This is a genomic window from Hymenobacter sp. DG01, assembly GCF_006352025.1.
Taxonomy (GTDB): Bacteria; Bacteroidota; Bacteroidia; order Cytophagales; family Hymenobacteraceae; genus Hymenobacter.
Window position 1 is genome coordinate 4009438 of record NZ_CP040936.1, and the last position, 56426, is coordinate 4065863.

Below are 56426 nucleotides of genomic sequence, written 5' to 3' on the forward strand. Positions count from 1 at the left end.
CAACTCCCTTAGGCGGAAGTTGCTGTCGAAGCTGAGGAACTCGCGCATCATGGCGGCGTGGCCGGAGCCCACCAGCACGACCACTTTATCATCGGTGGGGGCTACGGTTTTCTGGATGATAGAGTACATATAGAGGTTGCGGCGGTACCACTCCGAAACCAGGAAGGGGCCGCTGAAATTGGTAGTGGTGCCTGCCCGGTTGACTTTATCAAGGTAGAAGCCCTTATTGAAGTCGAGGTTGGTCTTGGTGTTCTCGTCGAGCAGAAGCTGGGTGAGGGAGTTGGAGGCCAGCTTCTTGTTCATGTTTTCCTCGTAGGATTTCACGTAGGCCAGTACTCCTTGCAGCAGATCCTCCTGGTGGGCGCTTTTCATGGCCTGCATCACGCTGTCGTAGGGGAACTGGGTTTTCCGGTAATCCATGGCGTACACTTTGGTGAGCTTAGCCTTCTTGGCTGCCCGAAACGCCAGCTGCACGATTTCATTGCGGGTGTAGAAGCCGTAGGCCCGCTGAGAGAACCTGGTTTGCACGTACCCGGCGTAGTCGGGGCCCAGGTAGGCCGCGTAGAGGTCGTCGAGGCTCTTTTGGTCACTGGCTTCCCATTCTACAAAAACTTTATCCGGCTGGAAGGCAGCTATGCGGGAAGCCATGGTTTCCAGCTCGGCCTGCACTTTGGGGGCCTGCACATCCAGGGTATTGATCTTGGCTACATCGAAGCCGGGGTTGTCGAAGTGGAAGGTGCCAATCAGCAGCAAGTCGGCGGGCCTGGTCTGGGCCCGGCCCGTGGCGGTCAGCAGCACCGCCAGCAAGAAAAGAGTAGTAAAGCGCATACACCGAGTCAGAATACCTGCGGCTAAAGCTACACGACAGTATCCGAACTCTTTAGCTCGCAAAAGCCGACGTGATGAGTGCCTCAGTCAGAAGCTAAGAACATAGCCAGCCCAGCCCTTGCCCGAGCACGCTGGTATTCGCGGCCTCTTGTGCCTGCGGCGGTAGGGCCTGCAGGGCCGCGTGCCCGGCTTTTTGTAACTAGCTACCCCTCCATACCTCTATACTTCGCCTGATCCTGTGCTACACGCTACCAGCCGCCGCGCCGCCTATATCGGGCTCCTGCTGCTCCTGCCCGCTACCCTCCGCGCCCAAGCCCCGCTAACCCCGGCTCAGTACCAGCAGGATTTCGCGTATTTCTGGACAACCATCAGCGAGAACTACTGCTACTTTGATAAGAAGCAGACCGATTGGGCCACCGTACGCACCCTTTACGCAGCCCAGCTGCCGGGTATCACTACCAAGGCCGCCTTTACCCGCCTGCTGGAGAATGCCCTGCACGAGCTCTACGATAACCACGCTTCCCTCTCCACCAACCTCCCCGATTCGCGCCGGCTGCTTCCTTCCGGCTCCGATGTGTGGGCGCAGTTCCGCCAGGGCAAGCCGGTGGTGGTGGCCGTGCGGGCTGGTTTCGGGGCTGAGCGCGCAGGGATGCGGCCGGGAATGGAAATTGTAGCCGTAAATGATGTGCCGCTGGCCCAGGCCCTACCCCCGCTATTGCCCCGAACCCTGAGGGCCCCCGACGAGGCCGCCCGGGAGGTAGCCCTCAACCTAGCCCTGGCCGGCACCCACAACAACCCGCGCAAACTAACGGTGCGCAGCCAGGGCCGCACGCTAACCTTCTACCCCGATAAGCCAACGGCGCAGCTCGAGAACATCGGCTACCCGCGCCTGCTGGAAAGCCGGCAGCTGGGCACCATCGGCTATATCCGGGTTAACAACAGCCTGGGCAATAACAACCTGATAGCAGCCTTCGACAGCACCCTCGATGCCTTGTCGGCTACCTCCGGCCTGATTCTGGATTTGCGCGAAACGCCCAACGGTGGCAACACCACGGTGGGGCGTGCTATCCTGAGCCGGTTCATTACCCGGGAGCAACCCTACCAACGCCACGAGCTAACGGCCGAAGAGCAGCGCTACGGTATTAAGCGCAGCTGGGTGGAGCTGGTGTCGCCGCGCCCGCGGCCCTATACCCGGCCGCTGGTGGTGCTGGTGGGCCGCTGGACCAGCAGCATGGGCGAGGGCATTACCATTGGGTTTGACGCCATGCAGCGGGCCACCATCCTGGGCACCGAAATGGCCCGCCTCAACGGTGGTATTGCTTCTTATAGACTGCCAAACTCAGGTATTGGGTTTGCTATTCCCTTCGAGCGCATCTATCATATAAACGGCACGCCCCGCGAGAATTTCGTGCCGGCTCAGCACATTTCCCAGTCAGAGGAAAGCAGAGATGTTGCCTTGGAAAAAGCGCTGGAGCTGTTGTCCAGAGACTAGATAAGCTGTGCCCTGGCGCTTGCAGCAGCGCAAAGTATAACCAGCTGAAGCTCTTATCTACAGAAGCTTCAGCTGGTTATACGGGTAGTAAGGGGGTAGGCTACGAAGTAAGCTGTGGCCTGCTCTTACGGATGGGTGGGCTTATTGCTTGTAGAGGAAGGGCACCGGAATGGTGCGGGCCACGCGCACGGGTTTGCCGCCCTCCTTGCCCGGCGTCCACCAGGGCATAATCCGGACGAGGCGCAGGGCTTCCTCATCGAGGCCGCCGCCGCAACCCTTAATCACGCGGGCATCCGTAATGCGGCCCTGCTCATCTACCACGAAGCTGACGTACACCGTACCCGATATACGCCGGGCCAGGGCCTCTTTCGGAAACACCGCGTTCTGCTTAATGAAGGCGCTGTAGGCCGCGTCGCCGCCGGGAAAGGAGGGCAACTCCTCAGAGTGGTTCAGCACTTCCGGCTGGCCGGAGGAGGTAGCGGTAGAGAGGGAGCTGGTGACGGGGTACATCTTCACTACCAGCGGCTCGCCGGCCACCACCTCCAGGTTTTGGTCGCGGTAGCCGTGGTAGCGGAAAAGCAGCACAGATTTATCGGTGGTGAGCTGCAGCAGAAACTCGCCGGAGGAGTTGGTGCTGGTGGCCAGGGAAGAGCCCTGCACGCCTACTACCACGCCGGGCAGGGGCTGGCCGGCATCGTTGGTTACGCGGCCCGTCACCAGCGTAGCCACCGGGCGGGCCACAGGAGCGTTTACCGGGGCAGGCAAGCTACCGCCGGAAGGCAGGGCAGGGATAAGGGCAGTAGATAAGGCAAGTAAAAGTTGAAGCATAAACGCGGGAATTGGTAGAAAAGCAGCAGCAAACGGGGCCTCGCCGGTTTCTGGGCGGAGCCGGCAGGCGGGGGCTCGGGCCTACCTGGGGAGTAAGCCAGCCCTGCCTTGCCTGAATGAGCGGGAGTGAAAACTCGCCAGGCCGCCCGCCCGCTGTGAAAGCGAGGCACCGACGGGCCAAACAGGTACCACCGCTGCCGGCTGAGGCAGCTGACTTCTGGGGAAAGTGCAGGCCGCGCCAACCGAAAAGTATGCGGGTGTATAGAAGCAAATAAAAGAATTTTTCCCGGAAGCCAGAAGATTATTTCGCCTCTTAACTGGCTAGATGAATGGCTGATAAGAACTATTGCTGTTCAGGTTGCATATCTAGGTTTCGGCGCGTGGCCTCGGAGCCTGCTCGCGGGTAGTAAGGCCAAAAAAGTCACAAATGACCAGCAAGTGCCCACAATCTGTTTTTAGACTCTGGCTTCAGGTGTTTCGCCCCAGTCAGCCTGAAGCGCTAGAGGAATGGTGGCTGGCTGAGGTGGCAGTGCGCAGGGTTTACGGAGCTGGAGGGGGGTAGGGAAGCGGACCGGAAATGCCCGGCGCAGCTTGGATGCGGCCGCCGGGCGGTTTTATCTTTCGCTAATGAAGAAGCTGATGCGCGGTACGCTGCTCGGGGGCGGACTTTTCCTGCCGCTGCTGGTCCATGCCGGCGAGCAGGAAGAGAAGTACGTGTTCTTGCTGGTGGGCGGCCTGGGCGGCGTGCTGGTGGGAGCCGGGCTCTACGGCATCCTGATGGTGCTGGCCGCCATGTTCGTGCGGCAGCGGGGGGTAGTGCGGGCGGCTTTCGGGTTGTGCGTGGCCTTTTTGGCTTATATGCAGTTCACCTCCTTCCGCATTCTGCGCGTGGCCGTGGGGCTGGGGCAGCAGCTGGGGCTGGCTCCGGCGGCCATCCCCCTGAACGGGGTACTGGGGGCGGGGCTGTTGCTGATGGCCGTGTTCGGGCTGGTGGTGCTGCGGCTAGCCCTGCGGCTGTGGCGGGGGCGGCACGCCCGGCGCCAGAACCAGACCGGGAGGTAGGCTGTGGGCACAAAAAAGGGCAGCCAAGCCCGGCTGCCCTTCTTCTGCAAGAAAACTCGACGATTAGTAAGCCAGCACCGGCTCCGCCTTGGGGTCGGGGCCGTAGTGGTTGTCGCCGCGGGTGCCTTCGGTGCACAGCAGCACCAGCAGCCAGATGCCGCCTACCACCGGCACGAAGCTAATCAGAGCCCACCACCCGGTTTTGTTCTGGTCGTGAAGGCGCCTTACCAATACCGACAGGCTGGGTACGATAATAGCCAGGGTGTAGAGGATGTAGAAGGGGCTAACGGTCAGGAGTCCGGTAGCCATTATCGCACCATCCACCATCAGAATGACGGTGGCGCAGATAATGTTAAACAAAACAAACATCCAGTACTCCTTGCGCCGGGCACGGCCCTGAAATAAGGCGTAGTTTCGTAGTACGTGTAAAAAGTAATTCATGTACTGATAAAGTAAAAAGGTCCCTACTCGTAAGGCTTTTCGGTAACGCCCCGTTTTTAAGGTGGTTTCTGGACTCCACCGGGACCTGAGGCAATGCGGCCTTTGGCACGCCCGGGTACCGGCGCACGCATTATCCCGGAGGCAATATATAGATGGAAACAGGTGTAAGCGCCATTATAGGCTGTTTATTATAATGTTACCCGTTCTGCCACCTGAGCCAAAAGCCGCAAACCTCCTGGCCGGAACGCTGCCGTAGAGCTTCAGCCAAGGGGTTGCCGTATGCGGGAGGGGTAGGCCAGGCTACGGCTGCGGGAGCGTCATTTTCAGGATCTGGTAAGGCTCGGTGCGCTCCTTGCGCGGAATGTGGAGCTGGGAAGTGGTAACGTAGAGTGAGTTATCGGGGCCCACCGAAAAGCTGTCGGGCCATTTCAGCTGGGCCGCCTGGGCTACCAACTGCAGCTCGCCGGAGGGGGTAACGCGCGTGACGGCGTTGTTCTGAATATCGGTCAGGTAGAGGTTGCCGGCCGGGTCGAAGATCATGCCGTCGGGCGGGTTGGTATTGCCTACCAGCTCAATGCGCTGGGGCAGCTGCGTGGGTGGCAGGTTTTCGTCGCGGAGGTACTGGGTGGCAATGCGATAGAGCGGCCGGGCAGTCAGGGCGTGGTAGTAGAGGTAGGCGCGGTCAGGCGAGAGAGCCAGGCCATCAGAATCAAGGGAGGGCAGCTCGCCGCTGGCGTTGCGCCATACCCGGCCCTCCACCGTCAGCACCAGGTTTTCCGATTTGGTGGAGGGGTTATTTTCCAGGAGGCGGCGGGTTTTTTTGGTAGCCAGGTTCACCACAATCAGCGCCCCGGAGCCCGAGTCGGTGAGGTAGGCGACGTTATTCTGGGTATCCACGCGCACATCGTTGAGGTAGCTGGTAGGGTAGGCAATGCTTTCATCGAAATCGAATCGCTGCACCAGCTGGCGGGTGGTAGGGTCGAACTTGAGCAGCTTGGCCCCGCCGGGAACTACCCCGCGCATTTTGGGCGAGGCCGCATCCAGCACCCACAGGAAGTTGTTGGCATCCACGTACACGCTCTGCACGCACACAAAGCGGTTTTGGGGCGGCAGGCTCCGGTCCCAGGTGTTCCACTCGGCGTCGGGGAAGGGTGTGGCTTGGGTACCGCTCACCTCTGCCACCGAGTAAGGAATGGTATCGGTTTCCATGCGCGGAAAGTTGGCAAACACCCGCCCCTGCTGGGTAACCGCTACCCCGGTCCACTGCACCGTAGAGGTGGCCACCGGAGTCAGGGCAAGGTTAAGGTTAGTTAGGGTAGGACCCAGGGCTTGGTCATCGTCGTCGTTGCTGCAGCCGCCCAGCAGCAGCAGGCTAGCAAGAGCTGCGGTAAGTAGTTGTTTCATAGCGGGGGGTAGAGTAAGATGCAGAGCAATAGCCGCCCGAAGCGGCTGCCCTATTCCTACGCGCCGCGTGGGGGCGGGGCCATCCGGAGTTCAGCCTTTGCGGCGGAATTCCGCGTTTATACGGAACCCCGCTGGTAGCAAATACGGAGCTTGCCCCGCCGCTTTGCCGGGCGCGCGGCAAACCGGCGGGGCGCCCGGCCTGTTGTGCTGCCCGGGGGCAGCTACGGCGGCAACCCCATCCTCTTACAGCCTCGCACGCTTTCCTTATGCTTTCCGAACCCACCTACCTGGCAGCCCGCATGGTAGCCCCCATGATTGAAACCCACTTTGCTCGCCACCACGCCATGGCTATGGAGCAGGCCCTGCCGGAGCTGGCCGCGCCCCCGCCCGTGCAATGGGTGGAAGCCATGATTGATGCCGCGTTCTGGGCCAGTCTGCGCCGTGAGGAAGGCCACCCGCCCCGGATTTCGCTGACCCTGCTGCGCCCCGAGCAGGCCGGGCAGCCCGTGGTGTTCGGGAAGCGCCGCCTGACGCCCTACAACCTGCTGAAGCTGGCTCCGGCCGTGGAGCAGCCCAGCATTCATCTGGGCGTGTGGTACGACGATGAGGGCCTGTACGTGTGGGGCACGGCCAGCGAAATTCCGCCCTTGTGCTTTGTGCTGGAGGTAGTGGAGCCGGGCTTGCTGGTGGTGAAGCACCGCCGCGCCGACGGCTTCGGGAAGTTTGTGAACGTAGCCATTCTGCGCGGCGACCAGCTGCAACTGGTAGATGCCGAAAACGCGGCCGTGGACGACTGCCCGGCCCTGCAGCTGTTTCTGCCGGGCCAGGGGCTGCCCACCGGCACCGGCGAAACCGACAACGTGCTGGTAGAGCTGGCGGCGGCCATGCGCGCCCACGGCCGTGGTGGCCTGGTGCTGGTGGTGCCGCCCGGCTCTACGGCCTGGCAGGAGTCTATTGTGCAGCCCATGACCTATCCCGTACACCCGGCCTACACCGGTATTGCCCAGGTGCAGCAAGAGCTGTCCAAGCGCAAGTGGCTGGAAGAAATACAGCGGAGCATTGCCATTGTGGGCGGTTTTACGGCCGTTGATGGGGCCACCGTCATTACCCGCGACTACCACCTGCTGGCCTTCGGGGCCAAAGTGGCCCGGGCGGAGTCCAGCGTCCCCGTTGATAAGATGGTGCTCACGGAGCCGGTTATCGACAGTGTGGCCCGCTACCTGCACCCCGCCCAGAACGGCGGCACCCGGCACCTGGCCGCGGCCCAGTTCGTGCACGACCAGCACGACGCCCTGGCCCTGGTGGCCTCGCAGGATGGCTTCTTTACTCTCTTCGCCTGGTCGGAAACGCTGCAGATGGTGCACGCCCACCGCATTGATGTGCTGCTGCTGTAACCCGGCCGACACCCCGCCCATAGCAACGCCCAGCGTCAGCAGCTCCGGGAAAGAGCTGCCGCCGCTGGGCGTTCTACCTCTGCCCGTCGGGCAGGTGCGAAAAAAGTACCTATAGGAGCATAGGAAAGGCAGTTACGCGGCCAGGCGCACGCGCACGGCGTTCAGGCCCTTCTGACCCATTTCCGTCTCAAAGGTCACCTTATCGTTTTCCTTGATCTGGTTGATCAGGCCGTTGGCATGCACGAAGATGCTTTCCCCCGATTTCTGATCCTTAATGAAGCCGTAGCCCTTGGAGTCGTTGAAAAAGGATACCGTACCCTGTCGGATCAGGTCGGCGGGGTCCTCTTCTTCCTGCTTGCGGGCGCCCAGGGTAATGTCTTCTACTTTAATTTCTTTCCGCTTCCGGGTGGGATCGGGCGGGGTAGAGGTGATGTTGCCATCCTCATCTACATAGGCCAGCATCTCATCGAGGTTGCCGCCGTTTTTGGCATTGGCCTGGCGCTCTTCTTTGCGCTCAGCTTTGTCCATGCGCTTTTTCAGGCGCTTCTTTTCATTTTCTTTCTTTCCAAAAGTGGCTTGTGATCTGCCCATGGCCTGTCGTCGTTAGGATGAAATATTCTGGTGAGCGGGGATGCTTTTTCAGGAGAGATACGCACCAGCGAAGCCGCTGGTGACGCAGTAGGGTAGCATATAATAACTAGCGGCGCGGATAATAAATTTCATGTCGCCGCAAAATATATAGGCAGTCTGGAATATAGTTGGTTTATAGATCTTGCTAATAATAATAAAAGTCTATAAATCAATTTGTTGACCGGATTCCGGCAATGAGCCTGCGGCGTTGGCGGCCCCAGGCCCGGCCCAGGTTAGCCGGGAGCCGAGCCGGTGGGCACTACCAGCTCTGATACCTCCCGCGCCTCGCCGGGCTGCAGGTCGCCCAGCGTAATTCCGCCAATCCGAACGCGCACCAGGCGCAGAGTAGGAAAACCAGCCGCCGCCGTCATTTTACGCACCTGCCGGAATTTCCCCTCCGTTACCGTGATGGAGACCCAGCTGGTGGGCCCGTGGCGGTCGGAGCGGATGCGGCGGCCGCGTGGGGGTAGGGCGGGCGTTTCGGGCAGGCGGCGCACCTGGCAGGGCAGGGTGTGGTAGCGCACGTCGCGCAGGCCAATCTCTACGCCGGCCTGCAGTTGAGCCACGGCTTCGTCGGTAATCAGGCCATCTACCTGGGCGTAGTACTCCTTCTCGATGTCCTTGCCGCGCACCTGGGCGCTGGTCTGCCCGTCGGTGGTGAGCAGAAGCAGCCCTTCGCTGTGCTCATCGAGGCGGCCAATGGCCATGGTGCCAGCCGGAAAATCGTACAGCTCGCCCAGAAATCGTTTCTTCCGCTGCTCCCGCTCAAACTCGCTGGTAAACTGGCTAAGGTAGCCGTAGGGTTTGTAAAGCAGGAAGTGGCGTTGGGGCATGTAGGCGGGGTAGGGGCGGCGAAGGGGGTGCAAAGCTAGGCACTAACGCCAAGCTTCCGTTACGGGCGCCCGAAATGGAGCGGGCCCGTCACGTTCTTTTGAAGAGGGCAACAGCCCAAAAGTGGGCTGCTGACGTGGCTAGGTGGTTTTATACAGGTACCAGCCCTTGCCCAGCGGCTTCACCATAATAATGCGCTCGGGGCTCATGCGGGGTACCTGGGCCGCATTGGGTTGATAAAGCAGGCCCACCGTGTTATCCGTAACGCCCCCGATAATGAACTCCAGGCCGGCCACCGAGCCCAGGGTGCGCTGGGTAACCCGACTGATGTAGAGCGGCCGCAGCAGGGCCAGCAGCTCCGCGTCGGCGTTGGCGGCCTGCTCGCCGGAAAGCGTAGAGTCGAGGGGGGAAGCGAAAAACCGGCGGTTCTGGATAAGGCGCGCGGCCTGCTCAAACTCGGGTTGATGGCGGCGGAAGTGTTCGATGATGTCGGCATCGGGGCCAATCCAGAGGCGGATGTTTCCCAGCATGAAGGCGTGGGGGGCATCGGGGTGCTTCTGGTTGTACTGGGTTACTTCGCCGGGGGGCATGTCGGCCAGAATCTTCAGCATGGGCGGGCCCAGCTGGGTCATGGCCAGGCTGCGCACGGCGGCCAGCGTCCAGGGGGTAGCGGCAGCGGAGTCGCGGCGGAAGTGCAGGTAAATGTCGCTGCGGCTCACAGAGTCGCGCAGCTCCACGCTTACCACGGCCGTAGCGGCGCCCTGTTGCAGCAGCTCACAGCGGCGCTGTACGGCGGCCGGAATCTGCTGGCCCAGGCTTTGGCGGCGGGCCTGGCCGGCGGCTTCGCCGCTGAGGTAGTGCCGCATATCGGGCCAGCCGGATCGGGCCAGGAACTGCTCGGCAATCTGCAGGGGCTGCAGGGGCGTGGCCGCGCGCACCAGCAGGGGCAGGCAGCAGGCCAGCAGCACAAGAATATACTTCATCAACGGAGCTCAGCTGCCCGCAACTCCCACCCGGGCACGGCCTCTGAACCTCTAAGGTACGCAGAAAAGCTGTGGAAATGAGCCTTCTAAGGCTCCCCGAATGACAGCCGGGGCTACTCTGGTAGCCGCCGCACCAGCAGCACCACTACCCCACCCAGCAACGCCATCAGCCCAAACGACCACCGCAGGCTGGCCGCCTCGGCAATAAAGCCCACCACCGGCGGCACCAGCAGAAACCCGAAGTAGCCCACCGTGGAAACGGCTGCAATGGCTGAGCCCGAACTGAGTGCTGCCGTGCGCCCGGCCATACCAAACACCATCGGGATAACGCACGACACGCCCAGCCCCACGAGCACGAACCCCAGTCCCGCCAGCAATGGCACCGGAAACAGAGCGGCCAGCAGCAGGCCCGCCAGCAGCAGCACCCCGCTGTAGTGCAGAATGGGCTTCACGCCGAAGCGGTTGGCCAGCGGGTCGCCGCTGAAGCGCCCGACCGTCATGGCAACCATGTACACCGTGAAGCCCAGGGCGGCGGTTTCCTTGGGCACCAATACGGCTTTTTGAAAGTAGATAGCGCTCCAATCGTACATGGTGCCCTCGCAGGCCATGGAGGCAAAAGCAATCAGGCCGAACTTCAGCAGGGCCTTATCGGGCCAGCTAAAACCGCTGCGTTTGGCTTCGGGCGCGGGCGGCAGCACCAGGCTGTGGCGGTAGTTGTAGAGCGCCACCCCAGTAAGCACCACCGCTACTGCCGCGAAGTGGGTGGAGGTAGGCACGCGCTGCCTAATCAGCAAAGTACCCACGGCCGCTGCCGCGAAGCCGGCCACGCTCCACACCCCGTGAAAGCTGGCAATGATAGACTGCTGGTAGCGGGCCTGCACCCCCACCGATTGGGCATTCATGGAGATGTTGAGCAGGTTGCGCGAGGAGCCGAAGCAGAACAGTAGCCCCACCAGCTGCCAGGTGTGCTCCACCAGTCCCAGCAGCGCCAGCGCCAGGTTATAAAGGATGGCACCCACCAGCATCACCTGTCGGCTGCTGAAGCGCTGCAATAGCCAGCCGGTTACGGGCAAGGTGAGCATAAGGCCAGCTGGCAGAGCAAATAGCACCCCGCCCAGCTCGGCCTCGCTTAGGTGTAGCTGCTGCTGAATGGTGGGAATGCGCGAAGCCCAGGTGGAAAACCCAAACCCCGAGACAAAGAAAAACAGCGCAATGGCCCACCGCGCCTGCCGGGGCGTAACCTCTTCCTCTACTACTTGTGTCATGTACTGCTGCTACCCCCTAGTTCGGGCCAAAGCTACAACCGGCCCTGAACCTTCAGGCACCAAAACGGCCGCAACTCCGGGGAGCTACGGCCGCCTGGTGGGGTAGGGTTATGTTGAGCTGACGAGGGTAGGGACTGAGCTACAGCATAATTCACCGGCCGCCCGGCGGCGGAAACAGGTATGTTCGCTCTCTTGTAATTTGACTACTTCTTGAAGAAGGCCAGCAGGTCGGCTTTGTAGGAGTTGCCGATGGGAATAAGGGTAGCGTCGAGGAGCTGCACCGTGTCGGGCTGGAGGAGTTTGATGTGGGCGGCGGCCACGATGAAGGAGCGGTGCACGCGCAGGTAGCTGGGGCCTAGTATTTCCACCATTTCCTTCATGGTTTGGTGGAGCAGGTAGGTTTTGGTGGCCGTCATCAGCTTCACGTAGTCCTTGCAGCCTTCCACGTAGATAATGTCGCGGTGCGGTACTTTCAGCAGACCCTGGCGCTCCTTCACCAGCAAGTACTTTTCGGCAGTTTCCTCGGCGGGCGGGGCGGGCTGCAGGGCCGGCAGGCGGCTGATGGCCTTCATGAACCGCTCGTAGGAAAACGGCTTGAGCAGGTAGTCGAGCACGTCCAACTCGTAGCCTTCGTAGGCGTATTCGCGGTAGGCGGTGGTGAGGACGGTTTTGGGCGGCTGGCGCAGATTGCGCAGAAAGTCGAGGCCCGTCATCAGGGGCATTTCGATATCCAGAAACAGCAAGTCCACGGGCTGCTGGGCCAGGTGCTCGTAGGCTTCCATGGCGTTGCGGCACTTGCCGGTGAGCGTGAGGCCGGGCGTCTGGCCGATAAACTGTGTGAGTACCTGGTGGGCCAGCGGCTCATCGTCCACAATCAGGCACCGGACCGGAGCAGGGGTAGTCGTCATCAGCGAAAGAAATAAGGGTAGGAAGATAGGTAGCGGGAAGTATTACAGGGTAAGCGTGAGCTCGGCGCGGTAGCGGCCGTTGTGTTCCGTGAGGTGTAGCTCGTGGGCGCCGGGGTAATAGAGCTGCAGGCGCTGGCGGATGTTGACCAGGCCGATGCCGCCGCTGCGTTTGGTAGCCGGGGCGGGCGCTTCGGGCAGCAGGTCGTTTTCAATGACGAAGTGCAGGCGACCCGGCGAGGTAGTGAGCGTAGCCTGCACGCTGGCCTTGTCCGAGAAGTGGTGGCGACCGTGCTTGAAGCTGTTTTCTACCAGGGGCAGCAGCAGCAGCGGGGGCACCTGCACCCCGGCCGTTGGGCCCTGGGTGCTGAGCTGAATCTGGGCGCCGGGGTATTTGCGCTGTTCCATCTCGAAGTAGATTTCCAGGAACGCTACCTCCTCAGGCAGACCAATGTATTCCTTGCCGCTGTCGTAGAGCACATAGCGCATCAGCTCCGAGAGCAGCAGGATAAAGCGTGGCGTTTCCGGCGAGCCCGCCAGGCTCAGGCCGTAAATGCTGTTGAGCGTGTTGAACAGAAAGTGGGGCTGCAACTGGCTTTTGAGCTGCTCCAGCTGCAGGGCCAAATGGTCCTTCTCCAGGTGGCGCCGCCGGTACTCATTCTCAAAGGCATAGCGCACAAACGCCACGCAGCTAAAAGCCAGCAAATCGGTGAACAGCAGACTGATGTAAGTGTTGCGCAGAGCCAGCACCTGGGCGGCCGCCTCCGCAAAACCCTGCTGGTAAAACTCGCGCAGCAACGGCGGGTGGGCTACCCCCTGAAACAGCCAGTGCGCGGCGGCCACGTTTACCTTGATGCCCCACCACAAGTACAGCACCGATGCCACCCCTAGCAGCGCATAGCGCCGGCGGCGCAGCAGCGTCGGCACCAGCCAGCGGTAGTACGGAATGATGTAGAGGGTAGCCGCCAGGGCAAACAGAACAAGCTGGGGGTAGGGAAAGTTGGCCCCGCCAGCGGGGCGCACGGCCACGCTTTCCATGTACACGGCATACTTGTACATGCCCACGTACAGGCCCCAGACCAGGATTTCGAAGATGAGGGGGAAGTGGCTGGGCCGGTCGGGGGCGTTGTGTTGCATGGGGGCAAGTTGGCAGATTTCCCGGCGGACTGGTGCTTTGGCCAGCGGCTATTTCGACTAAGCAGGGTGTTTTTTCGACCAAAAAACGGGGCCTCCAGTTTGGTCGGATGCCGGGCCGGGTTGGTCTAATAAAGCTTCATTCCGGCTTCTGAGGGCTATTCCTTTGTGTCGTTGCCAGTCGCTGAACGGCTGGCTTTCCTCTGACACTTCCTACCCCTCTTTCCCATGAAAACCTTCTTCCGCTCCCTGCTCGCCTCGGCCCTGTTTACTACTGCTACCCTCACGGCTCAGGCCCAGCCCAGCAGCCCCGCTGCCACCCCCACCGACACAGCCCGCATTACCCTCGATCCTCGCCTGATCAACCCTGTGAGCATGCAGAGCTTTGAGGCCTTCCGAACCGCCGTGCAGCCCCTGGTAAAGCAAATGGCCGGCAAGAAGGTGGTGGCTATGGGCGAAAGCACCCACGGCACGGCCGAGTTCTATAAGCTACGGTTCTGGCTGACCCGCATCCTGATGGAGGAGTACGGCTTCGACCGCCTGGGGCTGGAAAACACCTACGGCGACACCTACCTGCTCAACCAGGCCCTGCAGCAGCGCACCACTACCGACCTCAAGCCCCTAATGCAGAAGCACCTGATTAGTATGTGGCAAAACCAGGAAATGGCCGAGCTGCTCACCTGGATGCAGGCCCGCAACCGCGCCCAGCGCCGCCAGGTGGAGCTAACCGGCATCGACATCATGTTCGCCACCGCCGATGCTCAGCTGCTGCAGCAGGGCCTAGCCAAAGCCAAGAACCCAGAGGTGCAGGCCGCCGTGGCCCAGCTACTGAAAAGCGCTGCCTACAACGATAACTACTACTATAAAATGAGCGACAAGACGTTCAAGCGCAACCGCGCCGAGTGGCTTAGCACGGGCTACGCGGGCTACCTGGCCGCCGAAAAGCTGGTGCAGCTCCTGCCTACCACTAAGCTGCCCCGCAAGCAACGGGAAGTGCTGGCCGGCGCCGCCAAAAACGCTCACCTGGGCTTCGATGTCTTCTACCAGTACGAGAAATTCAAGCGCAACTCCTCCCGCGACAGCGCCTTTGCTGAAATGACCAAGTTTATTGCCAGCGGCAACCACAAGGTCATCATCTGGGCCCACGATGCCCACGTGGGCCGCACGGTAGCCGCAACCGATGACCGCAGCAACGGCGGCGGCACCGGCGACTACATTGAGCGCATGTTCCCAGGTCAGTATTTCGTGCTGGCTACGGCCACCGGCGCGGGCACTTTCGCCGCTACCAAGGATGTGTTCATTTCTCCGGCCAGCATCATGGCGTCCTACCCCCTCTCGGCGCCTAAAGCCGGTTCCTGGGAAGCGGCCATGAGCCAGGTGAGCAGCCCGCTCTACTTCTTTGATACTCACCAATTGGGAGCCCAGGACCTGAAGCGCCCGCACCGCTTAGTGGGCCAAACCCTGGGCGGCGAGGACTACTACGCCGACACCCAGCTCGGGGCCACCTACGATGCCATGCTCTTCGTGCGCCAGGGTACGGCCGCTACTCCGCTGCGCTAAGCTAACCTCTTATATAGGTGAGGTATTGAAACGCTTTATCTTTTGTGCATTATAAAAACGGCGGCAGCTCCCAGGAGCTGCCGCCGTTTGCCTTAATCCGGTTATATACTATTACTTCTTCACCCGGGGCTTGCCCTTATAATGGATGTCGCTGGAGCCGCTGGTGCGCGACAACAATTCCTCGCTCACGGCCACGTAGGCATCGGAGGCGCCGCTGGCTTCTACGGTGGCGGTGCGGCTTTGCAGGTTGTAGGCTTGGTAGTCGCTGCTGCCGCTGAGGTGCACCTGCTGGCGCTCTACGCGGCCGGTCAGGCGCAGGTCGGAGGCCCCGGAAGCGTGGGCGGTCAGGGCTTTGGCGTTCAGGGCCATCGTCACGTCGGAAGCGCCACTGGCCCGAATGGTGAAGTTGTCAGCCGTGAAGGGCGTGTCGCTTTTCACATCCGAAGCCCCGCTTACCTCCAGGCCCGTGAGGGTAGGGCAGGTGATGTACACGTTCACTTTCTCAGTGCCCCAGGACAGCATGGAGCCTTTCTCGCGGTAGATGGTCAGGGTATTGCCCTGCACTTCTGTCTTGATGCGCTCCAGTACACTGGCCGGGGCATCTACCTTCACCTCGGTGGTGGGGCCCTGCTTGAGAAACAGATTGATGGCGCCGCTGGCTTTAATGGCCTGAAACGAGCTGACCGTGCGGGTTTGCTGAGCGGCAGCAGTCAGGGCCGAGACGCCCAGGAGGGCAGCTGTAGCCAGGGTGCGGAAGAAGGTAGCGGTTTTCATGGCCGGTAAGGAAAAGGTGAGTGAAAAGGAGAATCAGTGGGGTAGATGAAGACCCGGCCGGAACCGTTGCCTGGGCTTCTGTTTTTTGCTCACTATCAGAAATATATTGGCCTGCTACCCCCGCCGGGCCTGCTAACCCACCCGGAGGAAGCTGGCAACATCGGGCCGCCGGCCTGCGTAAGCGCCACCATACCCGGGTACCGCCGGGGTATTTCTCTGACTGAACTCGCTCCCCCACCATGAATAAGTCCTTGCTCTTGCTTTCAGTGGCCTCCGCCCTGGCTGTAGCCGCCTGCAATCAGAATAAGAAAGCTGCCAACGAAGCCGCCACTACCCCCTCGGCCGATACGGCCGTGGTAGTGAACGACGCCACCACCATGGCCGCCACCTCCACTGATACCGACACGGCCGCCTACCGCACCGAGGCCGACCGCCTTGCCGACCGTATTGCCCAGGACCTGCGCCTGACGGATACCGTGGTAGTAACCCGCGTAGAAAAAACCTACTACACCCGTGGCCGCCGCCTCAACGAGGTGAACACTCGCTACACCACCGATACCACCGGCCGCTACGCCGCCCTGCGCCAGGTAAACGACGACACCGACCGGGAAGTCCGGACCTACATTACCGATCCGGCCCAGTACCGCACCTATCAGGAAAACCGTAACAGCTACTACGCCGGCACGCCTTACAGCAATGCTACGGTTACCACCACTACCACAGAAACCACGCCCGCCCGGCGGCGCGGCCCTGCAGTGGTGAAATACGACAAGAAAGCTAACGGCGAAACGAAAATCGTGTACTCCAATGGCAAAACCGTGAAGGTGGACAAGGACGGCGACACGAAAGTGGAATACCCCAACGGCACCAAAGTAAAGCGCGACGCCGACGACGGCAACGTAAAGGTGAAGCGCTAAGCGCCTACCCCTTGCAAACGCCAAAAGCCCGCTCCCAGGCATGGAAGCGGGCTTTTTCGTGCCGAAAGTTCTATGCTTTACTTCTTGATGCCGTACTGGCGCAGCTCCTCATCCAGGCGGCGGTTCCAGCGCTCCTGGGCCAGAGGGCTGCCGTGGGTTTCGGCGTCGTACTGCTCCTGCAGGCGGTTCATCTCCGTAAAGGATTTCAGGTACTGCAGCTGCAGAATGCTGTTGTAGTCTTCCACCGTGAGGCTGTCGGGGGTGGCTTTGCGGCGAAACCGCTCGGCTACCAGCCGCACGATATCAAAGTGGCGCTGCTCGTGGTTGAGGTGCTCGGCCGTTTGCTGGCCCGGCCCCACCCACGACGAGCTGCGCACCACAAATACCTTCAGAATCAGCTCCAGCTCTACTACCCCGTTCACCACCCGCGGCCGGCCTTGGTAAGCAAAGCCCGGAAACACCGAGGCCGCATAACGCCCCTGCGAGCGAGGCTGCCCCGTAAAATCTGACCACACCAGGGGGCGGGCAGGGTCGTAAAATACGGTATCGGCCTCCGTTTGGGCCATATGGAAGCGGGCGGTGGGGTGTACGGCCGTGGCCAGGCGCACATCGTGGGTGGCGGCGCGGGTAAGCCAGGTATTGAAGTAGCTGAGGCCGCCCAGCAGGGTTTGGCGTAAGGTAGGCTCCACCACCGTCCGGTCGGGGAGGGGGCGCAGGTAGCGGGCCCCGCCGCGGTACTCCGTCAGGGTAATGGTGCGGCCCTCAGCATTCACCCAGTCGAAAGCCAGGCGCACCGTAATCTGGCCGGCTGCCTGGCCGCCAGCCGCGGCCGTTTCCTGCACGCGGCACTCGAGCACCCGCAGGGTAACACCGTAGCGGGCGGGGCGGGCCGGCAAGGTGCGGGTTACAAACTGGCGCAGGGCCGCCTCGGTGCCGCCCTGCAGCCCTACGGGCCGCGCGACATTGGCCGTTGCCGGAGGGGTAGGGAGCAGCCACGCTACGGCCGGGCGACCAGGCCGCTCATCGCGCACCTGCTTAATCGTAAACAGGGGAGAAGTGAAAGAAGGAGTAGCGGGCCGCAGAACCAGGGGTTGTTCTGCAACCGGCTGCCCGGCCGCTGTCAGCAGCCCGATAAGCAATAGCAGCCCCCACCAGATTCCTTTACCAGCCCCGCGAAAATTCAAGGCTCTCATAATAGCAGACATTCATCTGCCAGACATTTCCTACCCCCCGCTCGTTCCCGAAAGGGAAGTGATGAGGGGGAAAGGACTGGCGGCAGACTTAGGCGCGTCTGCCGCCAGTCCTTTCCCCCTCATCACTTCATCCCCTTATCACTTTCCCTACTTACCCATGCGTTGGCGGCGATACTCGGTGGGGCTTTGGCCGGTGTACTTGCGGAAGGTTTTGTTGAAGTGGGAGAGGTTGTTGAAGCCGCAGGAATAGCACACCTCCGTCACGGCCAAGTCGTCGTCGAGGAGGAGGCGGCAGGCCTGGCCCACGCGGTATTCCTGCAGGAAATCGGTGAGGGTGTGGCGGGTCATCTTCTTGAAGTAGCGGCAGAAGGCCGGCACCGAGAGGTGGGCCACATCGGCTACTTCCTGCACCGAGAGGCTGGCGCGCTGGTAGTTCTGCTCCACAAACTGGTACACCCGGCTCAGGCGCTGCTGCTCCTTACCGTTCAGGCCCTGGCCGCCTGTGCCCGCGTGCAGGGGCAGGCAGTCGGTGGTGGGGGCCTGGGCCAGCTGCTGCAGGGCCTGCAGCAGCAGCAACAGGCGCATGAAGGGCGGCGCCTCCAGCAGCTGGCGCAGCACCGGGCCTACTGCCGTGCGCGTACTACCCCGAAACGACAACCCTTCATGGGAGCGGGCCAGCAACTGCCGGATGGCAGCCATTTCGGGCTTATCCCAGAAGTCGGAACCCAGAAAGTCGCCGCGCAGCTGCACCACAATTTCCTCGAACGGCGTGCCCGCCGGATGCCCGTAGCTGAAGGTAAGGTGAGGCAGATCGGGCCCGATAAGCACCAGCTCCCCATCCTCGAAGCGGGAAATATGCTGCCCGATGTGCCGCCGCCCGTGGCCCCTCGGAATATACACCAGCTCGTACTCAGGGTGGTAGTGCCAGAGCAGCTCCGCCTTGCCTACCTCCGTGTAGTGCAGAAGCGTGAAGGAGCTGTCAACGGTGGGATGGATGGGTTCGAATTGTAGTTTCACGGTGGGAATGGTGCCCTAATGGCGGGATGGTAACGTGAAATTAATGCATTTGGTCAACATGGCATCAAAAATTGCGAACCGGGCAGTGGTAGTTCGCCGTATGAGGTAGCAACTTGCACTATCAAGTTGCCCCTCTCGCATGAAAGCGCTGTCTTCCTACTTCCGGACCCTGACTTTGCTGCTGCTGGTAGCGGCCAGTGCACCCGCTGCCAAGGCCGCCGGACAACCAGCAGAAGCCGCAACTCCAGGCTCAGTGGAGCAGCGCGCCGGCAGCCTGACCCGCTACCTAACGCAGGCCCTGGACCTGAGCAAGGCCCAGCAGAAAGCAGTTCGGAAAAGCGTCCGGCAGTACGTGCGGGAGCAGGAAGTGTTGGCCGTGAAGCCCGGCCTGGTGGCAGCCGACACGGATGCCCGGCTACTGTCGGGGCGCACGATGGCAGAAGTAGATAACGAATTTGATACCGCACTGGCGCGGGTGCTTACTCCGGGCCAGTACAGTGCATATAGCTGGCTGCGTGAGCACCAGCCGGAAAGCCGCCGCTAGCGCGCTTTCCTGAGCAGACATCCAGCGGCTTTGGGTGGGAATTTTAGCCGCTGGCCGTTTCCCGGGCACCTTTGGCACCCGGAAAACGCAAAAAGAGGTTGAGGCTGTGGGAGCTTCAGCCTCTTTTTTTTGCTTATCCACGTATGAGGGGGCCGGAAGCGGGCTTCCCGGCACGCGGGGTCCGGTCTTTTTCCTCTACTTTAGGATTCCAAGTTGTCCTTTATGCGCCTATACTTGCTTGGCTGCCTGTTGCTGCTCTCCCTGGGGGCGTGGGCGCAGCAGCCCGATACGGCCCGTCCGGGCCGTCAGATCAACCTTTCGAACGTGGATGTAGCTCCCGCCGCCGTGGATATTTCCGGGTGGCTGCTGCTGGACAAGGACATTCAGACGGAGCTGGAAGGGGCGGTGCAGAACATCTACAACTTCAAGCACGACCGCGCCGAGCGCCAGTTCCGGAGCCTGCGCCGCCGCTACCCCAACCACCCCATGCCCTACTTCCTGCTGGGCCTGACGACGTGGTGGAAGATTATGCCTTCCAACATCACCTCCCAGCAGTACGATAAGGTGTTTCTGGCCTACATGGATACGGCCATTGCCCGCGGGGAGGCGCTTTACAAGCGCGACCGAAGAAACTACGAAGCCTGCTTTTTTCTGTCGGCGGCCTATGGCTTCTCGGCCCGCCTGAATGCTGAGCGCCACAACTGGCGCAAAGCCACCGTGGCCAGCAAAAATGCTCTCGACTACCTCGAAAAAAGCCAGGAAGCCAACGGCCTGAGCCCGGAGTTTCTGTTTGGGCAGGCCCTGATTAACTACTACGCCCCCTGGATTTCAGATACGTACCCGCTGCTACGGCCCGTGCTGCTGTTCTTCCCGAAGGGTAATAAGAAGCTGGGCCTCTCGCAGCTGCGCAGCGTGGCCGCCAACGGGTTTTATACCGCCCCGGAGGCGCGGGTTTTCCTGATGAAAATTCTGCAGAACCAGGAAAATAAGCCGGATGAGGCCCTGGCCCTGGCCCGCATTATGGCCACCACCTACCCCGATAATGGCTATTTCCAGCGCTTCTATGCCCTGATGAGCTACCAGGTAGGCGACCTGAACGAGTGTGAGCGGGTAAGCCGCGACATTCTGGATAAAATCAACCGGGGCATGCCCGGCTACGAGGGCATCAGTGGGCGCTACGCCACGTACTTCCTGGGCAGCCTGATGCAGAACCAGTACAAGGACCTGACCAAAGCCAAGGAATATTACCAGCGCTGCATTGTATTCGCGGAAAGCACCAACGATACCAAGCAGGGCTTTTACCTCTATGCGCTGCTGAACCTGGGCCGCATTGCCAGCAAGCAGAACGATGCCGCCGCAGCCACGCGCTACTACAAAGAAGTGCAGCAGAAAGCCGAGCGTAAGTCTGAGGCATACAACGAGGCTCAGGCCTACCTGAAAAAGAAAGGAAAGAAGCCCCCAAAGGCAGCTGGCCGATCTTAAGGGGTGCGGGTTTTTAGTCGAGCGAACGGCCCGGCTGGTAGCGGGCGGGCAAGGGGTTCGTCGGTAAAATGGCCAAAAAGGGGGTAGGAGGTAGATCGGGGGAGCGGGTAGGCTACGTATCTACTCCAAATCCGACCTTCTGCCGACACACCTGTTACCCGTTTTATGGTACCCCCGGACGCTTCTCATTTAGTATCCCGCTACACCTCCCGTCTTCATATGCTCCGGTTCTGGTGGGCTGAACCCACCGAACCTACCCTGGTGCCTTCCCTGCTGACCGGCGTGCTTCGGGCCGTGCGCCGCCATCAGGCCCAGCAGCTGCTGCTGGATCTGCGCCGCCTCCCTACCCTGCAGGAAACCGTTCAGCAATGGGTCCAGAACAGCTGGCTGCCCCGGTTGCGGCGCTGCGGCCTGCGGCGGCTGGCGCTGCTGCTGCCCACCAACCCCTACAACATGATGCTGGTAGAAAGCCTGTTGTGGGTTTCGCTGCAGGAGAGCCTGCCCTACGAGGTACAGTACTTCACGGAACTGCCCGCCGCCCTCGACTGGCTCACCAACTCCGAAATAGCCACCTCCGACGCCGACTGGCCCCGCCGCTACCAGGAGCCCCTGATTCGGCGGGTGCGGCGTCGGCAGTGTCCGGCCCAGCTGCTCTCACCGGCGTAGCGGCCGGCTTACCCGCCGTGCTGCCTGGCTGAACAAGGCCAGACGACACGGCGGGCAGCAACCTGCTTACTGCTTCTCGTTGAACACAGTATCAATGGCCAGCCCGGCCGCCAGCAGCAAGGTACTGGAGGCCTCCTGCGGCTCGCCCGTGTCGTGCAGGGAAATCAAGTAGTTGTCGGCGGTAGTGAACAGCTCTCGCCCGAGGCCAGCCCACTTCTTCGTGACTACCCCTATTTCCTGCCCCGAGGCACTCACCAGCGTAAAGTCCCAGCCCTTCCAGTTACCCTTGATTTCGGCAATCTTCTCGTCGTGCACATTGTACACGTGAAACCCGCCGCCCAGCGAGAATAGCTTGCTTTTGAAGTAGCCAATGCGCTGCTGCCGGGCATCTACCACGTGCACTTTGGAGCGCAGGAACGTCCAGCCCCGCTGAATCTGGAAGAGGGGCTCGGCCTCGGGCTGCTCCCGCACGGCAATCGTGACGGGCAGCATGTGCTTTTTAAGCAGCAGCCGCAGCCACACGGCCCAGGCCGGGGTAGCCTCTGTGGCGTACCCAATCTGCTCCTGGGTTTCGGGTTGCAGAATATCGTAGGTGTCTTTGAGCTTGAACACGCCCGCGTGCTCCCGGATAAAATAGTTGCGCCGATTTAGCATTGGAAAAAAGGAAGAAGTTGGCGCAAGCTACCGTTTTGCCCGAATAAGAATACCGGTACCGACGAAGAAGATGCTTTTTAGCGGCCGCGGTCAGGGCAGGGGCTCCCGGAGGGCGGTAGGAGACTTGCGGCGGGCCGCCCCGCGCAGCAGCTCGTCCGTATGTGCCAGCAGAGCCGTGCCGCCCCACTGGCCGTGGCCGGGCACTACCACCCGGGCTTTGGGGTAGCGGGCTTGCACGGTGCGCAGGGCGGCGGGCCACCGCGTAAGGTTGGCCTCGTCGAGGTTGCCCAGGGAGGTAGCGGCCTGCTCCCGCACCAGGCACCCTCCAAACAGCACCTTTTGGCGGGGCAGCCAGGCTACTATGTTATCGGGGGCGTGGGCCGGCCCCGGAAAAAACAGCTCCAGACGTGTGCGGCCGGCCCGAATCAGCGTGTACGGCTTGAGTGCGGCGGTTAGGGGGGCAGCCGCCGGATAAAGCTGCCGCACCCGCCGGGCAGTAAGTGGGCTGCTGTACACCCGGATGCGGCGAGCCTGCAGCACGGCCAGGCCGCCTACCCGGTCCTGGTGGGCGTGGGTCACCAGGGCCAGCCGCACCCGCTGGTGCAGGCTGTCGGCAACCCACTGCAGTAGCTGTTGGGTTTGCTCCGGGTCCCAGGGGGTATCAATCAGCACGGCTCCCTGGCGAGTGCGCACTATCAGGCCGTTGGCCGGCACCGGCGCCGCTACCCCGGGATAGCGCCGGTAAGAAGTATACACAAACACATCGGGGGCCACGGCGCGCACCCGCAGCGGCGGTAGGGCAGCCGGTGGTGGCCCGGCCCAGACCCGCGGCGCTACCGCCAGCAGGGCCGCAAAAAAGAAAAACAAACACCACCGAAAAGGGCGGCCACAGGTAGAAAGCGAAACGAAAGACATGCGAAACGGGCAGAACAAGGCTCGCTAACGCTTGACCCCGCCAAAAAAGTGCCCACCATCAGGCTGCCGAGTTGCCGCAGGTTCGTGCTGGCGGCAGATAAGGAGGCGGAGAATAGGGCCAGGGGTAGGGTTGGAACTGTTATAAGGATCCAGGACTTTTACTGGTCTTTGCCTTGCCTGCTGAATCCCTGCCTTATGCCCACTCCTGCTTTCGCTTCTGCCCTCCGCCCCGAGCCTGCCATGGTTCCTACCCCCGACCGGGCCCACAACCTGTCCGAGCTCTTCGCCCGCCAGCAGGCCCGGGCGGAAGTGCTGCGCCAGGAGCCCCTCGAAGCCCGGGCTGCCCGTCTGCGCCGGCTCAGTGCCTGGGTAGCCGACAATCGGGCAGCCATTCAGCAGGCCCTTTACTCCGATTTCAAAAAGCCTACCCCCGAAACCGACGTCACCGAAATCTGGTCCACCCAAACTGAAATAAAGCACACGCTGCGCCACCTGCGCCAGTGGGCCCAGCCCCGCAAGGTGGGCACGCCGTTGTCGTTGGTGGGTACGCGGGGCTGGGTGCAGTACGAGCCCAAAGGCGTGTGCCTGATTATCGCCCCCTGGAACTACCCCTTCTATCTAGCCCTCGATCCGCTGGTATCGGCGCTGGCGGCAGGCAACTGCTGCATCATCAAGCCTTCGGAAATGACACCTACGGTGGCGGCCCTGCTCAGCCGCATGTGCCAGGAGCTGTTCGACCCCGCCGAGGTAACCGTAGTGGAGGGCGACAAGCAGGTGGCCACGGAACTGCTGGCCTTGCCCTTCAACCATATCTTTTTCACGGGTAGCCCCCAGGTAGGAAAAGTGGTGATGCGCGCCGCCGCCGAACACCTGAGCAGCGTAACCCTGGAGCTGGGCGGCAAAAGCCCGGTTGTAGTAGATGACACCGCCGACCTGCGCGACGCGGCCGAGAAAATCGTGTGGGGCAAGGGCATCAACGCTGGCCAGACCTGCGTAGCCCCCGATTACCTGCTGGTGCATGAGGCCATCCGCGACCAGCTGGTGGCAGAAATCCGGGAGGTGGTGCAGCGCTTCTACAACCCCGAGGGAGCGGGCGTAGCGGCCTCCGGCTCCTTTGCCCGCATCGTGAACGACCACCACTACGCCCGCGTGGCCGACCTGCTGACGGAAGCCCGGCAGCAGGGCGCCACCGTGGCCCTGGGCGGCCAGACCGACGCCGTCGCCCGGTTTATCGAGCCCACGGTGCTGCTGAACGTTCCGGCTGAGAGCCGCCTGATGCAGGAGGAAATCTTCGGGCCCCTGCTACCCATTCGCACCTTCCAGACCCTGGAGCAAGCCGTTGCAGAAGTCAACTCGCGTCCGCATCCGCTGGCTCTGTATGTATTTTCCCAGCGCAAGGAAAACCAGCGCTACCTGCTCCAGAGCATTCCGGCCGGGGGCGCCTGCCTCAACGAAACCATCCTGCACCTGGGGCACCCCGAGCTGCCCTTCGGCGGCCTCGGCAACAGCGGCCTGGGCCGGGCCCATGGCCTGGCCGGCTTCCAGGCCTTCAGCAACGAAAAATCGGTGCTGCAGCAGCGCGTGGGCCGTACCGGCCTCAAGCCCATCTACCCGCCCTACACCCCCAAAGTCAAAAAACTCATCAACTGGTTGGTGAAGTGGCTGTAAGGAGGGGATGGAGCTAATTGCCCGTAACCGGCTTGGTTAGGGGGAGCAGGAGCAGGTGGCCCATCAGCAGCGCCAGGAGTAGCGCCATTTCCGGGAGCAAAAGCCAGTATCTTAAGGCGGTGGCTAGTACACCGCCAAGCAATAGCAAAGCCAGAGAGCCAGCCCTGTAATAGCGCCACCACGGACGCGTACTGCTTAGGGCGAGCACCAAGTGGCTTGGTAGCAACCACAGCACTTGGTAATTGGTGTGCACTGGCACATGCAGGGAGCCTAGGCTGAGTCCGGTAAGCAGGCAGCCGAGCAAGCCCACGACTCCAAACAGAACTCGCCGGTTCAGGCGAGATAGCCACGTAGGGCAGCTGGGCCACCGCCAAATGACTAAGCTGGCCCCTGTCCAGGAAAGCAGTAAGATGATCGGCGAAATTCCAACTGGCTGAGCAGGAGAAGGCGAGGACTGTAATAGCTGACGCTGTTGGGCAACCAGAGGGCGGCCCTGCCGGGTGGCCCACGCCAAGGCCTGCTGCAATTCTAACGGCAGGAAAAGCCGTTGCCGGAATACGGTAGGTTGGTCAGTAGGCAGACCCAATCCCACGTTCATGCCCAGCTTCACCCAAGGTGCTGCCGTCAGGTAAGGAGCTAGGAGTTGACGATAAGTGGCAGTGGTAGCGAGCCGCGACGAATCCAGGTGCCAGGGCGTTGCTAGGTTGTTCTCCAAAAGTGCGAAAAGGCGGGTAGAACAGTTATCAGCAAAGAACTGGTACTGGTAGTACCGGGCGGGAGAATGTAGGGTGGTTTCCAAACACACGTACACTCGTTGCACTTCAGCGGGCGTTAGGGTCAGTAGATGCTCCTGTACGCCGCGCCCTTCCTGCTTGTAGCCCTGGCAAAAAGACCGAAAGGGCACTGCCGATAAAGAATAGCGCAAATCGGCCCGCAGGAAGCGCCAATAGAAATGTGTCGTCTGAAAGTCGAAGGTGCCGTAGTTATATACTTGGTCCAGGCCAAGCAGGGGGTCGGTGATACGTAGGGCTGAGTGCCCGAACAAAGCGTAGGTTTCTGAGCCCGGCGCACACGTCAGCAGACTGACGGAGGCTGAGGAAGACAGGCGAGCAGAGGTAGCAAAACAGGGTGCAATAACACCCCATTGCAGTATGCTACCTATCAATAACATCCGGCAGAAGGGTAGCCAAGGGAAGATCATATCAATAGAGAATTGACAGACAAGCTACAAAACAGATGATGCAGAAGAGTGAAGTCATCATTTCACCTGTTCACTCAACTTCGTATGCAAGCCGAGCATTTTCGGGAAATAATGCCGAACTTTTACGGCGCGGCTCCAGTGCGTTATGCCGGCCCAACCTGTTCGTTCCTACTTCGCTATGCAGTTCACCGAAGCCCAGTGTGCTACCCTCCGCGCCCTCGCTGATGCGTTCATTCCGGCTTTGCCGGCCCCGGCTGGTGCGCCCGACCCTGCGTACTGGGCCCGGTGTGGCTCGGCCGGCGTGGACCTGACCAAGGCCGCCCGGCTGATAGAGGCGCAGTCGGCCGGCACGCGGCAGGAGTTTCTGCAGCTGCTGCAGCTGCTGGATACGCCTGCCCTGGGCCTGACGTGGTTCGGGCCTCTGCGGCCATTTGGGCGCCTGGCCCCGGAGCAGCGCGAGAAGCTGCTGCAAAGCTGGGCTGCCAGCAACGTGCCCCAGCTGCGCAAAGGGTTCCAGGCCCTGCGCAAGCTGTTTGTGTTTCTGTTTTATGGTGGCTCTACCCCGGAGCAGGGCAATTTTGTGTGGGAGCACATCGGCTACCCTGGCCCCCAGGTACCCGACCCCGCCGTGGCCGCCGAAAAGCCCATCCGGACCCTGCAGCCCACCCAGGACGCGCACTACGACTGCGACGTGCTGGTGATTGGGAGCGGAGCCGGTGGCGGGGTAGTGGCCGGCGAGCTGGCCGCCGCGGGTCATGATGTGCTGGTGCTGGAAAAAGGCCCCTACTTCCACGGGCCCGACTTCACCCAGCGTGAAGTGGACATGCTGGGAGAGTTGTACGAGGCCCGGGGCGGCCTCAGCACTCAGGACGGGGGCATTGCCCTGCTGGCCGGCTCCTGCCTGGGTGGCGGCACCACCGTCAACTGGGCCGGTGCTTTCCGTACCCCCGATTACGTGCGCGAGGAATGGGCCCGGGAACACCAAGTGCCCCACTTCACCGGCCCCGACTTCAGCCGCAGCCTGGAAGCCGTGAGCGAGGCCCTGGGTGTGAACACCGCCTACCCCCGCCACAACGGCCAGAACCAGGCCCTCTGGGACGGTTCCCGGGCTTTGGGGCAGGACGTAAAGCTGATTCCGCGCAATGAGAAAGGCCTTACCAGCTCGGAGGAACACTTCTGCGGGTTGGGGTACAGCGGCTTCGGCGACCGGCACGGCATCAAGCAGGGTACCCTCAATACCTATCTGCAAACCGCCTTCGACCACGGCGCCCGCTTGCTCTGCAGCACGGCCGTTACGCGGGTTACCCTGGCCCATGGCCGGGCCACCGGCGCCGAAGCCGTGCATACCACCGCCGATGGCCGCCCGGTGCGCGTAACGGTGCGGGCCCGGCGGGTGGTAGTGGCGGCAGGCTCCATCCAGACGCCGGCCCTGCTGCTGCGCAGCGGCCTGCGGCACGCCCACCTGGGGCAACACCTGCATCTGCACCCTACGGTAGCGGTTTCGGGGCTGTACCGGCAGCGCATCGAACCCTGGCACGGGCCCATGATGTCGGTGGTGAATGATGCGTTTACCCGCCTGGAGGGTAGCAACTTTGGCGTGAAGCTGGAAACGCCGCCCGCCCACCCCGGCCTGATGGCCATGGTGCTGCCCTGGCGCTCGGGCCAGCAGCACAAGGCGCTGATGCAGCAGGCGGCTCACCTGGGCTCGTTTATCGTTTTGACCCGGGACCGGGACGGCGGCCGCGTTTCGGTGGACCGGCACGGCGCGCCCTGCATCGACTATATCCTCAGCGACTACGACCGGGGTCACCTGCTGCGGGGAGTGCGGGCCGCCGCCGAGGTGCACGTAGCGGCCGGGGCCCACACCGTACTGCTACCCCACGGCACCCTGCCTACCCTACACGCCGAAAACGGCCAGCTGCAAAACCCCGAGGTGCTGGCCGGCTTGCCCTACCTCAGCTGGAAAGCCAACCAGTTCGGCCTCTACAGCGCCCACCAGATGAGCACCTGCCGCATGGGTGGCAATGCCGCTACCCACCCCACCAGTCCTACCGGCGAGCTGTACGATGTGCGGCATCTGTTCGTGGCCGACGCCTCGGCGTTTCCGGCCTGCAGCGGCGTAAATCCCATGCTCACTATTATGGCCCTGGCCCACCATACGGCCCAGCATCTGAAGGCCAGCTTACAGGCCGAACCGGTCGTGGAGCGGGCGGCGGTGGCCAGTGAGCCGGGGAGAGTATAGCCATTGGCGCATTTTTCGCGTAGGGAGAGCACACGCCTTTCCTATGCGCCGTATGTACCCCTCCTGTTTCCCCCTTGCTCTCGCGCTGGTAGCTAGTCTGCTGGCCGGTTGCGCCCGCCGCAACAAAGCCAACATTCCTACCGCCAAGGCCACGCCGGTGGCCCCGGCGCCCGCGCCCGTAGTGGCCTCCAGCGCCGCCCGCGACCTGACCGATGTGCTCACGGAAGAGCTCAACCTCACCGCTGATCAGCGCCGCAAGGTGCGGGCCGTCTTCACCAATACCACCGAGCAGGCCAACGCCGCCAAACAGCGCCTGGGCTCCAACCGGCCCGCCCTGCTGGCTGAGCTGAAGCGCATCAACGCCTCCTCCGACCAGGAGCTGCAGACCATCCTGACGGTTACCCAGTACAAGCAGCTCAAAGCCAAGCAGCGCCAGGTGCAAGCCCAGATGCAGGCCCGCAAAGCCCAGTAGCGGTGATACGGTGAATGAGTGAAGTGTGTCATGGCGAGCATGTGGCGCATCAAGCCAGTGTTGAAGCCATCCGTCCTGACCACCGTGCTACCCCCTTGAAACGTGACAAGCCCTTGACGACTGTACTAGCGTCAAGGGCTTGTCTGTTGATCAGGCTTATCACACAGAGAGGACGGATGGCTTCGTCGTATTTTCTCGCCATGACACACTTCACTATTTACCTTTCCCAGGCAACCCTTTTGGTATGAGTGACATCTGGCCGAGTGAGAGCCTGCTGAAGGACAGTGGGCAGCTTGTCCTCTTTACTGCTTAGAGCCTGATGAAAACGTTACTTCTGGCGGCGGCCCTGCTGGCTGCTTCGGCTGCTTCCGCCCAAACAGCATCCTCTAACGCAGCCCTTGCCAAGCGGCTAAACCAACTGATGCGCAACCCGGCAGCGCCAGAAACCGAAGTGCGGGCCGTGCTCGATGGCTGCCACTTTACCCAGATCATCCGGAAGCACCGCACCGAGGGCAAGCCAGACGAAGCTGTGGTTTTTCTGGTGAGCCATCAGAAGAACGGGGCCGACTGGGCCGTGGAATCGGATGATAAGGTGGAGTTTGAGCTGAAGCTGGGGGTAGAGTGGAGCCAGGTTACCTCCCTGACCTACGCCCCAGCCCTCGATGAGAAAACCAACCGGCGTTACTTCGAGGTGAAAATAAAGCGGGAGCGCTCCACCAAAGACGGGTCCGGCACCAACACCACTACCCTGGAACTACCCCTATACACCCCCGACGAGGCCGTGGCCCGCGACGTGGTGCGGCAGCTGGAGCAGGTGCGGCGGCACTGCGGGGGGTAGGGCGGGGCTCAACCTTACGCGGCCGGGTGCGTTTGCCACAAACTTCTGTATCCTTTCTCGCCTTCGTATGCCGCGCCGCCAGCCTTATACCCTTCGGTTTAATCCCAAGCTCAGCCTGAACACCGCCGGCAAGCACGTCCGCGACGGGCTTTCCTCCACGCTGCGCACCGGCGACAACCTCTGGGTGAGCTGCGACGAGCGGACCTCCATTGAGCGGCTGCGCCTGATAGGCCCCCACGAATTTGGGCAGCACTGCTCCTACGAGCTGACGGAGCTGCTGGACCTGCCCTCCGACAAAACCGAGGAAATTGATATTGAAGGCATGGCCGAGGGCGAGCACTACCTCTGGCTGGTGGGCTCGCACAGCTTGGCCCGCAAAAAGCCCGATGCCGAGGGCCCGGACCCCGCCAAAGAAATCGGGCGGCTGGCCCAGGTGAAATCGGAAGCCAACCGCTACTTGCTGGCCCGTGTGCCTATGCTGCTCAACCCCGCTACCGGCAACTACGAGTTGTGCCGCGAGGCCCCGCACCCCACCGACCCTACCCAAACTCTGCGCGCGGCCCAGCTGCGCCTCACCGACGACTCCAATGACCTGCGCGACCTGCTCGCCAACGACCCCCACCTGAAGCCCTTCCTGACCATTCCGGGTAAGGATAACGGGTTCGATATTGAGGGGCTTTCGGTGGCGCCCGATGGACGGGTGTTTGTGGGGCTGCGCGGCCCGGTGCTGCGGGGCTGGGCGATAGTGCTGGAGCTGCTTCCGCGCGAGGACAAGCACGGCCGCCTGCGCCTGAGCGAGCTGCCCGGCGCCACCGAAACCTACTACAAAAAGCACTTCCTGGCCCTGGGCGGCATGGGCGTGCGCGAGCTGCGCCAGTGCGGCCCCGATCTGCTGCTGCTGGCCGGCCCCACCATGGACCTGGATGGCACCATTGCCGTGTACCGCTGGCCCGAGGCCCTGCGCATGCCCCAGGACAGCCTCATCGGGCCCGATAAGCTGGAGCGCCTCTTTGATGTTCCCCACGGCTCCGGGCCCACCGCCGGCCAGGACAAAGCCGAGGGCATGGCCCTGCTCGACGAAACCCATGTGCTCGTGGTGTTCGATAGCCCCACCGACGCCCGTAAGCCCGCCCCGCACGTAGTAGTAGCCGATGCCTTTCCTCTGCCCGGCAAGCTCCGCTAAGGTAAGGGCATCAGAGCCCAGCCGGGCTCACCTGCCTACCTTAGGGCCTTCAACCTGCCTGTTCTCCTCATGGCTTCTTCTCTGATTAAAACGCCCGAAACCACCCACCGCATTCAGTTTCAGGACTGTGACATGCTGGGCCACCTCAACAACGCCCGCTACCTCGACTACTTTCTCAATGCCCGCGAAGAGCATACCCTGCGGCACTACGCCCTGAACCTGGGGCAAGTGGCCCGGGAGTTGGGCGCCAGCTGGGTGATTACCAAGCACTGCATAGCCTACCTGCGCCCCGCCAATCACGCCGAGGTAGTGCGCATCCGCACCCAGCTGATTCACTTCGACAACTCGAACCTGGTAGTGGAAATGCAGATGCTGAGCGAGGACGGCCAGCGCCTGAAAGCCGTGCTATGGTCAGAAATGGCCTTTGTGAAAGTGCCCGGCGGCACCCGCACCGAGCACTCCGATGCCTTGATGGACATGCTGGAAGGGCTGGATGTGGAGGAAGTCAGCTACGACCCCGACGGCTTCGATGATCGGGTGCGCCGCCTGCGCAAGCAGCTCAAGCGCGAGCGAAACGAGTTGGACTGAGCCGTAATGCCAAAATGATGCGCTAACTCCCCGGCAAGGCGCCCGTTTAACCAAAGCCAGAGCAACCCGCGTTGCTCTGGCTTTTTTCATCACCTGACCTGATATAACATGAGTATTTTTGGTAGCAACGACCTGAAAGGTAAGAAAGTAGCCATTGTCGCCACCGACGGTTTCGAGCAGTCGGAGCTGGAGAAGCCTAAGAAGTTTCTGGAGGGCGAAGGCGCCGAAACCCACGTCATTTCCCTGAAAAGCGGCTCGATTAAGGGCTGGGACAAAAAAGACTGGGGCAGTAATGTAGATGTGGACAAAGTAATTGGGGAGGTAAAAGTGGCCGACTACGACGCCCTGGTGCTGCCCGGCGGCCAGATGAACCCCGACGTGCTGCGCACCAAGCCCGAGGTGGTAAGCTTCGTGGGCGAGTTTGTGCGTTCCGGTAAGCCCGTGGCCGCCATCTGTCACGGCCCCTGGACCCTGATTGAGGCCGATGCCGTGCGCGGCAAACAGCTCACCAGCTGGCCCAGCCTCCAGACCGACATCAAAAATGCCGGCGGTCGTTGGGTTGATGAGACGGTGGTAGTAGATGGCAACCTCATTACCAGCCGCAACCCCCAGGACATCCCCAACTTCAACGACAAAATCAAGGAAGCTCTGGTGGGGAAATCCTAGCAGCTTCTGCCGCCCATAAACGCTCAACGCCCCGGCCACCATGCAGGTAGTCGGGGCGTTGAGCGTTTATTAGGGGGTAGGCCACCCACGCCGCCAGAACAGTGCCGGCCTACCCCCTCCGTGCGCCTCAACCCTTCCGGGCTGACGTTCAGCAACGAAACCGGTCAGGCAGTACGCCCATCGGACCATAGCCATGTTGCACTCAGGGCATGAGTTGTAGCAGCTCAGGGGCGTACTGATGATACAGGAAATAAAAGCCCGCGTCGAAGAGCAGCAAGAACCCTCCTTGCAGCCACAAGGAGCGCCCGAAGCCGGCCAGTCGCTCGGGGCGGGACGCGGCGGGAAGCGCGCCACGGGCGCGGAGCCAGCTGCCGACGCAGATATAAGCCACATCCAGCCCCACGTTCAGCAGCAGAATCTTCTCGAAGCTGAACTGGGCGCTCAGGCTTTCGGCCAGGGTGAGGCTCGCCACCTGCTGCGGATGCGCCTGCAGAATGCCCCACACGGCCAGCAAAGCATTTACCACGTTCCAGCCCACGTTCATGAGGTGGAAGTGGTGCGTTTCCGAGCGAGTATCGGTGCGGGCCACATAGTAGCCGCTAACCACCAGGTTGAGCAGGGCCCAGGCTCCCAGCACGGCCATGCCACGCTCGGCCAGAAGTTCGCGGGCGTGGTTGATGCCGGGCAGCGCGGCTGCGGGAAAGAGTAGGAACATGTGCGGGAAGAGCAGCAAACAGGCTGTATTTCTACCACAAAAAAAGGAAGCCTGAGCAGACTTCCTTTTTTGCTAAATAAACGGGCCGCGAGCGGCTAGTTGGAAATACCGATGCCCAGGTACACCTGGAACATGCCGTTCTTGATGTTGGTAATGGCCGTATTGCCGGTTTTAGCCAGGTTCTGGTCCTGAATGATATCGGCGAAGCCAGCCGTGTAGCGGCCGCCCACGCGGGCGGGTCCTACGCGGGCCTCTACCCCGGCTGCCAGGCCGTAGTCGAGGCTGTTGTAGCTGTAGCCGTAGGTGTCGTTTTCATCGGCAATTTTCCGTTCCCGGTCGCCTTCCTTCACCTTGGTGAGCAGCGAAGCCTGAGGGCCTACGTGCACACTCACGTTGTCGAGGAAATTGTACACCAGCAGTACGGGCACCTGCACGTAATCGAGGCGAGTAGTGTAGGTACCGGTTTGCGAGGTGTTGGCGGGGTTGTCGCCCTTAAAGCCCTGGCGGCTGTACAGTACCTCCGGCTGAATCGAGAATTTGTCGTTGAAGCCGAACTGGGCGTACACCCCGGCGTGGAAGGTGTTGTAAATGCCCTCGTTGCCGAAGTTTTTCTTGTCGTCGCCGCGGAAGTTGGAGGCCGTAAAGCCCCCCTTAATGCCGAATCCGTTGTTGCGGGAGTCGCTGCCGGTGCCAGGAGCGTAATCGGTAGAGGAACGCAGGCCGCTTACGCGGGGAGCTTCGGTAGGAGCCTGGGCCAGGGCCGTGGCGCTCAGGGCGCAACCAGCCAGCAGGAGTGCAAAGTGTTTCATAAGAGGAGAGGAGGGAGTTAGCGAAGAGATGAGCTACCGGCCGCAGCCAAGCATCAGTAAGCCGCTATACTTACGGCAGCCCAGAAGGTTACAGCCCCCCGGTAGCGAAAGCGGAAATTTTGCACCTCTCCAAGAGCAATTATCTTTTGCAAAAGAGTACCTTTGGCTCTTTACGGCCGCCGCCAATAGGTTTTGCCGGGGCGTTAGCTCAGTTGGTTCAGAGCACTACCTCGACAAGGTAGGGGTCACTGGTTCGAGCCCAGTACGCCCCACGTCAAAACCCCCGAATCCGAAAATAACCGCTTGAGAGGGCGGTTATTTTTGTGTGATACCCCAAGCGGACCGGGCTGGCCATCTGCCGCCGGATGCGTAGGTTAGCGGCCTATGATTTCCCTTGCCTGGGCCCCAAGCTACGCCCATCCCCTGCCGGCCAACCACCGCTTCCCCATGCTCAAGTATGAGCTTTTGCCCGAGCAGCTGCTGCGCGAGGGTATTCTGCCGGAAAGCGCCTTCTTCCTGCCCCAGCCCCCACCCGACGAAGACATCCTACGGGTGCACGGGGCCGATTACTACCAGCGCCTGTGCGCCGGCCAGCTCACGCGCCCCGAGGAGCGCGCTACCGGCTTTCCGTGGAGTCCCGAGCTGATCATGCGCGAAACCACTATTCTGGGTGGCACGCTGGAGTGCGCGCGCCGGGCTCGCCAGCACGGTGTGGCCCTCAATATTGCCGGGGGCACCCATCACGCCTTCTATAATCGGGGTGAGGGGTTTTGCCTGCTCAACGACCAGGCCGCCGCTGCCGCCTACCTGCTGGCCCACCCCGAGCTGGGGGTAGGGCGGGTGCTCATCGTGGACCTGGATGTGCACCAGGGCAACGGCACAGCCAGTATTTTCCGGCACGAGCCGCGGGTTTTTACCTTCAGCATGCACGGGGCCCGCAACTACCCGCACCGCAAGGAGCAGTCGGACCTGGACCTGCCCCTACCCGATGGTACCGACGATGTGGCCTACCTGGCCCTGCTGCGCGAAACCCTGCCCCGCCTCCTCGACCAGCACCAGCCCGATTTCGTGTTTTACCTCAGCGGGGTTGACGTGCTGGCAACCGACAAGCTCGGCCACCTGGCTCTCAGCCGCGACGGTTGCCGCCTCCGCGACGAGTACGTGCTCGGCCTCTGCCACCAGCACCAACTGCCGGTAGTGGTGTGCATGGGCGGCGGCTACTCCCCCCGCATCGCCGACATCGTGGACGCCCACGCCAACACCTTCCGCGCCGCCGCCGCGCTATGGGGGTAGGGAGTGAAATAGTGAATGAGTAAAGTGTGTCATGGCGAGAAGGCACGACGAAGCCATCCTTCTTCTCTGTGTGGTGACAAGCCTGATAAACAGACAAGCCCCTGACGCTACCATACGTCAGGGGCTTGTCACGTTTCAAGGGGGTAGCACGCTGGCCAGGAAGGATGGCTTCGGTGCCTCGCCATGACACACTTTACTCATTCGCTACTATCACCTGCCAGCGAAAGGCCCAGCGCCAGCGGAGCTGGTAGCGCGCAATGCCGGCGGCTGCCAGCAACTGCTGCCACTCGGAGCGCGTGAAGGCGCGGGCTACGGAAAGTGGGGCGTCGTGCTGGACCAGGCGGGAGCCGCCCAGCAGGCGCGTCAGCCACCGGATGCTGTGGTAGGCCAGCGGGTGGCGGTGCAAGTCATTGACGATAACGGCCAGGGTAGCCTGAGCCTGCCACTGCCGCAGCAACCGGCTCAACTGCTCATTCGGGAAATGGTGGCAGAACAGGCTAGCCATCAGAACGTCAAAGGATTGCTGCTGAAATTCCGGGGAGAAAATATCGGCCTGCTGGTAGCTGATTTCGGGGTAGGCGGCGCTGCGGGTGGCGGCGTACTCCAGCATAAAGGGGTTGGCATCCAGGCCGGTAAGCTCCACGGCAACGCCCCGGCGTCGGGCCCAGCGGGCAACCTGGCGCAGGGTGTCGCCGCCCCCGCTGCCCAGGTCGGCCAGGCGCAGGGCGCGGCCGGCCGGGAAGTGGGGGCGCAGGCGGTCCAGGGCATCCAGCACCGGGGCGTAGCCGCCCAGCCACGTATTGATGGTTTCCAGCTCGTCCAGGTTCTGCCGCAGTTCCTCGGAGGCCAGGGTCAGGTCGTCCATCAACTCTTCTTCCGTGGCACGGACGCGGAAATCGGGCATACTACAAAGCGGGCAGGGGGGAGGAAAAAGCGTGATGCAGAGAGTATGCCTCAGGCAGGTAGTACTTCGGTGGCTTGGGCCTGGTGTTCCAGGGCGCGTTTTCTGGCCGGGGGCTCTGCTCCCCAGGCCACAGTCAGGAGCATGGCTTCCAGCGTAAGGCCCGGCCCAAAGGCAAAGCTGAGCACCGGGGCGCCCGCATCGGCAGGCGTGAGCGTGCGCAGCAGCTCCTGCATCACAAACAGCACCGTCGCCGACGACATATTGCCGTAGTCGCGCAGTACCTGGTAGGCAAAGCGGTTGTCGTGGGTCGTGAGCCCCAACGCCTGCTCAATGGATTCCAGAATTTTGCGCCCGCCCGGATGAATGGCAAACGCCCGGATATCGGAGAGCTGCACCGGTAAATCGGCCAGCAGCCGGGCCGTAAGCTGCCCAATGCCCTGCTGAATCATGCGCGGCACATAAGAGGAAAGCGTCATCTCAAACCCGAAGTTGTTGATGTGCCAGGCCATATCGGTCTGTCCGTCGGGCTCCAGTCCGCAGTGAAAAGCCGTCAGGGCCAGGCTAGGGCCCGCGGCCCGCGGCCGGCCCTGCACCAGCACGGCCGCCGAGCCATCCCCGAACAGGGCATTGGATACCAGGTGGTCTTCCTCGGTGCTCTTTTGAAAGTGCAGGGTACACAGCTCGGTGCACACCACCAGCACGCGGGCCTCAGGGGTGGCCCGGCAGAAAGCATCAGCCAGTTTCAAGGCATTTACGGCCGCGTAGCAGCCCATAAAATTCACGCAGGTACGCTGTACGTGGCCAGGCAACCCCAGGGCGGCCACCAATTCAATATCCAGCCCCGGCGCGTACATACCCGTGCAACTCACCGTAATCAGGTGGGTGATGCTGGCAGTAGTAGCTTCCGGCACCTGGCGTAGGCAGTCCTGGGCCGCCCGCACCGAAAGCGGCAGCGCGTGGCGCCGGTACTCGGCCATGCGCTGCCCCACCGACGGAAACGGCTCCAGGTTGGCGGTATTGGGGAAAAACTCGAAGCTGCCGTTGGCGCGGCCGTAGTCGGGTAGCACGGTGTAGCGCTGCCCAATGCCCGAAACGCGGTATAAGGCCCGCAGCTTACGTGTGCCGCCCTCATCGAGCTGCAGGGCCCGGGCCATAAAGTCGGCAATCTGAAGTTGGGGAATACGGTGGGGCGGGTTGGCCGTGCCAATGGCACACAGGTAGCTACTCATCAGTGCAGTTTACGCAAAATACCCCCTGGGTGCTGTTCGTTTTTTTGGGGTAGGGTCCAGGAAGGGTGTACGCACAAGCCAGGCATTACGGATGAGATGGACCCGGCCCGGACTAAAACGCCTGCCCGTGCGTGCGGCGCATCAGGGCCCGGAGGCCGGCCGGCCACAGGCGCAGTCCGGCAATGGCTACCTCGCTCAGCAGGGGCTGGCCGAACAGCTGCTGCACTGCCCGCCCTACCCGCAGCCGGGCCCCGAAGTGGTGGTGCCAGTCGTGGTGGTAGGCGGCCTCCAGGGCCGGCCGACTGATGCGGCCTCGCAGAAAGGCATCGAGGTGGGTGGCTGCCAGCTGGGCGCCGTGTATGGCCATGGCCATGCCGTTGCCGCAGAGGGGAGTAATCAGGCCGGCCGCGTCGCCGCAAAGCAGTACATGGTTTTCCACGCAGGTTTTAGGAGCAAAGGAAATTTCGTTGATAACCTCCGGCTGCGGATACAGCACCTCGGCGTGCTCCAGCAGGTGGTGCAGGCGGGGGTTGCGGGCCAGCACCTGTGCCTCCAGCCGCGGAATGGTGCCGTGGGCCTTCAGATTGCGCCGGGTGGTGAGGTAGCAGAAGCAGTAACGGTCGTCTTCTACCGCCGAAATACCCGCGTACCCATCGGCAAAGTTGTGCAAGGCAATCAGGTTGCGGGGCATGGCGGGGTAGCGCACATGGTACTTCACGCCCAGGTAGGGCGAGCGTTGCGTGAAAAACGGCCGTTGCAGCTGCCGGTCCAGGCTGCTGCGTTTGCCGTAGGTACCCAGCACGGCCCGGGCCTGCAGTTGCCCTCCGCCGGCCAAGGCCACGGTGTGCAGGTCGGTGGCCGGGTCAAACGCAACGTCCGTCGCGTTGGTTTGCTGGCGCACCAGCACGCCCGCCGCCTCGGCTGCCGCACACAAAAACGCATCCAGCTGGTAGCGGCTGATGCCAAAGCCTCCCAGGTCCAGGGGCGAAGTCAGCAGCCGGCCGGCCGGGGAGCTAACCTGAAAGCGGGTGATGCGGGCCGGGGCCAGCGCCGCCACATCAAGGCCCAGGCGGTGCAGGTAGGGTAGCACTTCGTTGGAAATGTACTCGCCGCACACCCGGTGAAACGGATACTGCCGCCGCTCCAGCAGCGTAACGGCGTGGCCACGTTGGCGCAGGTCCAGCGCCGCGCACAGCCCGCCCAGGCCTCCGCCAATAATGACAACGTCCAACTTATTTCGTCTAGTAAAAAGGTGGAAGAGAAGATAAAAGCCCGGGCTTTATCGAAGATGAGTTATATTCTGACCCAAGTAGTTAAAACCCCTATTACTTTTGTTAACCTAAACCGGCGTCTGTCGTTTATACGCATTCCGCTCAGGCGCAATTCTGTTCCTCCCACCACACTGTATGATGAAACCCTTACGCTATTTAGGCTTATTCGTTCTGCTTGCTCTGGGCCTCCAGTCGGGCCTGCCATCGGCGGCGGCCCAGCCTACGGCGCCCCGGTCCGTACCCGCGCCGCGCCCGGCCACCGAGGAAAGAGCCCTGCTGGTATATCCTAACCCGAGCACGGGCATTGTGCACATTGCTATCAATGGTTTTGAAGGCCGCAAAGTAGAGCTGCGCGTGCTGAACGTGATTGGCTCCGTAATGTACCGCGAAACCCTCAGCGAGCTGAATGACCGGGAAACCCGCACCCTCGACCTGAGCAAATTCGCCAACGGACTATACTACGTGAAGCTGGAGGCCGATAACGCCAGCGAAATGCGCAAGCTCGTTATTCGCTGAGCTGAGGGCCGCTTGGCCTTTTCCTGTCGAGTGTAGAAAAGCAGCCCTTAGGCTGCTTTTTGCATTTCAGACAGTTGCCGGCCACCAGCAGAGGCCACGCTGGCCCCAGAAAAGTATAAACAAAAAGCGCCCCCGCGGCAGGCGGAGGCGCTTAGGTATTGAAAGGAGGAAGCCCGGGGTTAGCGGCCGTTGTTGGCGCGCACCGGAACCGGCTTCAGCATAGCTTTCACTTTGTTCACCGTGTCGAGAGCAAGCAAGGCAGTTGCTAGTGCAATCCCGAAGAAAATAAGCAACGTCATACAAAAAGAAATTAGGAGAAAAAGAAAGCCCAGCCCCCAGCAAGTCTGTCAGTAGATATCCGCGGCTGAGCTGATACAAGTATAACCCTAAACCATGCTTGGTAGTTGCAGCATAATTATGTCTTTTTCAAGAGGGCTGCCACCACATAAGCCGCATCGGGGCCGGCCCCGCCCATAAGGGCCGAGCGGCGGCTGTGCAGCCACGGCAGTCCCAGGAAAGCCAGCCCCGGCACCGGGCTCAATCCGCGCGCGTGGTGGGGCTGCCCATCGGGGCCGAGGGCGCCCGGCACCTGCAGCCAGCTATAGTCGGGCCCGAAGCCGGTGGCCCAGATAACGGCATCCAGGGGTGGGGTAAGGCCCCGCTGGCCCTGCAGGGTAGCAGCGGGGGTAGCCTCCAGCGCCCGCCCGATAAAGTGCGCGTTCGGGAGCCGTCGCAGCCGCTGCAAGTCCTGGCGAACTACGGGCTCGGGCCGGCTGCGCAGCAAGCGCCCCGCCACCGAGTTGCGGCCGGTCTGCAGCAGGTGGGTGCCCAGCAGTAGCACCCACATGGCCGTGTTGTTGGGCATGGCCGGGGTTTTCTCATCAAACGCCACGTACACCTCCCGGCCAGCGGTAGCCAGGTCAGCGGCTATCTGCAAAGCCGAGTTGCCGCTGCCTACCACTGCTACGGGTCCCGAGCCATTGATTTGAGCCGGGCGCTGGTAGTGGCTGCTGTGCAGCTGCTGGGTGGCCGGCGGCAGGTGGTGGCTGAAGGCGGGCACCTTTGGGTGCGTGTACGGCCCGGTGCACACAATCAGTTGCCGCGTGCTGATGCTGCGGCCAGCGGCCGTCCGGACCAGAAAGCCATCTGGCGCGGGCTGCACGCTGGTTACGCGCTGCCCGGTTTCAACCGGGAGTTGGAAGTATGCGGCATACTGGCGCAGGTAGGCGGCAGCCTCCAGGTGGGTGGGGTAACGGCGGACGGGGCCGGGCCAGGGCAGGCCCGGCAGGTTGCTGGCCCATGCCGGCGAAAACAGGCGCAGCGAATCGTAGCGGCTGGCCCAGACCTCACCCACAGCGGCGCGTTCTTCCAGTACCACAAAGGGTACCCCGGCCTGGCGCAGGTAGTAGGCCGCCGCCAAACCGGCCTGACCCGCCCCCACCACTACGGTATGCACTGCCGGGGCGCAAGCTTCAGCAACAGAGTTCATGCTGCATATTACACCACGGGCCCCACTTTGGCGGGGTTGCCGGGCGGCCAGGGGGTAGGCTATTCCGCGGGAAACTCCTGCCGAAGCTGCCGCACCACCTCGTCCACGGTTTGGCGTACCTGCTCCACGCCACGCTGCAGCGCGGGCCACTCGGCGGTGTCAGGGGCGTGCGCTGCCGCTTCCAGGTCGCGCAGCACGGTGCGGAGCGCCTGCACCTGCAGCCCGTCGATGGAGCTTTTCAGGTGGTGGGCAGCCGCCCCCAGCTGCTCCAGATTTCGGTTTTGGAGGTGGCTTTCCAGCTCAGCTACTACCGGCGGAGTTGTGTTGATAAACAGGGTAGCCAACCGCCGGACAAATTTTTCGTCGTTGTTGGAAAGCCGGCGCAGCCCGCTCAGGTCGTAGAGCTTTCCGGCGGGCAGGGGCGGAGTGGTGGGCTCGGGGGCAGGGGTAGGGAGGGGGGCCTCAGGTTGAGGTTGGGGCAGGCCCTGGGGGTAGATCAGCTCGGCAATGGTTTGAAACAGATCCTCTTCCTTGAAAGGCTTGGAAAGGTAGCCATCAAGGCCAGCCGAATGGTAGCGCTCCGCTTCGCCGTGCATGGCGTGAGCCGTTAGCGCGACGATGGGGGTAGCCGCTCGCTCCGGATCGGGGTGCTCGCGCAGCAGGCGGGAGGCGGCTATGCCATCCATGCCGGGCATCTGTATGTCCATGAGCACTACGTCGTAGTGGTGCTGGCGGAACAGGGTCAGGGCCTCGGGGCCTGAGGAAGCAGTGTGCACTTCCATGCCCCAGTTCCGGAGTATAACCTGCACCAGCAGCTGGTTTACGCGGTTGTCCTCAGTAAGTAGCACCCGGCAGCCCCGCAGACGCTGAAACTCCGGGGCGGGGGTAGGCGTCGTGGGGGCCGGGGCCGCTGCTACCCCAAAGCGCAGTGCGAACCGGAAGGTACTGCCGTGGTGCAAGCGGCTTTCGGCCGTCAGCTCGCCGCCCAGCAGCTCCACCAACCCCCGCGAAATGCTCAGGCCCAGCCCCGAGCCCCCGTACTCGCGGGCCGTGCTGGCCTCGGCCTGGGTAAAGGGCTCAAACAGCTGCTGCAGCTGCCCCTCCGAAATGCCGATGCCGGTATCGAGCACCGCAAACTGGTAGGTCAGCTGATCAGGAGTCTGGCTCAGGCAGCGGCAGGTAAGCAGCACATGGCCCTTATCCGTGAACTTAATGGCGTTGCTGAGCAGGTTTAATAGAATCTGGCGCAGGCGGTAGGGGTCACCCAGCACCCAGGAAGTAGTGGGCTCCGGCGGGAGCTGCAGGCGCAGACTGATGCCTTTTTCGGCGGCTTTGGGCATTAGGGCCTGGCAACTGGTTTTCAGCACTTCCGTCAGCTCGAAGGGCACTGACTCCAGGCGCACGCGCCCGGCCCCCAGCTGAGCCATGTCCAGGATGTCGTTGATAACCACCAGCAGGTGCTCGGCCGAGTGGCGGATGTGGTGCAGGTACTGCTGCTGCTCGTCGGTAAGGGGCGTTTTGGCCATAAGCTCCGCCAGCCCCATGATGCCGTTCATGGGGGTCCGGATTTCGTGGCTCATATTGGTAAGAAAGGTCTGGCGGGCATGGGCGTTCTGCTCGGCGGCTTCCTTGGCTTCCTGCAGGGCATGGCCCGTGCGCTTCAGCTCCGTAATGTCGTTATCAACCCCCAGCACCTGTACCGTGCCATCGGCCAGCACAAAGGGCCGCTTGATGGTATGAAACCAGTGCATCTGGCCGTGAGCATCGGTGAAAGTGTCTTCCTGGGCTACCTCCTGCCGGCTCTGGATAACCCGCTCATCCTGCACGCGGTAGCGGACCAGGTCCGGAAACATCTGCTGGAGCTGCGGGGCGGGGGTTTGCAGCAGCTCGTCGTTGCCCAGATTGTAGAGGTGGGCCGTGGCCTGGTTGGCCAGAATGTAATTGCCGTTGCCGTCCTTGAGGTAAATGAGGTTGGGCACCGTGTCAATTACCTGCCGGAACAGGCGGTTCTGTTCGGCCAGGCGGCGGTTGGCGGAACGCCGCTGCTCGTCGGCTATTTTCCAGCGGGTAATGTCCTCCGCCGAGCCCACGATGCGCTGTACCTGGCCGCGCTCATTGCGCTCAAACGGCGTATTGCTGATGCGCAGCCAGCGGATGGAGCCGTTGCGGTGGTAAAGGAAAAACTCCAGGTGCAGAATCTGCCCGTCGGCTACCCGCGCTACCTCCTCAAAGTGCCGCAGCACCCGCTCCCGCTCCGACTCCGGCATAAGCTGACGCAGCATGCTCTGGCGCATGCCCTGCAGCTCGTGCTCGGAGTAGCCCAGCATCGTTTCAATAAAGCGGTTGCAGTACACGTTGGTCTGGGTTTTTACATCGTAGATGTAAATCAGGTGGGGGGTAGTGTTCGTGATGCGTTCCACGAACAGGCGGCTCTGGCGCAGCTCTTCCTCCGTGGTGCGGCGCTCTGTCACGTCGGCCGCCGAGCCCACTATCTGCCACACGGTGCCATCGGGGTGGCGCGTGAAGGCGGTACTTTTGAGGCTTAGCCACCGCCACTGGCCGTTGCGGTGCTGAAACCGGTACTCCGACGTGGACACCTGGCCCTCGCCCATGTTCTGCAGAAAAAATTGTTTCCGGCGCACCGTGGCCAGGTCTTCCGGATGAATAAGCAGCTGGGGTAGCTGAGAGCCCATTTCCCGGATTTCCTCTTCGGTATAGCCCAGCATGAGCTCAACCTGGCGGTTGCAGTACAGCACGGTGTACAAGTCCATATCGAACAGGAACACAATGTCCGGAACCGTGTCGTTGATGCGCGCCGTGAACAGCTGGCTGCGCACCAGCTCTGCTTCCGCCCGCCGCCGCTCGGTAATGGTGGTCAGGTACACGTTGGCTTCCTGCTCTTGCAGCAGGGGGGCAATGGTCCAGAGGTAAAACTCTTCGCCGAGGCGCTTTTCCACGGTGCGGGGCTGGCCGGTACTCAGGGTCTGGGCAATTTCCTGGCGCAGCATGTTCAGGCTGTCGAGGCTGCCGGGCTCGTACAGGGCCGTTAGCACGGCCGTGGCCGCCGGATTAGCGTACTGGGCTTCGGCCTCGCGGTTAAACCGGATAATGGGCTGCGGACTTTGCTCGGCCAGGCGGGAAAGCTCCTGCACCCGCTGCTGGGCCCGCTGGTGCACGGTCACGTCCTCGTAGCTCCAGATATGCAACATGGTCACACCGTTCTGCACAATGGGCAGGTAGTCCTGCTGCAGAATGGTGCCATTCTGCAGCGGAATCAACTGGCCGCTTGCCCGCTGCTGCGCCTGCCGCAGCTGCTGGTTCCGCTGCCGATTGCTCTGCTCATCCTGGCGCAAAATACGGCCCTCCCGCACTAGGTCCAGGGTGTGTTTGCCCAGGTAGTAGGAGGGCGGATGGGGTAGCCCGAACAGGTCGCAAAGGCGCTGGTTGAGCAGGGTGATAATCCGGTTCTGATCTTCGGCCAGAATGGCGGTGCTCATGGTTTCCAGCAGCGCCGTAGCCTGGGCCGCCGCCGCCAAGGTCCGGGCTCTGAGCTCCGTCACCTGGCGGCGGGCCTCTTCACAGTCGGCCTGGGCCCGCTGCCAGGCCTTGCGGGCCTGGCGTAACTGGCGCTCCAAGTGACGAGTACCGATAGAACTCATAGGGATAGTAGCTAACTGACTTGCCCGGATTTTCAGCGAATCCGCACTTCGTTGTTCTGAACCATACGATAAATAGTGGACTTCCCGATTTGCAGCTTGGCCGCTACCTGCAGAATATTTCCGTTGTGGGCATCCAGATAGCGCTGCACGATGTTGGCCATCTGCACCCGCAACGACTCATTGGTAGTAGCACCGGGGGCTGCCATATCAGTGGGGCCGTGGCGCAGGGGTAGGTCCTGGGGCTGAATCTGGTCGTTTTCGGCCAGTACCGCCGCCAGCTCTACCACGGCCTTCAGCTCCCGCACGTTGCCCGGGAAGTTGTACTGCAGCAGCTTCTGCTGGGCCGGGCTGGAGAGCGAGCAGGGGACCATGTTGTTCTGAGAGCAAAACTCTTTCAGGAAGGCATTAGCCAGCAGCAGGATATCGTGGCCCCGCTCCCGCAGGGGCGGCAGCATAATAGGCAGCCCCAGCAGGCGGTAATACAGGTCTTCGCGGAAGCGGCCCTCCTTCACCTCCTGGTTCAGGTCGCGGTGCGTGGCTACCATCAGGCGGGCATCAAAGGGAATCCGGGAATTGCCTCCTACCCGGGTTACTTCCCGCTCCTGCAGCACGCGCAGCAGCTTGGCCTGCAACCCCAGGTCCAGCTCCGAAATTTCATCCAGAAACAGGGTGCCTTTATGCGCCTCCTCAAAGCGGCCAATGCGCCGGCCAATGGCGCCGGTAAAGGCGCCCTTTTCGTGTCCGAACAGCTCGCTCTCCAGCAAGTCGCGCGGAATGGCCGCCACGTTTACGGCTACGAAGGCCGCGTCGCGGCGGTCGGAGCGGAAGTGAATGGCTTTGGCTACCAGTTCCTTGCCCGTGCCAGTTTCCCCACTAATAGAAACTGTGATGTTAGTGCGGGCAGCCTTGTCGATGAGGGAGTGCAGCTGCTTGATTTGGGCACTTTCGCCCAGAATAGCTCGCTGCGGGTCATACTTCTGCCCAATCTGCTCCTTCAGGCGCGTATTTTCCTGGCGCAGTTCCAGCTGCTTGCGGATGTTGCCCACCGTGTTCCACAGCCGGTCGGCGGTTTCCTCGTCCTTTACCAGGTAGTCATACGCGCCCTGGCGCAGCAGACCAATGGCCGTGCGCACATCCTCCTGCCCCGAAATAGCAATGACCGCCACCTCGGGTAAGCGTTCCTTGATCTGGCGCAAGACCTGGTCGCCGGTGCCGTCGGGCAGAGAGTAGTCCAGGGTAATGATATCGGGTTTGTCGCTCAGGTTATCCAGGCAGGCCTGGGCAGTGGTAAAGCGGCGGATGGAATAATCTGGATTCTGAGCCAGCTTGTATTCAAGTAGCTCACCATACCAGGCATTGTCCTCGACAATAAAGATGGAAACAGGTAACGGTACGCTCATGGGAGTAGAGTAGGGGAATGCTCGGGAACTGCGTCAGTCTATATAATCTGATTTTCCAAAAAAGGGAGCATATAAGGAATGTGCAATTCTCGTGCAGAGGGTTTTCAATAGCTCAAGAGAGGGCAAAAACGGGCAAGACTGCGAGTATAAGCGGGAAATACGGGGATACCAAAATTTCTCTTTTTTAGAAAAATAATCCCGGAATGGGACAATATATCATTTTTATTTTAGTAATAAGTCATTGGCTATCAATAATTTGATGATCGGCTGGCACTCTGGCGGGCGAATTGATATGCTGAAATCACCGCTTTAACTGTCGTGATTATCAACGTATTGCCCCTGCCATGAAGCCACTTTACTCTCTCCTTCTTGGACGGCCACTGCTGGTGGCGCTTGTTCTGCTATGCTTCGGAGCCCGCGCCGGTTGGGCAGCTAGTGCCCCTATCTACACTAATACCGGCAAAGAGGGCGCAAGCTTTACGCGCAGCTGCACTACGGTACTAGGCATCACGACCTGTTTCGGTAACATATCGAACCCAGAGCTGGCCACCGACAGTGATTTTAACTCGGCTGCCACCATGGATGTGCCGGCCTCCCTGCTGACGGGCTCCGTGCGGCTGCGCATGAACCTGACCGATATTGCTCCGGCCAACTACCGGGCCGGTGTGGTAGTAGAGCGTGATGGCCAAGCCCTGAGTCTCTTAGGATTAAGCCTGGCTAATGCTGTGGTAGTCAGAACCTACTTGAAAACCGGCACCACGGTAACGCTGCAGGAGGAGCACCCGGTAGATGTTAATCTGGCCAGTACATTGTTGGGTAGCAACACCGGCAAAATCCGGCTGGAGTTTGTGGCTGCCAAGCGCTTCAACCAGATAGAGGTAGAAGCCGCATCCGTGTTGAGCCTGGGCTACGACCTGAAAGTGTATTACGGTTATGCTATTGATGCCAACGTAATAAATACCGCCAATGGCTACGTTTCTCGTTTTGAGAATCCGGCACCTAGCGCGTACAGCACAGAAGTAATAACCAACGGCGTTAGTGTGTGCGTCAATTCCCGGGTGAGCAATCCGCAGAGCGCTGTGGATAAAGACCTGACCAACTACGCCACCATGCGCTCCTTGCTGGATGTAAGCTGCCCTACTACCCTGCGCACTCAGCTGGAGGGCACAGCGCCAGGTGGCTATCAGGCTGGTTTTGTACTGGGCAGCGGCGGCCTGTTGGATGTAAAGGCTCTCGAAGGCCTGCGGGTGACAACATACCTGGGCGGAGTTGTCCAGGAGTCGGGGGCGGGAGCCAGCCTCCTGAACCTGGAGGTGCTGGGCAACCAGCAGTATAACGTCAGCTTTCCTACTACCAAGCCTTTCGACCGGGTCGAGATTCAGCAAACCAAACTGCTTAGCGCCCTCGACGATTTGCGCGTGTACTATGGCTTTGGCGTAGAGCCCCGCGTATTCCGTGACCTGGATCCCCGGCTATCGGAGTTTGTGGACCCCGCCGGTAACTATCAGGTAAACGGTAGCCTAGTGTGCGTGAACTGCTCTGTGACTAACCCCCAGAACGCGGCCGACAACGACCTGAAAAACAACTATGCTACCGTACGCACTGGCCTGAGCGTAGGCGGAACTACCCGCCTTAAGCTTCGTCTCGACGGGCCCGGCCGGGCCGGCAACGTAGCGGGGGCTTTACTGGGCCTTGGCTCGGGCCTGCTGGATGCGCGCCTGCTCTCCAACGTCCGGATCAATACGTACACGGGTGCGCTCGGCACCACTGCCGGCAGCACCGATGGGGCTCAGCTGGTTGAAAGCGCCGTGGGTAGCTCCCTGCTGAATGTGGAGCTGTTAGCCGATGGCCGGCAGGAAGTATCCTTCCTAACCACCCGCGACTTCGACTGGGTTGAAATAGAGCTGACCAACGGCATAAGCCTGCTTGATAACACCCAAGTGTATTATGGCTTCGCCGAGGACCGTCCTACAGGCTTCCCCTCCACGATTACCGTGCCCCGACCCCTGCCGGTGCAGCTGACCAGCTTTACTGCCCGTCCGAGCGGTGCCGGGGTCAGCCTGGCTTGGCAAACCGCTACCGAGCTAAACAGCAGCTTCTTTGTTGTGGAGCGCTCCGTGCAGGCCGCTACCGGCTTCGAGGCCGTGGGGCAGGTAGCCGCCGCAGGCTCCTCTTCCTCGGTGCAGCGCTACACCCTGCTGGATGCCACGGCCGGAGCGCTGGACGCCCCTACCCTCTATTACCGCCTGCGGCAGGTAGATCGGGACGGTACGGAGGTCTATTCGTCCGTGGCGGTGGTGCGCTTGCGCACGGCGCCGGTTGTCTTCGCGGTTTATCCCAATCCGGCTACCGCCTCTGATATTATCCGGGCTGAGCTGCCGGCCCTGGCCGAAGGGAGCTACCACGTATTGGTGTACAACATGAAGGGAGCACTAGTGAACCGCCAGCAAGTAACGCAGCAGGTGTTGGGTCTTACCTCCTTACGGCTGCATGCCGGCCTTTACCAGGTAGTGCTGGCTGATGCCGCCGGTCAGCGCGTTGCCACGCAACGGCTAGTCGTGAACGGCCGCTAATCTTTATCCTTTATCCCTACTCTATCATTTTTTTGTTCTATTGTTCTTGGAGAAGAAGCCCCGCTGTTGCAGGTCAGCGGGGCTTCTTCCTTTATAAGTGGGCCTATATAGTACAATCATTAGATAATGGGTTTGTATAAGATTAAGGCTTAATTGTATTGTTTCGGGAGAATGATAATATTACGGTAACCTTAGGCTGGCTTTTACCATCCAACTTTGCTCTGCCAGGCAACCACCTAAGCGCTCTTTTCCCATTCCCATCCAACCACAACACCCTACTCCATGTACCGCACCCTTTCCCGTGTACTAGGCCTGGCCCTGCTGACCAGCTGCGTCGTGTCCTGCTCTAAAAACGAGGTAGCGCCCACCGCTACCCCCGTAGCCGTCCCGCAGTCTGCCAATGCTACCGCCACCCGCGACAGCCACCTGACCATGGGCAACCCCAGTGGCGCCACGGCCAACACGGCCAACTACTGGAACTACCTCGTGTCGAAGACACAGTACGCCATGTCGTACCACCGCGACCGGGGCACGCCCAACTGGGTAAGCTGGCACCTGAGCAGCGCCTGGCTGGGCAGCACTCCTCGCCAGGACAATTTCGCCCCCGATAACACGCTGCCCTCCGGCTGGTACCGCCCCACGAGCACCAGCTACACGGGCTCGGGGTTTGACCGCGGCCACCAGTGCCCCTCCGCCGATCGTACAGGCTCCGTGGCCGACAACTCGGCTACGTTCCTGATGAGCAACATGATTCCGCAGGCGCCCAACAACAACCAGCGCACCTGGGCCGGGCTCGAGAACTATTGCCGCACCCTGGTAGATGCCGGCAACGAGCTGTACATCATCTGCGGTAGCTACGGCAAAGGCGGCACCGGCTCCAACGGCTATGCTACCACCCTCGATGCCGGCCGGGTAACCGTTCCGGCCCAGGTATGGAAAGTGATTGTAGTGCTGCCCAACGGCTCCGGCGATGCTGCCCGCGTAACCAGCAGCACCCGCGTTATCGCCATCAACACCCCCAACAACAACTCCCTGCTGACTACTTGGGGCTCGTACCGCACTACGGTTGATGCCATTGAGGCTGCCACCGGCTACGACCTGTTGTCGGCGGTATCCACTTCGGTGCAGAGCGTGGTGGAGGCCCGCGTTGATAACGGCCCCACCAGCTGAGTTAGCTACCCTTCTGAAAATGCAAAACCTCCGGCCTCATGGGGGGGGGGGGTGTTTGCGCCTACCCCGGCAACGAGCCTCCTACCTCTCCTTACCGGGTAGAACCGCGCATCTGTCCTCTGGTTGCTGATATTAGTCTACTTCAGACGCCATTAGCAGCGCCCTCACGTTATTTTTGTGATGAGTGAAGTGAGGAAGGAAATGCGAGTTGGAATAATTGAAAAGCCGCGCTGCAACGCGGCTTTTCGCTTTTGTAAGCCGCAGGCAACCGGCGGCTAATAAGGTAATAAATCCCATTAAGGGAAATTAGCTGGGTACCGGTATTGGCGCACTATGGCCTGGTGGCCGAACCTGCGTTGCCGGTGCTCTGCCCGAGGAGGCCGCTTGCAGATACTATTGCTACTACCAAGAAATAGGGCTGGACCTGCAGCTTATGTACTGCAAGCCCGGCCCTATTTCATGGGGGTAGCAAAAACTAGTTTTCGCCTCCGGCTACCCCAATATGGCCCTCGGCGGGCGTACTATTCATGTAGGAGCGGAACGACATGGCGGCCTCGCTGGCGAGGGAAACCGCCTGGGCCGTCAGCCGACGGTCGTTGTGGGTGCGCTCGTTGCTTTTGTCGGCGCGCAGCTCCGACCGATACTCATCAAACGAAATGACCTGGGTAGGCTGCTTGGGGTCCGGCACCACCCGGAAGGAGTTTACGCTATACTCGTAGCCATTGTCGTTGGCCCGAAACACGAAGTCAAACAGCACGGCTACCTCCTGGTCCTTGCCTTTGTTGTCAACTCGCTTCAGCTTGCTGGTTCCGGTCATGCGCACGGCCCCGGTCCCTTCTTCCGTCTTCAGTCCCGAAACCGGCTTATACGCAAACTTATTCTGGCTCCAGTCGAGCGCCCGCTGGTAGAGAGCTGTTTTGCCGGCTCCCTCCGCCGGTACTCGTTCGCTGTACTCAATGGTGGTTGGCGCATCGCTCTGGGCCCACGCCTCCGGTGCCAACGCCAATGCGCCGGTCAGTAGCCAAGCTAGTAGTACTTTTTTCATAGCAGAAGGAGAAGAAATCTAGAAAAGGAAGGAAAAAAGACCTGTAGCACAAAGATAATAAGTACTTAGCGGCCGGGGATAAATAACATGATTATAAACATGTTAAGAAAACGTGAAAACAACCGAAAACGATCATTGAAGGTTTAATCCTATAAGCACAGGATATAAGCCGTAAACTGAATTTTACCGCTTAGGCTCGTAGTACTTATGCCTTAATAAGGCAGTAAGCGCAGGTTTTTGTATAATTCCGATGGTTAAGCTTGAAATTATTAGTTGAGCAGATAAGTGCGGGATGATAGAGCAGCAAATACAGGACCAGACACGAGCAATCAGTTAGTGAAAAATAAAAATGTATTCATCTGAAAAACACTAGTATGTGGCGCGCGCCAGGGGGCTTGCCTTGGCCGGAGGGGGAGGGAAGCGTAATATTTTGATAACACAAAGGTAATATGGCGTCTGTTGCGTGGCAGGTAGCAACTGGTACTTTTGCGACGTGCTTCACCTCAATCAACATCCATTGAAGAAGCGCGGGACCTTTCACGAAAGCGCCCTGCGAGATGACCGGAAGGTTGTTCTCCCCGTTGATTCTTTCGTTTTTATTGGTTTTGCCGCTTTCACCGCTCCGGTTATCGAAGCGGTTTTTTTATGTCCTGTCGGCTCGATAAGGCTAGGCAAAACCAGTGCCCACCCCTACATTTTCTAATCCTTCACCGCTCATGCTGGTAAACCCATGAACGACAGCGTCACCCTCGCCCAGCAGATGGTAGCCGCCGCTCCTGCTGCCACCTGCAACGTGAATCTGAGCACTGCCTTCAAGTGGATGGAAAACACCGCCGCCCTGTTCAGTGTGGCTGAGCATAAAGGCCGCACGATGTTCTTGCCTCTGGCCAGCGACTTGGCCGGGTTGGCGGAGCGGGACTCCGATGCCGACAAGCTGCTCAAGTCGTCGATGCTGCAAGGCCTGCTGCGCCAGGGCATGAAGCTGAAAGACTTCAACTCGTACCTCAACTTCCACAAAGAGCACGACGTGAAGCTGCACTCGGGGGCTGGCGTAGGCATGGCCCGCGTAGCCCGGTTCATTCTCGGCCAGCAGGACATCCGCGACTGTGTGCCCTTCCTCATCAGCCGCGACAATGTAATCTAGCTTTCCTTTCCAGCAAGCGCCCGGTTTTTGGCCGGGCGTTTTGCTTTCAATCGGGTGCCGGTTATCAGGACGAAACTGGCAACTGGCAACCGATAACTGGTAACTCAATAACCCAAGCTTCCCGGAGCCCACCCAACGGCGGCAACGGGGCGGGGTGGTGCAAGGAGCGGGGTGATAGAAATCAGGGGGGATTCTGACGCAAGTCGGTCCGCGAATTGACCACCCCGTTTTTCGGGGTTTCGATAATAATTGCTGACTACTTCGGGTTTAGACCAGGGGTAGGACATTCATTAGATTTCGCGGGCGGCCGCAGCCTGGCGGTGGCCCGCGAAATCATAGCTTTTAACTCTATGCAACTCGGCAAACTCACGCTTCAGAACCCAGTATGCCTGGCGGCCGCGCCCTGGCAGCTCGAGGGCACGGGCCACGAGCGGCTGGGGGCCATCTTCACCCGCACCGTGACTATGGAGCCCAAGCCTGGGCTCTACGAAGAAGGCATCTGGCAGGTCGCCGACCAGACCCTGCTCAATGCCACCCACATGCGCACCGAAAGCGCCGAGATTCTGGTGCAGGAGCACCTGCCCAACCTGCGTCGCTACGGCGTGCCGGTGCTGGTGAGCATCACAGCCCCCGGTATTCCCGGCTTCCGTAAGATTGCCCGCTTCCTGGCCCGCGAAGCCGGCGAGCTGATTGCGGGGGTAGAAGTGTACATGGCCCAGCCCGATACGGGGAAAGGAGAGGAACTCAACGCCCGGTTTGTGCATGAGGCCACCCAGGCCGTGCGCAACGAACTAGGCCCCGACGCCGCCGTAATTGTGAAGCTGCCGCCGTGGCCGGAGCACATCCGGGGCCTGGCCCTGGGAGCCCAGGCCGGCGGGGCCAACGCGCTGGCCGCAACCAACTTATTAAAAGGACTACATCTGCCCGACGATGCTACGGCTACCCCCCTCGTGGGCGGGCTGTCCGGCGAAGCCCTCCGCCCTGTGGCCTTGCGCTGCGTGTGGGAGTTGGCACACGATGAAAACATCCGGCTACCTATATTCGGAACTGGCGGGGTGTTTACGGCCAGCCATGTTGCGGAGTATCTGCGCTGCGGCGCCAGTGCCGTGCAAATTGCCAGCGGCGAGTGGCTGGAGCCCGGCCTATCGGCCCGCCTAGCCACAGAATGCGGGCATTTGATGCCGGTGCCGCTGTAACGCCAAGCCCCGTTTTGTGGCCGGTGGCGGCCTGCTGCCTGTGTAGAGTATTGTTTTTACGCCCTGCGAAGCGCAAGCTTCGCGCTACTTCCCACCCCATGCAAACCCTTCTCACCCGAGTACACGCGGCCAACAGCCTGCTCTGCGTAGGCCTCGACCCCGTGGGCGACGACGCGCAGGTAGCGCGCCGCCTGGCCGAAGTCATTGATCAGACCAGCGAGTACGCCGCCGCTTTCAAGCCTAACCTGGCCTTTTTCCTGAGCCGGGAAGAGGGTGTGAAGCTGCTCCGCGACACCGTGCAGCGCATTCCGCAAGGTATTCCGGTAATCCTGGACGGTAAGTTCGGCGACATTGCCAACACCGCCGACCACTACGCCCGCTTTGCCTACGACGTAATCGGGGCTGATGGCGTAACGGTAAATCCTTACATGGGCGACGACGCCATAGTGCCCTTCGCCCGCCCCGGCAAGCTGGTGTTCGTGCTAGCCAAAACCAGCAACAAGCCCACTCATTCTCTGCAGGATGTGGCCCTGACTCGTGGTGGCTCCCTTTCTGATTGCGCCGCCACCGTAGCCCGCAAGCTGGATGAGCAACATGGCGGCATCGGGCTGGTAGTAGGCGCTACCAATGCCGAAGCCGTAGCTCGCATGCGTAGCCTCACGCCCGAACAGTGGTTCCTAGTGCCTGGCGTAGGTGCCCAGGGCGGTGACCTGCAAGCCACATTGAAAGCTGGCCTGCGGCCTGATGGCTCCGGTCTTCTCATTAATACCTCGCGGGCGTTGTGGCAGGCAGCTGATGCCGGTGCCGCCGCTCGGGAGCTGGTGGAGCAGATCAACCAGTTCCGGCCGGTAGCGGTATAGCCTAGGGCTAGTAGATGGTAAAGGGCCGTCATGCTGAGCTTGCCGAAGCATCTTACGTGCTGATGTTGTAAGGCTACCCCCACCTCACCACGCGAGCTGCTTCGGCAAGCTCAGCATGACGCTTCACTTACGTAGCTCTTCATACTATATAACAACATACTACCCTTGACTTCTCCCTCCCTACCCCCCTTCACCTCCGAAACCCTGGAGCAGCAACTGCTGCAGGAAGATGCGCTGCTACGCGGGCACTTCCGCCTTTCCTCTGGCCTTCACTCTGATACATATGTGCAGTGCGCCCGGTTTTTGCGCCGGCCCGACCTGGCAGCCCTCGCCGCGGCCGAGCTGGCCCGCCGGATTCAGGAAGCTGGGTTGCAGCCCGATGTGGTGGTAGGGCCGGCTATGGGCGGCGTAGTGATTGGGTATGAGCTGGCTCGGCAATTGGGCGTGCCCGGCATCTTTACCGAGCGGGATGATACCGGCCAAATGACCCTGCGGCGGGGCTTTACCATTGAGCCAGGCCAAAAAATTGTTATTGCCGAAGACGTAGTGACTACCGGCAAGAGCACCAACGAGGTAGCACGGGTGCTGGAGGGGCTGGGCGCAAAAGTTTTGGCCGTAGCAAGTTTAATTGACCGCACAGGTGGGAAAGCTGAGCTAACTTTTCCGAACTTTGCCCTGCTGCCGGTAACGGCGGCCACCTACGCACCCGATGATTGTCCGCTTTGCCGGGCAGGTATTCCGGTGGTGAAACCCGGCAGTCGGCCGGAAAAAGCGTTTTCTTAAACCTACCGCAGCGGCAACCGGCCCAGCGGCAAGGCATTTTCGGCGTACCCTGCGCGGGTATGCTTCCTCACATGGGCAACTGGCCTAGCCGTGGGAAACCCGAAAAATAGATAACCATCCTCCTTTTGGACTCTACCCAAAGAACCATACAGCTTCTGCTCAAGCCCGGCCAACATGATGGCGAGGGCCAACGGGTTGCCGAAGCTGCCCAACGCCACCTCGGCCTCTCTACTGGCCGGGTGCAAAGCACCGCTCTCTACACGGTGCGCTACCCCGTGAGCGACGAGCAACTGCGCGACTTCGCCACCCACTGCCTTCAGGACCCAGTGCTGCACGACGTGGCCCTCGACGAGTTCCGCCACGGCTCCGAATACAAAAGCTACATCTTGGTGGCCAAGCTGCCCGGCGTAACCGACGACGAAGGAATATCGGCGCAGAACGCCCTCGGCGACTTCCTGAACCAGCCGCTGGACATCCATACCCAGCATATCTTTAGTAAACGGCTCTACTTCCTGGAGCACGAGCTGCCGGAGAGTAGTCTGCGCCGCCTAGCGGAAGACTTGCTCGGCAACAAAATGATTAACCGCTTCGAGGTCGGCCCCATAGCCCAGATTCGCGACTACACGCCGCGGCCGGGTGGTGGGGCCGAATCTATTACGGACACGGTGCGCCTCGTAGGCCTGTCGGATGAGGAGCTGGTCAAGCTGTCGAAAGACAACCTTTACGCCCTGAACCTGGAGGAAATGCGCGTCGTGCGCGACCATTACACTGGCATTGCCGCTGAGCGCCAAGCCGCCGGCCTACCCCAGGACCCCACAGACTGCGAGCTGGAAATCATCGCTCAGACCTGGTCGGAGCACTGCAAGCACAAAGAGTTCAGCGCCGTTATTAAGTACAAGGATGCGGACACCGGTGAGGAGTTTGAAGTAGACTCCTTGTTCAAAACTTACATCAAGAACGCTACCTCCGAGGTAGACCGCCAGCTCCGCGCCAACGGCAACGACTGGCTGATCAAGGTGTTCAGTGACAACGCCGGCGCCGTGCGCATCAACCCCGAGTCGTTGTTCGTGTGGAAGGTGGAGACGCACAATTCTCCCTCGGCCATTGACCCCTACGGTGGAGCTATTACCGGCATTCTGGGCAACAACCGCGACCCGCTGGCGACTGGCATTGGGGGCGCGCGGCTGCTGTTCAACACCAACGTGCTCTGCTTCGGCAACCCCGAGTTCAACGGCACTTTGTTGAGCAATCAGCTGCACCCGCGCCGCATTTTCGAAGGTGTGCGCAAGGGTATTGAGGATGGCGGCAACAAGTCGGGCGTGCCGACGGTGAATGGGGCCATTGTGTTCGATGACCGGTACGCTGGCAAGCCGCTGGTGTACTGTGGCACTGGCGCTGTGATGCCCATGCAACTCGCTGGCCTCGACTCGTGGGAGAAGAACATTGACGCCCAGGACCGCATCATTATGGCCGGGGGCCGGGTGGGCAAAGACGGTATCCACGGCGCTACCTTCTCCTCTATTGAGCTAGACGAAACCTCGCCCGCCACGGCCGTGCAAATTGGCTCGCCCATTACGCAGAAGCTGGCCATGGACTTCCTGATCCTGGCTACCCGCCGCGGCCTCATCAAGTGCAGCACCGATAATGGTGCGGGGGGCTTGTCCTCGTCCATTGGAGAGTTGGCTACTATCAGCGGCGGGGCCGTGGTGGAGCTGGAGAAAGTGCCCCTGAAGTACCCTGGCCTACGCCCCTGGGAAATCTTCGTGTCGGAGTCGCAGGAGCGGTTCTCGTTGGCGGTTGAGCCCGCGAAGATGGCTGAGCTAATGGCCCTAGGCCAGGAAATGGAAGTGGAGCTGACGGATATCGGCTACTTCACCTCCAATGGCAGCCTTGATGTGCGCTTCGACGGTGAGTCGGTGGCGCGCATCGACATGGAGTTCCTGCACAATGGCGTGCCGCGCAAAGTGCTGGAAGCCGAGTGGCAGAAGCCCGCCGCTCAGGAGCCCGCAGTGGAATCACAAGAAAGCGTAGAGAGGTTCCACCTACACTTTCAGCCGTCTTCCAGTGCTAGCAGTATTCAACACGAAAAGCTTGCCCGTGCAGATAATGGTGATGGAATAAAAATTTCCATGACGAAAGTGCTTACCTATTTGCTGGGCAGCCTCAACATCTGCTCCCGCGAGTCGGTAATTCGGCAGTACGACCACGAGGTGAAGGGCCGCACGATTATCAAGCCGCTGATGGGCGCAACGGGTCAGGCGCCGCAGGATGCCGCCGTGGTGCGCTTCAACTTCGAGAGCTGGGAAGGCGTGGCCGTGAGCAACGGCATTCTGCCCCGCTTCGGTGATTTGGACGCCTACCACATGTCGGCTGGCGCGTTCGACGAGGCCGTGCGCCAGATTGTAGCGGTAGGAGGGAAGCTGCCCAACCTGAGCTACGGCGACGGCAACTTCTGGTCGGTCAACGACAACTTCTGCGTGCCCGACTCGGTGTACGACCCCGCCACCAACCCCGACGGCAAGCTCAAGCTGGCCAAGCTGGTGCGCATGTGCCAGGCCCTGCGCGATGCTACGGCGGCCTACTGCATCCCGCT

The 56426-nt window shown here is 61.2% G+C and carries 49 protein-coding genes and 1 tRNA gene (2 of these 50 only partly in view); 25 read left to right on the forward strand and 25 right to left on the reverse strand.

Annotation, left to right across the window (positions count from 1 at the left end; translation table 11 throughout):
- Window positions 1-828, reverse strand: partial view of a DUF5694 domain-containing protein gene (locus FGZ14_RS17060; RefSeq protein WP_139925400.1) — the 5' portion only. The gene continues 21 nt to the left of window position 1, outside the view; 828 of the gene's 849 nt are visible here — the first part of the coding sequence; its start codon is at window positions 826-828; the stop codon falls past the left edge of the window.
- A 238-nt stretch (window positions 829-1066) separates the two neighbouring features.
- On the opposite strand from FGZ14_RS17060, the gene FGZ14_RS17065 reads away from it, so the two are divergent.
- Window positions 1067-2320: a S41 family peptidase gene (locus FGZ14_RS17065; protein WP_139925401.1), complete on the forward strand. Its 1254-nt coding sequence runs from the start codon at window positions 1067-1069 to the stop codon at window positions 2318-2320.
- Window positions 2321-2461: 141 nt separating this feature from the next.
- On the opposite strand, the gene FGZ14_RS17070 is transcribed toward FGZ14_RS17065, so the two are convergent.
- Window positions 2462-3148, reverse strand: a complete 687-nt coding sequence (locus tag FGZ14_RS17070; protein ID WP_139925402.1) for a TonB family protein — start codon at window positions 3146-3148, stop codon at window positions 2462-2464.
- A 627-nt stretch (window positions 3149-3775) separates the two neighbouring features.
- Between FGZ14_RS17070 and FGZ14_RS17075 the strand changes: the two genes are divergently transcribed.
- Window positions 3776-4210 (forward strand): hypothetical protein, encoded by a 435-nt coding sequence (locus FGZ14_RS17075; protein ID WP_139925403.1) that lies wholly within the window; start codon window positions 3776-3778, stop codon window positions 4208-4210.
- 63 nt (window positions 4211-4273) lie between these two features.
- Here the strand turns inward: FGZ14_RS17075 and FGZ14_RS17080 are convergent, their stop codons facing one another.
- Both FGZ14_RS17080 and FGZ14_RS17085 read right to left on the reverse strand, forming a co-directional pair.
- A complete protein-coding gene (locus tag FGZ14_RS17080; RefSeq protein ID WP_139925404.1) occupies window positions 4274-4651 on the reverse strand; it encodes a DUF805 domain-containing protein in 378 nt (125 codons plus the stop codon).
- Window positions 4652-4951: 300 nt separating this feature from the next.
- Window positions 4952-6055 carry an L-dopachrome tautomerase-related protein gene (locus FGZ14_RS17085; protein WP_139925405.1) on the reverse strand — a complete coding sequence of 368 codons (1104 nt, stop codon included), beginning with the start codon at window positions 6053-6055 and terminating at the stop codon, window positions 4952-4954.
- Between the two features lie 266 nt (window positions 6056-6321).
- Between FGZ14_RS17085 and FGZ14_RS17090 the strand changes: the two genes are divergently transcribed.
- The gene (locus FGZ14_RS17090) at window positions 6322-7449 is read left to right on the forward strand and encodes a putative sensor domain DACNV-containing protein (protein ID WP_139925406.1); all 1128 of its coding nucleotides are present in this window, start codon (window positions 6322-6324) and stop codon (window positions 7447-7449) included.
- A gap of 132 nt (window positions 7450-7581) precedes the next feature.
- Here the strand turns inward: FGZ14_RS17090 and FGZ14_RS17095 are convergent, their stop codons facing one another.
- From FGZ14_RS17095 to FGZ14_RS17120, 6 genes are all read right to left on the reverse strand, one after another.
- Complete coding sequence (locus tag FGZ14_RS17095) at window positions 7582-8040, reverse strand: cold-shock protein (RefSeq protein ID WP_139925407.1); 459 nt, start codon at window positions 8038-8040, stop codon at window positions 7582-7584.
- A gap of 272 nt (window positions 8041-8312) precedes the next feature.
- Entirely contained in the window at window positions 8313-8945 is a 633-nt protein-coding gene (locus tag FGZ14_RS17100) for a pseudouridine synthase (protein ID WP_257883262.1), read from the reverse strand.
- Between the two features lie 105 nt (window positions 8946-9050).
- Window positions 9051-9893: a hypothetical protein gene (locus FGZ14_RS17105; RefSeq protein ID WP_139925408.1), complete on the reverse strand. Its 843-nt coding sequence runs from the start codon at window positions 9891-9893 to the stop codon at window positions 9051-9053.
- A gap of 113 nt (window positions 9894-10006) precedes the next feature.
- Window positions 10007-11158: an MFS transporter gene (locus tag FGZ14_RS17110; protein WP_139925409.1), complete on the reverse strand. Its 1152-nt coding sequence runs from the start codon at window positions 11156-11158 to the stop codon at window positions 10007-10009.
- A gap of 203 nt (window positions 11159-11361) precedes the next feature.
- The gene (locus tag FGZ14_RS17115; protein WP_110976443.1) at window positions 11362-12066 is read right to left on the reverse strand and encodes a LytTR family DNA-binding domain-containing protein; all 705 of its coding nucleotides are present in this window, start codon (window positions 12064-12066) and stop codon (window positions 11362-11364) included.
- Between the two features lie 42 nt (window positions 12067-12108).
- On the reverse strand, window positions 12109-13200 hold the full coding sequence (locus FGZ14_RS17120) for a sensor histidine kinase (RefSeq protein ID WP_139925410.1): 1092 nt from the start codon (window positions 13198-13200) through the stop codon (window positions 12109-12111).
- Between the two features lie 225 nt (window positions 13201-13425).
- Between FGZ14_RS17120 and FGZ14_RS17125 the strand changes: the two genes are divergently transcribed.
- Window positions 13426-14757, forward strand: coding sequence for an erythromycin esterase family protein (locus tag FGZ14_RS17125; RefSeq protein WP_139925411.1), 1332 nt, complete (start codon window positions 13426-13428; stop codon window positions 14755-14757).
- A gap of 111 nt (window positions 14758-14868) precedes the next feature.
- Here FGZ14_RS17125 and FGZ14_RS17130 read toward each other — a convergent pair whose 3' ends face one another.
- Window positions 14869-15531 carry a head GIN domain-containing protein gene (locus FGZ14_RS17130; protein ID WP_139925412.1) on the reverse strand — a complete coding sequence of 221 codons (663 nt, stop codon included), beginning with the start codon at window positions 15529-15531 and terminating at the stop codon, window positions 14869-14871.
- A gap of 239 nt (window positions 15532-15770) precedes the next feature.
- Here FGZ14_RS17130 and FGZ14_RS17135 point away from each other — a divergent pair, with 239 nt between their 5' ends.
- Entirely contained in the window at window positions 15771-16448 is a 678-nt protein-coding gene (locus FGZ14_RS17135) for a T-complex 10 C-terminal domain-containing protein (RefSeq protein WP_139925413.1), read from the forward strand.
- A 77-nt stretch (window positions 16449-16525) separates the two neighbouring features.
- Here FGZ14_RS17135 and FGZ14_RS17140 read toward each other — a convergent pair whose 3' ends face one another.
- The gene (locus tag FGZ14_RS17140; RefSeq protein WP_139925414.1) at window positions 16526-17641 is read right to left on the reverse strand and encodes a lytic polysaccharide monooxygenase; all 1116 of its coding nucleotides are present in this window, start codon (window positions 17639-17641) and stop codon (window positions 16526-16528) included.
- A gap of 147 nt (window positions 17642-17788) precedes the next feature.
- Complete coding sequence (locus tag FGZ14_RS17145; RefSeq protein ID WP_139925415.1) at window positions 17789-18658, reverse strand: AraC family transcriptional regulator; 870 nt, start codon at window positions 18656-18658, stop codon at window positions 17789-17791.
- A 139-nt stretch (window positions 18659-18797) separates the two neighbouring features.
- On the opposite strand from FGZ14_RS17145, the gene FGZ14_RS17150 reads away from it, so the two are divergent.
- The 3 genes from FGZ14_RS17150 (at window position 18798) to FGZ14_RS17160 (ending at window position 21350) form a co-directional block, all read left to right on the forward strand.
- Entirely contained in the window at window positions 18798-19202 is a 405-nt protein-coding gene (locus FGZ14_RS17150) for a hypothetical protein (protein WP_139925416.1), read from the forward strand.
- Window positions 19203-19424: 222 nt separating this feature from the next.
- On the forward strand, window positions 19425-20684 hold the full coding sequence (locus tag FGZ14_RS17155) for a tol-pal system YbgF family protein (protein ID WP_139925417.1): 1260 nt from the start codon (window positions 19425-19427) through the stop codon (window positions 20682-20684).
- Between the two features lie 219 nt (window positions 20685-20903).
- The gene (locus FGZ14_RS17160) at window positions 20904-21350 is read left to right on the forward strand and encodes a hypothetical protein (RefSeq protein WP_139925418.1); all 447 of its coding nucleotides are present in this window, start codon (window positions 20904-20906) and stop codon (window positions 21348-21350) included.
- A 66-nt stretch (window positions 21351-21416) separates the two neighbouring features.
- On the opposite strand, the gene FGZ14_RS17165 is transcribed toward FGZ14_RS17160, so the two are convergent.
- Both FGZ14_RS17165 and bla read right to left on the reverse strand, forming a co-directional pair.
- Window positions 21417-22004 carry a phospholipid scramblase-related protein gene (locus tag FGZ14_RS17165; protein WP_139925419.1) on the reverse strand — a complete coding sequence of 196 codons (588 nt, stop codon included), beginning with the start codon at window positions 22002-22004 and terminating at the stop codon, window positions 21417-21419.
- Window positions 22005-22094: 90 nt separating this feature from the next.
- Window positions 22095-22871 (reverse strand): subclass B1 metallo-beta-lactamase, encoded by a 777-nt coding sequence (gene bla / locus FGZ14_RS17170; protein ID WP_180754395.1) that lies wholly within the window; start codon window positions 22869-22871, stop codon window positions 22095-22097.
- A 243-nt stretch (window positions 22872-23114) separates the two neighbouring features.
- Between bla and FGZ14_RS17175 the strand changes: the two genes are divergently transcribed.
- Complete coding sequence (locus FGZ14_RS17175) at window positions 23115-24587, forward strand: aldehyde dehydrogenase family protein (protein ID WP_257883263.1); 1473 nt, start codon at window positions 23115-23117, stop codon at window positions 24585-24587.
- 13 nt (window positions 24588-24600) lie between these two features.
- Here FGZ14_RS17175 and FGZ14_RS17180 read toward each other — a convergent pair whose 3' ends face one another.
- On the reverse strand, window positions 24601-25788 hold the full coding sequence (locus FGZ14_RS17180; protein ID WP_139925421.1) for a DUF4105 domain-containing protein: 1188 nt from the start codon (window positions 25786-25788) through the stop codon (window positions 24601-24603).
- Window positions 25789-25966: 178 nt separating this feature from the next.
- Between FGZ14_RS17180 and FGZ14_RS17185 the strand changes: the two genes are divergently transcribed.
- From FGZ14_RS17185 to FGZ14_RS17210, 6 genes are all read left to right on the forward strand, one after another.
- Window positions 25967-28030, forward strand: a complete 2064-nt coding sequence (locus FGZ14_RS17185; protein WP_180754396.1) for a GMC family oxidoreductase N-terminal domain-containing protein — start codon at window positions 25967-25969, stop codon at window positions 28028-28030.
- A 52-nt stretch (window positions 28031-28082) separates the two neighbouring features.
- Window positions 28083-28502: a hypothetical protein gene (locus FGZ14_RS17190; RefSeq protein WP_139925423.1), complete on the forward strand. Its 420-nt coding sequence runs from the start codon at window positions 28083-28085 to the stop codon at window positions 28500-28502.
- A 319-nt stretch (window positions 28503-28821) separates the two neighbouring features.
- Window positions 28822-29340 (forward strand): hypothetical protein, encoded by a 519-nt coding sequence (locus tag FGZ14_RS17195; protein WP_139925424.1) that lies wholly within the window; start codon window positions 28822-28824, stop codon window positions 29338-29340.
- A gap of 67 nt (window positions 29341-29407) precedes the next feature.
- Entirely contained in the window at window positions 29408-30523 is a 1116-nt protein-coding gene (locus FGZ14_RS17200; protein WP_139925425.1) for a DUF3616 domain-containing protein, read from the forward strand.
- A 69-nt stretch (window positions 30524-30592) separates the two neighbouring features.
- Window positions 30593-31111 carry a thioesterase family protein gene (locus FGZ14_RS17205; RefSeq protein ID WP_139925426.1) on the forward strand — a complete coding sequence of 173 codons (519 nt, stop codon included), beginning with the start codon at window positions 30593-30595 and terminating at the stop codon, window positions 31109-31111.
- Window positions 31112-31219: 108 nt separating this feature from the next.
- Window positions 31220-31777 carry a type 1 glutamine amidotransferase domain-containing protein gene (locus FGZ14_RS17210; protein WP_139925427.1) on the forward strand — a complete coding sequence of 186 codons (558 nt, stop codon included), beginning with the start codon at window positions 31220-31222 and terminating at the stop codon, window positions 31775-31777.
- 202 nt (window positions 31778-31979) lie between these two features.
- On the opposite strand, the gene FGZ14_RS17215 is transcribed toward FGZ14_RS17210, so the two are convergent.
- Window positions 31980-32492, reverse strand: a complete 513-nt coding sequence (locus FGZ14_RS17215) for a hypothetical protein (protein ID WP_139925428.1) — start codon at window positions 32490-32492, stop codon at window positions 31980-31982.
- Window positions 32493-32587: 95 nt separating this feature from the next.
- Complete coding sequence (locus FGZ14_RS17220) at window positions 32588-33301, reverse strand: porin family protein (protein ID WP_139925429.1); 714 nt, start codon at window positions 33299-33301, stop codon at window positions 32588-32590.
- Between the two features lie 197 nt (window positions 33302-33498).
- Here FGZ14_RS17220 and FGZ14_RS17225 point away from each other — a divergent pair.
- Together FGZ14_RS17225 and FGZ14_RS17230 are read left to right on the forward strand one after the other, a co-directional pair.
- A tRNA-Val gene (locus FGZ14_RS17225) sits at window positions 33499-33573 on the forward strand.
- Window positions 33574-33685: 112 nt separating this feature from the next.
- Window positions 33686-34594: a histone deacetylase gene (locus FGZ14_RS17230; RefSeq protein ID WP_139925430.1), complete on the forward strand. Its 909-nt coding sequence runs from the start codon at window positions 33686-33688 to the stop codon at window positions 34592-34594.
- Window positions 34595-34787: 193 nt separating this feature from the next.
- Here the strand turns inward: FGZ14_RS17230 and FGZ14_RS17235 are convergent, their stop codons facing one another.
- The 3 genes from FGZ14_RS17235 to FGZ14_RS17245 all read right to left on the reverse strand — a co-directional run bounded on the left by FGZ14_RS17235 (window position 34788) and on the right by FGZ14_RS17245 (window position 37958).
- On the reverse strand, window positions 34788-35498 hold the full coding sequence (locus FGZ14_RS17235) for a methyltransferase domain-containing protein (RefSeq protein ID WP_139925431.1): 711 nt from the start codon (window positions 35496-35498) through the stop codon (window positions 34788-34790).
- Window positions 35499-35548: 50 nt separating this feature from the next.
- On the reverse strand, window positions 35549-36727 hold the full coding sequence (locus tag FGZ14_RS17240) for a type III polyketide synthase (RefSeq protein ID WP_139925432.1): 1179 nt from the start codon (window positions 36725-36727) through the stop codon (window positions 35549-35551).
- A gap of 112 nt (window positions 36728-36839) precedes the next feature.
- A complete protein-coding gene (locus tag FGZ14_RS17245; RefSeq protein ID WP_139925433.1) occupies window positions 36840-37958 on the reverse strand; it encodes an NAD(P)/FAD-dependent oxidoreductase in 1119 nt (372 codons plus the stop codon).
- Between the two features lie 175 nt (window positions 37959-38133).
- Here FGZ14_RS17245 and FGZ14_RS17250 point away from each other — a divergent pair, with 175 nt between their 5' ends.
- A complete protein-coding gene (locus FGZ14_RS17250) occupies window positions 38134-38514 on the forward strand; it encodes a T9SS type A sorting domain-containing protein (RefSeq protein WP_139925434.1) in 381 nt (126 codons plus the stop codon).
- A gap of 415 nt (window positions 38515-38929) precedes the next feature.
- Here the strand turns inward: FGZ14_RS17250 and FGZ14_RS17255 are convergent, their stop codons facing one another.
- From FGZ14_RS17255 to FGZ14_RS17265, 3 genes are read right to left on the reverse strand one after another with little or no spacing between them, the layout of a single operon-like run.
- A complete protein-coding gene (locus FGZ14_RS17255) occupies window positions 38930-40003 on the reverse strand; it encodes an NAD(P)/FAD-dependent oxidoreductase (RefSeq protein ID WP_139925435.1) in 1074 nt (357 codons plus the stop codon).
- Between the two features lie 59 nt (window positions 40004-40062).
- On the reverse strand, window positions 40063-43662 hold the full coding sequence (locus FGZ14_RS17260) for a PAS domain-containing hybrid sensor histidine kinase/response regulator (protein WP_139925436.1): 3600 nt from the start codon (window positions 43660-43662) through the stop codon (window positions 40063-40065).
- 32 nt (window positions 43663-43694) lie between these two features.
- On the reverse strand, window positions 43695-45062 hold the full coding sequence (locus FGZ14_RS17265) for a sigma-54 dependent transcriptional regulator (protein WP_139925437.1): 1368 nt from the start codon (window positions 45060-45062) through the stop codon (window positions 43695-43697).
- A 344-nt stretch (window positions 45063-45406) separates the two neighbouring features.
- Between FGZ14_RS17265 and FGZ14_RS17270 the strand changes: the two genes are divergently transcribed.
- Together FGZ14_RS17270 and FGZ14_RS17275 are read left to right on the forward strand one after the other, a co-directional pair.
- Entirely contained in the window at window positions 45407-47635 is a 2229-nt protein-coding gene (locus tag FGZ14_RS17270) for a T9SS type A sorting domain-containing protein (RefSeq protein ID WP_139925438.1), read from the forward strand.
- Between the two features lie 282 nt (window positions 47636-47917).
- Window positions 47918-48805 carry a DNA/RNA non-specific endonuclease gene (locus tag FGZ14_RS17275; protein ID WP_139925439.1) on the forward strand — a complete coding sequence of 296 codons (888 nt, stop codon included), beginning with the start codon at window positions 47918-47920 and terminating at the stop codon, window positions 48803-48805.
- A gap of 475 nt (window positions 48806-49280) precedes the next feature.
- Here FGZ14_RS17275 and FGZ14_RS17280 read toward each other — a convergent pair whose 3' ends face one another.
- Window positions 49281-49850 (reverse strand): DUF4468 domain-containing protein, encoded by a 570-nt coding sequence (locus tag FGZ14_RS17280; protein WP_139925440.1) that lies wholly within the window; start codon window positions 49848-49850, stop codon window positions 49281-49283.
- Between the two features lie 730 nt (window positions 49851-50580).
- Here FGZ14_RS17280 and FGZ14_RS17285 point away from each other — a divergent pair.
- From FGZ14_RS17285 to FGZ14_RS22115, 5 genes are all read left to right on the forward strand, one after another.
- On the forward strand, window positions 50581-50994 hold the full coding sequence (locus FGZ14_RS17285) for an amino acid--tRNA ligase-related protein (RefSeq protein ID WP_139925441.1): 414 nt from the start codon (window positions 50581-50583) through the stop codon (window positions 50992-50994).
- 350 nt (window positions 50995-51344) lie between these two features.
- Complete coding sequence (locus FGZ14_RS17290) at window positions 51345-52190, forward strand: dihydroorotate dehydrogenase (RefSeq protein WP_139925442.1); 846 nt, start codon at window positions 51345-51347, stop codon at window positions 52188-52190.
- 98 nt (window positions 52191-52288) lie between these two features.
- Complete coding sequence (pyrF, locus tag FGZ14_RS17295) at window positions 52289-53050, forward strand: orotidine-5'-phosphate decarboxylase (protein WP_180754397.1); 762 nt, start codon at window positions 52289-52291, stop codon at window positions 53048-53050.
- A gap of 165 nt (window positions 53051-53215) precedes the next feature.
- Window positions 53216-53833: an orotate phosphoribosyltransferase gene (pyrE, locus tag FGZ14_RS17300; RefSeq protein WP_139925444.1), complete on the forward strand. Its 618-nt coding sequence runs from the start codon at window positions 53216-53218 to the stop codon at window positions 53831-53833.
- A 125-nt stretch (window positions 53834-53958) separates the two neighbouring features.
- Window positions 53959-56426: the 5' portion of an AIR synthase-related protein gene (locus FGZ14_RS22115; RefSeq protein ID WP_139925445.1), read on the forward strand. The gene runs 661 nt beyond the window's last position; 2468 of the gene's 3129 nt are visible here — the first part of the coding sequence; its start codon is at window positions 53959-53961; its stop codon lies beyond the right edge, outside the window.

Bases quoted from the DNA above. Each gene is read 5' to 3' on its own strand.
- FGZ14_RS17070 (WP_139925402.1), bottom strand. From the start codon at position 3,148: ATGCTTCAACTTTTACTTGCCTTATCTACTGCCCTTATCCCTGCCCTG.
- FGZ14_RS17075 (WP_139925403.1), top strand. From the start codon at position 3,776: ATGAAGAAGCTGATGCGCGGTACGCTGCTCGGGGGCGGACTTTTCCTG.
- FGZ14_RS17080 (WP_139925404.1), bottom strand. From the start codon at position 4,651: ATGAATTACTTTTTACACGTACTACGAAACTACGCCTTATTTCAGGGC.
- FGZ14_RS17085 (WP_139925405.1), bottom strand. From the start codon at position 6,055: ATGAAACAACTACTTACCGCAGCTCTTGCTAGCCTGCTGCTGCTGGGC.
- FGZ14_RS17090 (WP_139925406.1), top strand. From the start codon at position 6,322: ATGCTTTCCGAACCCACCTACCTGGCAGCCCGCATGGTAGCCCCCATG.
- FGZ14_RS17095 (WP_139925407.1), bottom strand. From the start codon at position 8,040: ATGGGCAGATCACAAGCCACTTTTGGAAAGAAAGAAAATGAAAAGAAG.
- FGZ14_RS17105 (WP_139925408.1), bottom strand. From the start codon at position 9,893: ATGAAGTATATTCTTGTGCTGCTGGCCTGCTGCCTGCCCCTGCTGGTG.
- FGZ14_RS17110 (WP_139925409.1), bottom strand. From the start codon at position 11,158: ATGACACAAGTAGTAGAGGAAGAGGTTACGCCCCGGCAGGCGCGGTGG.
- FGZ14_RS17115 (WP_110976443.1), bottom strand. From the start codon at position 12,066: ATGACGACTACCCCTGCTCCGGTCCGGTGCCTGATTGTGGACGATGAG.
- FGZ14_RS17120 (WP_139925410.1), bottom strand. From the start codon at position 13,200: ATGCAACACAACGCCCCCGACCGGCCCAGCCACTTCCCCCTCATCTTC.
- FGZ14_RS17125 (WP_139925411.1), top strand. From the start codon at position 13,426: ATGAAAACCTTCTTCCGCTCCCTGCTCGCCTCGGCCCTGTTTACTACT.
- FGZ14_RS17130 (WP_139925412.1), bottom strand. From the start codon at position 15,531: ATGAAAACCGCTACCTTCTTCCGCACCCTGGCTACAGCTGCCCTCCTG.
- FGZ14_RS17135 (WP_139925413.1), top strand. From the start codon at position 15,771: ATGAATAAGTCCTTGCTCTTGCTTTCAGTGGCCTCCGCCCTGGCTGTA.
- FGZ14_RS17140 (WP_139925414.1), bottom strand. From the start codon at position 17,641: ATGAGAGCCTTGAATTTTCGCGGGGCTGGTAAAGGAATCTGGTGGGGG.
- FGZ14_RS17150 (WP_139925416.1), top strand. From the start codon at position 18,798: ATGAAAGCGCTGTCTTCCTACTTCCGGACCCTGACTTTGCTGCTGCTG.
- FGZ14_RS17155 (WP_139925417.1), top strand. From the start codon at position 19,425: ATGCGCCTATACTTGCTTGGCTGCCTGTTGCTGCTCTCCCTGGGGGCG.
- FGZ14_RS17160 (WP_139925418.1), top strand. From the start codon at position 20,904: ATGCTCCGGTTCTGGTGGGCTGAACCCACCGAACCTACCCTGGTGCCT.
- FGZ14_RS17165 (WP_139925419.1), bottom strand. From the start codon at position 22,004: ATGCTAAATCGGCGCAACTATTTTATCCGGGAGCACGCGGGCGTGTTC.
- FGZ14_RS17175 (WP_257883263.1), top strand. From the start codon at position 23,115: ATGCCCACTCCTGCTTTCGCTTCTGCCCTCCGCCCCGAGCCTGCCATG.
- FGZ14_RS17180 (WP_139925421.1), bottom strand. From the start codon at position 25,788: ATGATCTTCCCTTGGCTACCCTTCTGCCGGATGTTATTGATAGGTAGC.
- FGZ14_RS17185 (WP_180754396.1), top strand. From the start codon at position 25,967: ATGCAGTTCACCGAAGCCCAGTGTGCTACCCTCCGCGCCCTCGCTGAT.
- FGZ14_RS17190 (WP_139925423.1), top strand. From the start codon at position 28,083: ATGTACCCCTCCTGTTTCCCCCTTGCTCTCGCGCTGGTAGCTAGTCTG.
- FGZ14_RS17195 (WP_139925424.1), top strand. From the start codon at position 28,822: ATGAAAACGTTACTTCTGGCGGCGGCCCTGCTGGCTGCTTCGGCTGCT.
- FGZ14_RS17200 (WP_139925425.1), top strand. From the start codon at position 29,408: ATGCCGCGCCGCCAGCCTTATACCCTTCGGTTTAATCCCAAGCTCAGC.
- FGZ14_RS17205 (WP_139925426.1), top strand. From the start codon at position 30,593: ATGGCTTCTTCTCTGATTAAAACGCCCGAAACCACCCACCGCATTCAG.
- FGZ14_RS17210 (WP_139925427.1), top strand. From the start codon at position 31,220: ATGAGTATTTTTGGTAGCAACGACCTGAAAGGTAAGAAAGTAGCCATT.
- FGZ14_RS17215 (WP_139925428.1), bottom strand. From the start codon at position 32,492: ATGTTCCTACTCTTTCCCGCAGCCGCGCTGCCCGGCATCAACCACGCC.
- FGZ14_RS17220 (WP_139925429.1), bottom strand. From the start codon at position 33,301: ATGAAACACTTTGCACTCCTGCTGGCTGGTTGCGCCCTGAGCGCCACG.
- FGZ14_RS17230 (WP_139925430.1), top strand. From the start codon at position 33,686: ATGATTTCCCTTGCCTGGGCCCCAAGCTACGCCCATCCCCTGCCGGCC.
- FGZ14_RS17235 (WP_139925431.1), bottom strand. From the start codon at position 35,498: ATGCCCGATTTCCGCGTCCGTGCCACGGAAGAAGAGTTGATGGACGAC.
- FGZ14_RS17240 (WP_139925432.1), bottom strand. From the start codon at position 36,727: ATGAGTAGCTACCTGTGTGCCATTGGCACGGCCAACCCGCCCCACCGT.
- FGZ14_RS17250 (WP_139925434.1), top strand. From the start codon at position 38,134: ATGATGAAACCCTTACGCTATTTAGGCTTATTCGTTCTGCTTGCTCTG.
- FGZ14_RS17255 (WP_139925435.1), bottom strand. From the start codon at position 40,003: ATGAACTCTGTTGCTGAAGCTTGCGCCCCGGCAGTGCATACCGTAGTG.
- FGZ14_RS17260 (WP_139925436.1), bottom strand. From the start codon at position 43,662: ATGAGTTCTATCGGTACTCGTCACTTGGAGCGCCAGTTACGCCAGGCC.
- FGZ14_RS17265 (WP_139925437.1), bottom strand. From the start codon at position 45,062: ATGAGCGTACCGTTACCTGTTTCCATCTTTATTGTCGAGGACAATGCC.
- FGZ14_RS17270 (WP_139925438.1), top strand. From the start codon at position 45,407: ATGAAGCCACTTTACTCTCTCCTTCTTGGACGGCCACTGCTGGTGGCG.
- FGZ14_RS17275 (WP_139925439.1), top strand. From the start codon at position 47,918: ATGTACCGCACCCTTTCCCGTGTACTAGGCCTGGCCCTGCTGACCAGC.
- FGZ14_RS17280 (WP_139925440.1), bottom strand. From the start codon at position 49,850: ATGAAAAAAGTACTACTAGCTTGGCTACTGACCGGCGCATTGGCGTTG.
- FGZ14_RS17285 (WP_139925441.1), top strand. From the start codon at position 50,581: ATGAACGACAGCGTCACCCTCGCCCAGCAGATGGTAGCCGCCGCTCCT.
- FGZ14_RS17290 (WP_139925442.1), top strand. From the start codon at position 51,345: ATGCAACTCGGCAAACTCACGCTTCAGAACCCAGTATGCCTGGCGGCC.
- pyrF (WP_180754397.1), top strand. From the start codon at position 52,289: ATGCAAACCCTTCTCACCCGAGTACACGCGGCCAACAGCCTGCTCTGC.